This window comes from uncultured Jatrophihabitans sp., from assembly GCF_964244045.1.
GTDB lineage: Bacteria > Actinomycetota > Actinomycetes > Mycobacteriales > Jatrophihabitantaceae > Jatrophihabitans.
Map to the genome: position 1 here is coordinate 55,513 of NZ_CAXTHK010000010.1, position 56,778 is coordinate 112,290.

A 56,778-nucleotide genomic window follows, 5' to 3' on the forward strand; every position below is an offset into this window, starting at 1 on the left:
CGTTGCCGCCGCGCAGGCTCACCGGGCCCAGCTTCAACCGCTCGCCCCGGAACGTCGTCCACGCGCCCGGCGCCGGCGTGCAGGCCCGGATCAGCCGGTCGACGTGCCGGCCCGGCGACGTCCAGTGGACCTCGGCGTCACCCGGGTTCAGCTTGGGTGCGATCGAGACACCGTCCGGCGACTGCGGCACGGCCACCAGGCTGCCATCGGCCAGGCCGTCCATCGTGGCCACCATCAGCCCGGCGCCACTGACCGCGAGCCGTTCGAGCAGGTCGCCGCTCGTGTCGGTCGGCCGGATGGTCTCGGTCACGACGCCGTAGACGGGCCCGGTGTCCAGGCCCTGCTCGATGAGGAACGTCGAGGCGCCGGTGACCTCGTCCCCGTGCAGGACGGCATGCTGCACCGGGGCCGCACCGCGCCAGGCCGGCAACAGCGAGAAATGCAGGTTCACCCAGCCGAGACGGGGCACCGCGAGTGCGCTTGCGGGCAGCAGGGCGCCGTAAGCGACGACCGGGCAGCAGTCGACGCCAAGGGCACGAAGCTGCTCGAGAAAGCCCGGTTCAGCCGGCTTCGCCGGCGTCAGGATCGGGACGCCCGCCTCTCGGGCCAGGCTGGCGACCGGCGACTCGGCCACCGTCCGACCGCGCCCGGAGCGCGCCGGCGGGCGGGTGATCACGGTTACCACGTCGTGCTGCGGCGCGTCGAGCAGGGCCTGCAGGGTGCGCACCGCGGCCGCCGGCGTACCGGCAAGGGCAAGTCTCATCGACCGTGCAGGCTGACACCGTGGGGGCTGACTTTGACGGTGGGCACCGGGACGCCGTTCCATTCCGCCTCGCGGATCGCCTTCATCGCCGCCTTGCGCGTCCCGGTGTCGAGCCGGTCGACGAACAGCACGCCGTCGAGGTGGTCGGTCTCGTGCTGGATCGCGCGGGCGAGCCGGGCGGTGCCCTCGACGGTGATCGGGTCGCCGTACATGTTCTGCCCGTGCGCGACGACGTGCTCCTTGCGACGGCAGTCGAACTGCAGCCCGGGGATGGACAGGCAGCCCTCGGGACCGTCCTGCTCCTCGTCGTCGGGGAAGTGCAGCACCGGATTGACGAGGTGCCCCTCCCCCTCTCCGGTGACGTGATAGGTGAACACCCGCAGCCCGACGCCGATCTGCGGTGCGGCCAAGCCGGCGCCGGGCGCGTCGAGCATCGTGGCCTCGAGGTCGGCCACCAGCGTTCGCAGTTCCCTGTCGAAGTCGGTGACGACGTCGGCGGGCGTGCGGAGCACGGGATCGCCGAAGAGCCGGATGGGCTGGACGGTCACTTCTCTCTCTCCCTGGCGAAACTGCATCAGTGCGGTAGATAACAGCGGCCGAGTCTAGCGAGAAGGCGTACGTGCATAGATCCTGGGAATTAGTTAGGATGCCTAACGAACGAAAGGACGACCGTGCAGCAGACCGCAACGCATGACCGGCGCATCGCGCTCTCGGTGACCACCGTGGGCATGCTGGCCGCCACCCTGAACTCGTCCATTCTGCTGATCTCGCTGCCGGCGATCTTCCGCGGCCTCGGGCTCGACCCGCTGGCGCCGTCGAACATCAGCTACCTGCTGTGGATGTTGATGGGCTTCATGCTCGTCACCGCGGTGCTGGTGGTGACCTTCGGCCGGCTCGGTGACCAGTACGGCCGGGCCCGGATCTTCAACCTCGGCTTTCTGATCTTCACGATCGGCTCCATAGGTTGCGCGCTGGTACCCAACTCCGGCGGGGCGGGCGCGCTCGAGATCATCCTGCTGCGCATCCTGCAGGGCGTGGGCGGCGCCATGGTGACCGCGAACTCGAGCGCCATCATCACCGACGCGTTCCCGGCCGACCGGCGCGGTTTTGCACTCGGGGTGAACCAGGTGGCCGCGATCGCCGGGTCGTTCTTCGGCCTGGTCATCGGCGGCGTGTTGTCCGAGTGGGACTGGCGCGCGGTGTTCTGGGTCAGCGTCCCGATCGGCGCCTGGGGCACGTGGATGGGCTACCGCACGCTGAAGGATGAGCCCCGTGACCGCTCGACCAAGGTGGTCATCGACTGGTGGGGCAACCTCACCTTCGGTGTCGGCCTCATCTCGGCACTCGTCGCGGTCACCTACGGCCTGCAGCCCTACGGCGGGCACGCGATGGGTTGGACGTCGCCCAAGGTGGTCGCCGGCCTGGTGATCGGCGTGGCCCTCCTCGTCGCCTTCGTTCTCATCGAGAAGCGGGTCAGCGACCCGATGATCGACATGCGGCTGTTCCGCATCCGCGCCTTCAGCGCCGGGCAGGCCGTCAACCTGCTGGCGGCGATGTCGCGCGGCGGCCTGCAGTTCATGTTGATCATCTGGCTGCAGGGCATCTGGTTGCCGCTGCACGGCTACAGCTTCGAGGACACCCCGCTGTGGGCAGGCATCTACATGCTCCCGCTCACCATCGGCTTCCTGATCGCTGGCCCGGCCTCGGGTGCGGTGTCCGACCGGTTCGGCGCGCGCGCCTTCGCCAGCGGCGGCCTGCTGCTGTCGGCCTGCACGTTCGGCGGCCTGATCCTGCTGCCGGCCGACTTCAACTACCTCGTGTTCGCCACCTTGCTGGCGCTGAACGGCATCGGCATGGGCCTGATGTCGGCCCCGAACGCGGCCGCGATCATGAACGCCGTCCCGGCCACGTCGCGGGGCGCTGCCTCGGGCATCCGCGCCACCGGCATGAACGCGGGCATGGTCATCTCGCTGGGCGGCTTCTTCACGCTGATGGCCATCGGACTGGCGGCGCGGCTGCCGGGTGCGCTTTCGGGCGGTCTCACCGGGGCCGGGGTCGACCAGGCCACGGCTACGCAGGCCTCGCACGCCTCGCCGGTGGGCATCCTGTTCGCTGCGTTCCTCGGCGGTAACCCGATCAAGGAGCTCGTGCCGAACGCCTCCCCCGCCGTGGGCGACAAGATCTACAACGGGCACTTCTTCCCGAGCCTGCTCTCGGGCCCGTTCATGCACGGCCTGACGATCGCCTTCACCGCGGCGATCATCATGTTGCTGCTTGCCGTCGGCGCCTCGCTCATGCGCGGCGAGAAGTACGTGCACAGTGACGCCGACGGGAATGTCCACCACGACTCGCCGCTCGAGGCGCTCGCTCGCGAGGGCGACGCCCTGGCCAACCCGGCGGTCCCCGGCGAAGAGATCGCCTACGACGACGCGATCTCCGGACGTGCCGCGCGTAACGCCTCGCTGACCTAATTCCGTTCGTGATCAACAGCGCCGAAACGTCGTCTCGCACCGTTTCGGCGCTGTTGATCACCGGCAGTAGCGCGAGCTAGAGCAGCTCGAGCGGGTCCAGCTGGATGCGGACCGGCTCGGCGGAACGACGGGCGGATCGCCCGGCCGCCGCGATCCTCAGCGCGTGCGCCAGCTCGGCGCCGCGCGCGCGAGGGACCCGCAGCAGCACGCGATGGGCGTCACGCTCGACCGGCACCGGCCCGATGACCTGCAGACCCTCAGGCGCGTCGAGGGCCGCCACGAGCTCGGTGAGGGTCGCGGACGAACCGGTCAGTGACGCCATCCGCGACACTGGCGGGAAGTCGAGCTCCGCACGCTCGGACAGCTCGCGCGCCGCGAAGCCGGCAGGGTCCCAGCGCACCAGCGCCTGCACCGCCGGCACGCCCGCGTCGGCGCCGACGATCACTGCCCCGCCAGGACGCACGAGCGCAGCAGCATTGGCCCAGCGGCGCAACGCCTCTTCAGCCGCCCGCAGGTCGGGGCGCGACAGCAGCGCCCAGCCGTCGAGCAGCAACGCCGCGCCGTAACCACCCGCGCACACCGGCTCGGCGCCCGGCGTGCACACCACGACCGCGGCGTCGGGCGGGACGTCGGCCAGGACGTGCTCACCGCCCGACATCCGGATCGGCACTCCCGGGAAGGCGCGGCCGAGCTCCTCGGCGGTGCGCGCCGAGCCCACGACGCTGGCCCGCAGCCGCGTCCCGCCGCAGGTGGGGCAGGCCCACCCCGTCGCGGCCCGCGCGCACCAACGGCAGACCGGCACGGCCCGTTCGGACGGCGCGGCAAGAGGGCCCGCGCAGAAGGCGCATCGCGCCGGCGTTCGGTCGCGGGCACACGCCAGCGACGGGACGTACCCGCCGCGCGGCACCTGAACCAGCACGGTTTGGCCGGCCTGCAGCGCGTCGCGGGTCGTGCGCCACGCCAGGCTCGGCAACCGGGCAGCCGCCGCGGCAGGATCGCGGGCGAGCTCGACGTCGTCGGCGACCGCCCGGACCCACGGCCCTGACGAGCGCAGGACGCCACGCGCGGGCACGATCTCGTGCGCCCAGCCCGTCTCGACGAGCTGCTGCGCCTCGGCCGTGCGGGCGTGCCCGGCCAGCACCAGGGCGGCGCCGGACAGGGCCGAGCGCAGCACCAGGACGTCGCGGGCGTGCGGGTAGGGCGCCCGTTGCTCGGCGTGCAGGTCGTCGCCGTCGTCCCAGATCGCGAGCAGGCCCACGTCGGCGACCGGGGCGTAGGCCGCGGCGCGGGTGCCCACCGCGACCCGCACGACTCCCCGGCGCAGTGCGAGCCAGCGACGATAGCGCTCGGCAGGTCCGAGGTCGGCCGACAGCGCGACGTGCCGCCCGGCGCCGAGCACTGCGGTCAGTGCAGCGTCGACATGGGCGAGGTCGCGTCCATCAGGGACGACGAGCACGACGCCGCGCCCGGCGTCGTAAGCGATCCGCGCCGTCTCGGCCAACCGGGCGGCCCAGTCGTCACCGGGCAGCATTGACCACACCGCGCGGGCTGCCTTGCCGTCGGCCAGCGCGGCCAGGAACGCCGGCCCGGCACGGTAGTGCGACACATCGGCCGCCACCTCAGGGAGTTCAGCCAGCGCAACCGGCTGGGCGGCCTCGGCCCGCGCGTGTCGCGACGGCACGCCCAACCGGACGACGTCGACGAAGTTCCCGGCCCACCGATCGGCAACGGCCCGGAACAGCGCAGCGGTCTCGGACGTCAGGACGGGTTCGGCGCCCACCGCCCGCTCGACGAAGGCCAACGTGCCCGCGTGCCCGCTGGCCGATGTCCGCTCGAGCACGTAGGCGTCGACGAGCCGACCGGCGAAGCGCACCCGAACCCGCGAACCGGGGGTCACCTCGGCGTCCAGGGTGGCGGGCACCAGGTAGTCGAAGAGCCGATCGAGGTGCGGCAGCGGGACGTCGACGTAGAGCCGCGCGATCGGGTCGGAGTCGGCCGGCATCCGAACTGCCTTCGGTGCTGCAGGTCGGCCGGCCGTCATGCGACATGCCTATCAGCGCCCGCCGACGGTTTCGGCGCGGGTCAGCCCCAATACCGGTCAGCCCCGGGCGAGCTTGCCCAGCTGGTCGGCGCGGTCGGTCTTCTCCCAGGTGAAGTCGGCGTCCTCGCGGCCGAAGTGGCCGTAGGCGGCGGTCTTGGCGTAGATCGGCCGCTTGAGGTCGAGGTCACGGATGATCGCGGCCGGGCGCAGGTCGAACACCTGGGTGATCGCATCGGCGATCTTGTCGACGTCAACCGTCTCCGTGCCGAACGTCTCGACGAACAGACCCACCGGCTCGGCCTTGCCGATTGCATAGGCGACCTGGACCTCGCACCGCTTGGCCAATCCGGCGGCCACGACGTTCTTGGCCACCCAACGCATGGCGTAGGCGGCCGAGCGGTCGACCTTCGACGGGTCCTTGCCGGAGAACGCGCCGCCACCGTGGCGGGCCATGCCGCCGTAGGTGTCGACGATGATCTTTCGCCCGGTGAGCCCGGCGTCACCCATAGGGCCGCCGATGACGAAGCGCCCGGTCGGGTTCACCAGCAGGCGGTAGTCCGAGGTGTCGATGGACAACCCCTCGAGCACCGGCCGGACCACGTGCTCCTCGATGTCGGGCTTGAGCAGCGTGTCGAGGTCGATGTCCTCGGCGTGCTGGCTGGACACGACGACGGTGTCGAGGCGCACGGCCTTGTCGTCGACGTACTCGATGGTCACCTGGGTCTTGCCGTCGGGACGCAGGTAGGGCACGGTGCCGTTCTTGCGGACCTCAGTGAGCTTCTCGGCCAGCCGGTGCGCCAGCCAGATCGGCAGCGGCATCAACTCGGGCGTCTCGTCGCTGGCGTAGCCGAACATCAGGCCCTGGTCGCCCGCGCCCTGCGAGGCGATCTCGTCCTCAGAGGACTCGACGCGCTTCTCGTAGGCGGTGTCGACGCCCTGGGCGATGTCGGCGGACTGCGCGCCGATCGAGATGCTGACGCCGCACGACTCGCCGTCGAAGCCCTTGCGCGAGCTGTCGTAGCCGATCTCGATGATGCGGTCGCGGACGAGCTTGGGGATGTCGGCCCACGCGGACGTCGTGACCTCACCCGCGACGTGCACCTGACCGGTCATGATCAGCGTCTCGACGGCGACCCGGCTCTGCGGGTCGTCGGCCAGCAGCGCGTCCAGGATGGAGTCGCTGATCTGGTCAGCGATCTTGTCCGGGTGGCCCTCGGTGACGGACTCGGACGTGAAGAGGCGGCGGCTCACACAGATCTCCGGAAAGTTGCGGGTTGACGGTCGGCCAAAGTCTAGCGAGCGAGCAGGGAAGACGGCCTGGCGGCACTGGTCGGGCGGCGTTTCTGCGGGCCGTCACCCGTGCAGCCGGGTGGCCACCGCGTCCCACAGGGCGGCGGCGAGCGCGGCTTTGGGTCCGTGGTCGACCACCGTCTCGGCACCGTCACTGCCCAGGATGACGGCGGCGTTGTCGAGCTGCCCGAACGCCCGGCCCGGACCGACTTGGTTGACGACGAGCAGGTCGCAGCCCTTGCGGGCCAGCTTGGCCCGGCCGAGCTCGAGCACGGTGTGCTGCTCGTCGCCGGTCTCGGCCGCGAAGCCGACGAGCACAGTACCCAACCGCCGTGCGGCGACGAGCCCGGCCAGGACGTCCGGGTTCTCCTCCAGCGGTAACGGCTCGGGGGGTTCACCAGATTTCTTGATCTTGTGCGCGGCCTGCGCGACGGGCCGGAAGTCGGCGACCGCCGCAGCCATCACTACGACGTCGGCGTCCTGCGCGGCCTTGTCGATCGCGTCGCGCAGTTCGAGCGCGGTCCCGACCCGCACGACCTCCACGCCTGCCGGGTCGGGCAGCTCGACGTTCGCCGAGACGACGGTGACCTGCGCGCCGCGCGCCGCAGCGACGGCCGCAACGGCGTACCCCTGCCGGCCGGAAGAGTTGTTGCCGAGGAAACGCACCGGGTCCAGCGGTTCGCGGGTGCCGCCGGCGCTGACCAGCACGTGGAGTCCGGCCAGGTCGTACGGCAGGGCGTCGCCGCGGTGCAGCAGCAGCTCGGCGAGCTGGGCGATCTGGACGGGCTCCGGCAGCCGGCCCTTGCCGGTGTCGGTCCCGGTGAGGCGGCCGCTTGCCGGCTCCATCACCACCGAGCCGCGACGGCGCAGCGTGGCGACGTTGTCGACGGTGGCCGGGTGCTCCCACATCTCGGTGTGCATGGCCGGGACGAACAGCACCGGACATCGCGCCGTCAGCAGCGTGTTGGTAAGCAGGTCGTCAGCGAGTCCGTGCGCGGCGCGGGCCAGCAGGTCGGCGGTGGCCGGCGCCACCACGACGAGGTCGGCCTGCCGGCCGAGCTGGACGTGCGGCACGCGGTCGGCCTCGGACCAGACCTCGGACGAGACGGGGTGATGCGAGAGCGCGGCCCAGGTGGCAGCGCCGACGAACTGCAGCGCCGATGCCGTGGGGACGACGTTGACATCGTGCCCCGCCTCGGCGAGCTTGCGCAGCAGGTCAGCGGCTTTGTAGGCGGCGATCCCGCCGCCTACGCCCAGCACGACACTGCTCATAAGGCAGACCCTAGGCGGTGGGTGTGGCCTCGGAGGGCTTGAACTCGATCAGGTCGGAGTTGATCTCGCGCAGCGAGATCGACAGCGGCTTCTCCTGCGGAGCGGTCTCGACCAGCGGGCCGACGTACTCGAGCAGGCCCTCGCCGAGCTGGCTGTAGTAGGCGTTGATCTGGCGCGCCCGCTTGGCCGCGATGATCACCAGCGCGTACTTCGACTGCGTGCGCTCGAGCAGCTCGTCGATGGGCGGGTTGGTGATGCCTTCTGCGGTGGAGACGGATTCGGACACGACTCAACTCTCTTTTCGAAAACGTGGCTGCGGCGGACGTGCCACCACGAGGTCCAGCTTACCCATCGCGGGTCTGAAAAGCCGATTCCGCCGGGCCCGCCGGCCATAATGAGCGGGTGACGGATCTGATCGCGGGCCGCTTCGCGCTGTGCGATCCCATCGGACGAGGCGGCAGCGGAACCGTTTGGCGGGCCTACGACCGCAAGCTGAACCGCCTGTGCGCGGCCAAGGTGCTGCGCCAACGCGACGCCGGGGACCTGCTGCGCTTCGTGCGCGAGCAGTCCGTCCGCGTGGCCGGGCCGCACGTGCTGTCGCCGTACTCCTGGGCCGCCGAGGACGAGCACGTCATCATCGCCAGCGAGCTGGCCGAGGGCGGCTCGCTGGCCGCACTCGTGCACCGAACCGGCCCGCTGGCCCCGATGACAGTGGCCGTCCTCCTCGACCAGCTGCTCGAAGGCCTGGGGCACGTGCACGCCGCCGGCATGGTGCATCGCGACGTGAAGCCGGCCAACCTGCTGCTGAGGGCGACCCGGACAGGACCCGCGTACGCGATGCTGGCCGACTTCGGCCTGACCATCCACCACAGCGACGCCCGGTTGACCGAGGTCGGGCTCATGGTGGGCACGCCGGGATACCTCGCCCCCGAGCTGCTGCGCGGCGGCGTCGTGCCCACGCCACAGCACGACCTGTACGCGGCCGGTCAGGTGGCGGGTGTCCTGCTGACCGGTCACGAACCGGACGGTTTCGCGCCGGCGCCCGAGGGCATCGGCCCGCTGTTCGACGTACTGCGCGCGTTGACGGCTTTCGGCCCGGAGCGGCGGCCGGCGTCGGCCGAGCAGGCCCGCGCCGCGCTGCGTCCCGCCCTGGGCGACGTGCGCCCGCAAACCCCGTCCGGGCTGCTGATCGACGTCTGGTCCACGTTGCCGCCGCTGCCCGCCGACGCAGCCCATGAGCTCGCTGACACCTCACCAGACCTCGCCGGACAGCCGACCGGCGCCGTGCGCGGCGATGTGCGATCGACCCCATTGTTGAGCGCGGTCGCCTCGGTGCCCACCTCGACGTCGGTGTCGCCACCCCCCGGCTGGCTCAGCACCCCGCCGCTGTCGCCCGGCGTCCCCACCCGCCGGGCAACCGCGCCGCGGCCGCACCGACGCAAGCTCGTCCCAGCACTGGCCGCCGTCATCGTCGCCACCGCGGTGGCGGTTCCCGTAACGCTCGCGCTGACGGAGGGTTCAGGCGGCCGCACCGAACCCACCGCGCCGCCCACCGGCACGCTCGGTGGAACCCCGGCCGTCGTCGTGCACGAGATCGGGACCACCTGCGACTGGCAGCAGCAGGGCGACCGGGCCAGGACGGGCGGCGGGCGCACCGTCGTCTGTGCCGCGGGCAAGGACCGCTACGTCTGGGTCGGCCGCTGACGGCGCCGCAGCACCAACAGCCAGACCACGACCCCGACGATGACGACCGCGCCGACCACTGACGCGATCACCACCGGCGTGTGGTCGACGCCGGTCTGCGGATCAGCAGTCCCGTCGACGACAAAGCTCGGGCCGGTCGTCGGCGTCCCCACGGCCTGCACGTCCAGCTCGTACGGGACTTCGCTCGTCCGCCCGGTGCTGTCGGGGTAGGCGGTCGAGACGATCAGGTAGTAGTCCCCGTCCATCGCGTACGGCAGCACGTCGGCGTCGTCCGAGCGGCGGTTCGCCCAGGACGTCGGCACCAGTGTCGAGCCGTACAGCGCCCCCGTGCTGGCACCGAGATCGCTGCCGGCGTTCTCGGCGTCATCAGGCTGGTCGACCGCTTGACGCACCGGGTTGGCGAGCAACACCGTTCCCCGCGTGCCCTGGTAGTCCGGGATCTGTGGCAGCTGGTCGACAGTGAGCGTCCACGCCAGGCGCTGCCCCCACTGCAGGTGCACGCGGTAGTAGCGCCGCTCCCCTGTCGTGAAGCTGTCGCGGTACCGACCGTCGGGCAGGGTCGGCGCGTCACCGAAGCCCGTTCCGCCGATGACGGTGCGCAAAGGGCCACTGCCCGACGCCCGGACGTTCTTTGCTGATGTCCCCGACTCCGGCGCTGCGGTAGGCGCCGAGAAGGCCGGCTCGGAGCGGTAGGCGATCTCCATCTCGAGCGCGGTGCCGCTCGCCGCCGAACCGGACCGGGTGACGTGCAGGGCGTAGAAGGCGTCGGTAGGACACTTGTTCCAGCCCGGCCCACCGACCACCCCAGGTGCCAGGACGGCGGTCGCGCTGTCGAGACCGTCGCCGGTGGTGTCGCCGGTGCCGGACGTCGTCGTCTCACAGCCGGACACGCTGCGATCGACGGGCGCGAGCGAGAGCGCAACGCGCAGCGCAGAGTCGCTCGCCGCTGGGCGGCCGCGCGGCGCCTCGGTGACCGACAGGTACGGCGTTTCGCCCTTGCGCAGCCGGACGCGGTAGTACTTCGCCGTCCCGTCCTCGTACGACGCGCCGGCCGACGCGAACGTGTCGTGGTAGAGCCCCGGTGCGAGTTCCGGCCCGACGACCGGGTTGGCGCCGCCCGTCGTGCGGACGCCGGACGCGGTGTAGTAGCGCAGGGCGGGCGCCGCACCGGCGCCGGCAGGCACCGACCAGACGCCCAATACCGCGACGCCGATCACGATCACGCCGCGCCGGAGCAGGCCGGGAGGCGGCGGGCGACGCATGTTGGCTAGATTGCCTCAACATTGCCCGGTACCGGTAATCACAGACCGGTGGTCACCGGGCGGGCGCGCATCCCTGCTGTGCCGACCAGTGACGACGCGAACGTGACCGAGGAGGTCGTGCATGACGGCTCAGCGCATCGGCGTGGTGACGGAGGCTGGCGACGAGACGCGGGTGGCCGCCACACCGCGCACCGTCGAGGCCCTGCTCAAGCTGGGCTACGAGGTGCTCGTCGAGGCCGGAGCCGGTATCCGCTCGGACTTCGCCGACGACGCCTACGCCGAGGCCGGCGCAAGCATCGGCGACACTGTCAACACTTGGCACAGCGACGTCGTGCTGAAGGTCAACGCGCCGACCAGCGAGGAGATCGCCCGGCTGCAGGACGGGTCGACGCTGATTGCCCTGCTGAGCCCGGCGTTCAAGCCCGACCTCGTGGAGGAGCTGGCCGGTCGCAACATCACGGCGATGGCCATGGACGCCGTACCGCGCATCTCCCGCGCGCAGTCGTTGGACGTGCTGTCCTCGATGGCCAACATCGCGGGTTACCGCGCGGTCATCGAGGCCGCGCACGTCTTCGGGCGGTTCTTCACCGGTCAGGTCACGGCGGCCGGCAAGGTGCCGCCGGCGAAGGTGCTCGTGGCCGGTGCGGGCGTGGCTGGGCTGGCCGCGATCGGGGCGGCGTCGAGCCTGGGCGCGATCGTGCGGGCCACCGACCCGCGGCCCGAGGTCGCCGAGCAGGTGCGCTCGCTGGGCGGGGAGTTCCTGTCCGTCGACGTCGTGCAAGAGGCCTCGACCGACGGGTACGCGAAGGCGACGTCCGAGGACTACGACCGCCGGGCCGCCGAGATCTACAGCGAGCAGGCCGCGGACGTCGACATCATCGTCACCACCGCGCTGATCCCCGGCCGTCCCGCCCCGAAGCTGTTGACAGCCCAGGACGTCGCGGCCATGAAGCCGGGTTCGGTGATCGTCGACATGGCCGCCGCGCAGGGCGGCAACGTGGCCGGTTCGAAACCGGGCGAGGTCGTGGTCACCGACAACAAGGTGACGATCATCGGCTACACCGACCTCGCCGGCCGCCTGGCTGCACAGGCCTCCCAGCTCTACGGCACGAACCTGGTGAACCTGATGAAGCTGCTGACGCCCGAGAAGGATGGCCGCGTCGTCTTCGATTGGGATGACGTCGTCCAGCGCAACATGACCGTCGTCCGCAACGGCGAGAAGCTCTGGCCCCCACCACCGGTGCAGGTGTCGGCCGCGCCCGCTAGTTCAACATCAGCAGCGAAGCCCACGGCTGAACCCCCGCCACCGAAGAAGCAGCTCACCGACGCGCAGAAGACGACCCGGCGGTTCACCCTCGTCGGCATCGGCGTGCTCGTGCTGTTCCTGGTCAACGAGTTCGCCCCGCAGCCTGTGCCCGAGCACTTCACGGTGCTGATGCTCGCCGTGGTCATCGGTTACTACGTCATCGGCAAGGTGCACCACGCACTGCACACGCCGCTGATGTCGATCACCAACGCGATCTCCGGGATCATCGTCGTCGGCGCCATGCTGCAGATCGGCGAGAGCGACGACACGGTCGTGCGGGTGATGGCCTTCCTGGCCATCCTGCTTGCCTCCATCAACGTCTTCGGTGGCTTCGCCGTGACCCGCCGCATGCTCGGGATGTTCTCCAAGTGAGCGAGCGTGCGAGCGAGCCAAGGAGCACAGTGACGTCTCCGGCGGCGACGAGGAACGAGGAGTCGCAGTGAACGCACACTCGATCGCCGAGGCCGCGTACATCGTCGCGGCCCTGCTGTTCATCCTCGCCCTGGCCGGGCTGTCCAAGCACGAGACGGCCAAGCAGGGCATCGTCTACGGCATTGCGGGCATGGTCATCGCGCTCGCCGCCACCATCGGCGTGGCCACCGAGCACGCTGCGACGATTGCGATCGTCCTGCTCGTCGTCGCGGTGGTCATCGGTGCCGCCATCGGGCTGTGGCGCGCCCGCATCGTCGCAATGACGGGCATGCCCGAGCTGATCGCGTTGCTGCACAGCTTCGTCGGTCTCGCCGCGGTGCTCGTGGGCTGGAGCGGTTACTACTCCGTCGAGCACGACTCCGGCCAAACAGAGTTTGCCGGTTCGCTGCTGCGCATCCACCACGCCGAGGTGTTCATCGGCATCTTCATCGGCGCGGTCACCTTCACCGGTTCGATCGTGGCCAACCTGAAGCTGTCCGCGCGGATCAAGTCCTCGCCGCTGATGCTGCCCGGCAAGAACTACCTCAACATCGGCGCGCTCGTCGCGTTCGTGGTGCTCACGGTCTTGTTCGTGCGCTCACCGAACCTGCCGCTGCTCATCGCGGTGACCGTCGTGGCGCTGGCACTGGGCTGGCACCTGGTGGCCTCGATCGGCGGCGGCGACATGCCGGTCGTCGTGTCGATGCTCAACAGCTACTCCGGCTGGGCCGCGGCCGCGTCGGGCTTCCTGCTGAACAACAATCTGCTCATCGTCACCGGTGCGCTCGTCGGCTCGTCGGGTGCCTACCTGTCCTACATCATGTGCACCGCGATGAACCGCTCGTTCATCTCGGTGATCGCCGGCGGGTTCGGCATCGAGGCCGGCCCGGCGGACGACACGGATTACGGCGAGCACCGCGAGATCACCGCCGAGGACACCGCTGAGCTGTTGAAGGACGCCTCGACGGTGATCATCACGCCCGGCTACGGCATGGCCGTGGCCCAGGCGCAGTACCCGGTCGCCGACCTCACCCGCAAGCTGCGCGAGCGTGGCGTCGACGTCCGCTTCGGTATCCACCCCGTCGCCGGTCGGCTACCCGGGCACATGAACGTGTTGCTGGCCGAGGCCAAGGTGCCCTACGACATCGTGCTCGAGATGGACGAGATCAACGACGACTTCGGCGACACCTCGGTGGTGCTGGTCATCGGCGCCAACGACACGGTTAACCCGGCCGCCGCCGACGACCCCAGCTCCCCCATCGCCGGCATGCCGGTGCTGCACGTGTGGGAGGCGTCGAATGTCGTCGTGTTCAAGCGTTCGATGGCCGCGGGCTATGCCGGCGTGCAGAACCCGTTGTTCTTCCGCGACAACAGCCAGATGCTCTTCGGCGACGCCAAGGCCCGCGTCGAGGACATCATCCGGGCGCTGTAGAACGCCGTGACAAAGGTCAGTCGCGCACGCTGATCCCGACGGGCTCGGTGATGCCGATGTTGACCGGTGACGTGTCGCCGATCGGCATCGGCCGACCCAGCAAGAAGCCCTGTGCGGCGTCGCAACCGAGCGAGCGCAGCACGTCGAACTGGCGCTCGGTCTCGATGCCCTCGCCGACCACGACCGCGCCGAGGTCGTGCGCCAGCGTGATGATGCCGCGCACCAGGGTGGTGGACATCGTCGGATCGTCGAGCGGTTCGACGAAGCTGCGATCGAGCTTGACGATGTCCGGCCGGATCGCGCCGAGCCGGCTCAGGGTCGACTGGCCGACGCCGAAGTCGTCGATGGCGATGCGCACGCCGAGGTCACGCAGCGAGGCGAGCGCGCTGTGCATGACGGTGAGGTCGAGGACGTCACGCTCGGTGATCTCGACGATGAGCCTGGACGGGGCAACCTCGAGCTCGGCCAGCAACGTCCCGAGCCGTTCGGCGATGCTCGCCTCGACGAAGCGACCGAGGCCGAGGTTGATCGAGGTCAACACCGGGGTGGCCATCAGGTGCTCGTAGCGCAACATCTGACTCAAGGCTTTGCGGGCGACGAGCAGGTCCAGGTCGGCAAGCAGTCCCTCCCGTTCGGCCATCTTCACGAACTGGTCGGGCGGAACGGCCACACCGTCGAAGGACCACCGCGCGAGCGCCTCGACCGCGTACGGCTCGCACTCCATGGACAAGATGGGCTGCAGCGCTGTACCGACGCGGCCGGCGCTGAGATCGCCGGCGAAGGCGATGCGCTTGTCGAGCACGTTCGACTCGACGCCGCCCAGCGTGGCGTTGTAGTCGACCGCGGCGCCCTTACCGGTCCGCTTGGCCGTGTACATCGCGATGTCCGCCTGCTTGAGCAGCTGCGGCACGTCGATGTTGCCGTCGGTGGCCGAGACGGTGCTGCGCCCGATGCTGGCCCGCAGGGGCACCATCCGGTTCTGGATCATGACCGGGCGGGCGAGGGCCTGCAACATCCGATCGGCCATCAGGGCGACGTCGCCGTCGTCCTCGAACAGCACCGCGAACTCGTCACCGCCCAGCCGGGCCAGCGTGTCACCCTCGCGGACGATGGCGTTCAACCGCTCGGCGACAGTGGTCAGGACGGTGTCGCCGGCGTCGTGGCCCAACGAGTCGTTGACCGATTTGAAATCGTCCAGGTCGCAGAAGACGAGCGACACCGGCCGCATGTCGCGCCGGTGCAGTTCCAGGGCGTGCGCGACCCGGTCGTAGAACAGCGCCCGGTTGGCCAGGCCGGTCAGCGGGTCGTGGAAGGCCCGGAAGTGCAGTTCGTGCTGCCTGGCCAGCAGGTCCGCGGAGAGCCGGCGGTTGTCGAGCACCGCGAGCAGTTGGCGGGCGAGCAGCGCCGAGATGGCAACGACGGACACGACCAGCGTGACGTAGTCGATCCCGGACCGCACCAGCCCCACGGCGGTCGCGGTGATGCCGACCACGACGAAGGCGTAGGGCAGGCAGACCAGGACGATCGACTCGGTCCGTTCCCGCTGGTCGGCCGGCACGTGTTCGTAGAACACCGCACCCAGACCCATGAGCAGGAAGGAGACGAACCAGCCGATGTCGGCGAACGAACCGGTGCTGTTCCCGCTGCCCATCGCCGAGGTGTAGGAGAAGTAGCTGTCGGCCAGGGCGATCGCGACCAGGCCGCTGATGAAGAACACGTCGCCCCGGCGTAGCTGCGAGTGGACGACGATCAGGGCAGCAGCGGTGATCAACACCAGGTCGCCGACGGGATAGGCGAGGCCGACGAGCAGAACGAACAGGTTGTCGGCTCCACCGTGGTAGACGCTGCCCAGCGTCGTCTCCCAGCTGATGATGAACAACGCAGAGGCCACCATCGCGCCGTCGAGCACGACCCGGAAACGGCCGGTACCGGCATAGGCCGACGAGGGACGCACGAGCAATCCGCCCAGTGCCAGGGCGGGGAACAACAGGTAACCGCAGTCGGCCAAGGACGGGAACGGGGTCGCGCGACCGGCGACCACTTCGTAGTAGGTCCAGACGACCTCGCCGATCCCCCAAGCAGCGATCCCACCGGCTATCAGCGCCCAGGACAGGCGTTCGGCACCGGAGAGCCGTCGGGCCTGCCACGCGCAGAAACAAGCGCCCAGCGCCGGCGACACGATCTGGCCGCCGTCGTCTATCGCCCTGGCGACGAACGGGCCGCCGACCCTGAGGCGCAGCAGCGCGGTGAAGACGGCCGCCACGCCGAAGAGGACGGCCAGCGCGACCGCCGGGCGGCCGCGCCTGGCCGCGTCGATGAGCGCGGTGGGTTCGGACAGCCGTTCCATGCCCGGTCCATCGGCACGTGCACCCGAATATTGAGCGGCGGGGCCGACAGGCTGCCCCTCAGCCGAGTAGTTCGGCTACCTGCCGGGCGGCGTCGTCGACACGTTCGTTGACGACGACGTGGTCGAACTCGCTCGCGGCGGCCAGCTCGATCTCGGCGCGGGCCAGGCGGGCGCGTTGCGCCTCTGCCGACTCGGTGCCGCGGCCGGAGAGCCGGTGGACGAGCTCCTCGGGCGAGGGTGGGGCCAGGAAGACAAAGCGGGCGTCGGGCATCGAGCGGCGTACCTGACGGGCGCCCTCGAGCTCGATCTCGAGCAACGTCGGCACGTCGGCGGCGAGGTGCTTGAGCACCGGCGACCGCGGCGTCCCGTAGTGATTGCCGGCGAACTCGGCATGTTCGAGCAGGGCGTCCTCGACGATCATCTGCTCGAACTCCGCGCGGCTGACGAAGCGGTACTCGCGGCCGTCGCGCTCCCCCGGGCGCGGATGGCGCGTCGTGGCCGACACCGACACCCAGACGTGCGGCGCCAGCTCCCGCAACGCGCGCACCAGCGTGCCCTTACCGACCCCAGACGGCCCGGACAGGACGGTCAGGCGGGCGGGCATCCCGCGAAACTACCGGCCGGGCCCGGTCGTACTGTCGACGGTATGGAGTTCAGACGCCTCGGTAGCAGTGGCCTGGTCGTGTCCGCAGTGGGGCTCGGCACGAACAACCTCGGCATGAAGCTCGACATGGACCAGAGCCGCGAGGTGATCGACGCAGCGTTCGACGAGGGCATCACCCTGTTCGACACCGCCGATTCCTACGGCGCCTCGGAGGAGCGGCTCGGCGAGCTGCTCCAGGGCCGCCGCGACGACGTCGTGCTGGCCACGAAGTTCGGCAGCGACGCCGCGCCGCGGGGCAACGGCAACGGCGCCGATTGGGGCGTTCGCGGGTCGCGGCGCTACGTGATCAAGGCGGTCGAGGCCTCGTTGCGCCGGTTGCGCACGGACTGGATCGATCTGTATCAGATGCACCGGCCCGACCCGGCCACCCCGATCGAGGAGACCCTGTCAGCGCTCGATGACCTCGTGCACGCGGGCAAGGTCCGCTACCTGGGCAGCTCCAACTTCACCGGCTTCCAGATCGCCGAGGCCGAGTGGCAGGCGCGCACCCGGGGTATCGAGCGCTTCGTCAGCGCACAGAACGAGTACAGCTGGCTCGAGCGCGGTATCGAGGCAGATGTCGTGCCCGCACTCGAGCACTACGGCGTCGGGCTCCTACCCTTCTTCCCGCTCGCCAGCGGGCTGCTCACCGGCAAGTACCGGCGCGGTGAGCCTGCGCCCGAGGGCAGCCGGATCAAGGCCTGGGGACGCGAGGAGTCCCTGACCGACGCGACCTTCGACGTCCTCGAGGCGCTCGAGAGCTTCGCGAAGGCACGCGGCGTCGAGATCCTGGACGTCGCGATGGGCGGCCTGGCCGCGCAACCCATGGTCGCCAGCGTCATCGCCGGCGCGACCTCGCGCGAGCAGGTGGCTCGCAACGCCGCCGCCGGCGCCTGGCAACCCACGCTCGAGGACCTCGCCGAGCTGGACCAGCTCACGTCCTGACCCGCCACCTCCGCAGTGATCAACAGCGTCGGAACGTCGGTTCCCGACGTTTCGACGCTGTTGATGAGCTAGAGACGGGTAGTGCTCAGAGGGCCTCGACGGGCGGGAGGCCGAACATCGACGGCGCGTTGCGCACGTGCTCGCGGATGTCGGTGCGCTCGCCCTCGGCGTTGTCGATCCAGCTGTAGAGCGGCTCGTCGATCTCGGGGTTCACGAAGTACATGATCGACTGCCGGTCGTCGAGGCCGTGGTTGCGTACCTGGTGGTACAGCGGCGGGATCTGCCCGCCGGACAGCGCGGTGAGCACCGATCCGGGCATGATCAGCACCTCGTCCTTGCCGGGCAGCATGGGCTGCACGGTGTCGTCGTCGGTGTAGATCTCCAGGCCAGGGGCGGTGGCGTGCAGGACGGTGACCATGTGGCCGTCCTCGTGCCGGTCCTGCAGCAGGTCGCGCTCGGCCGGGGCCGGCAGGCAGTAGTTGATCTGCAGGTAGGCGGCCTTCTCGAAGGCCGGCGCCTTGTCGGCACCGAAGTGCTGGGCCACCTCGTTCAGGACGCTCTGCACGAGCGGCGCCAGCGAGTCGCGCCAGTCCAGGAAGGAGCCGGTGAGCTCGTCGATGTCGCCGGAGTTCGGGATGAGGTCGAGGCGGCTGGACCACAGCGTGAAGCACTCGTTCATGTCCGGGCGCTCCGGCACCCGCGAGTACTCGATGCCGAAGGGCCGATAGCCGTAGTTGTGGTCGGCGCTGCCGTGAGCCAGCTTGTCCTCGAGCGGCCGCTGGAAGAACTGCACCGCCGTCGAGATGGCGGTCTGCAGGTTGCCGGCGTCGAGATCGCTCAGCTTCACGACGGCATAGCCCTGATGGAGGATGTCGCGTGCGGCCTTGGTCACCGCGTCGAGCGCAAGGGTGTTCGTCACTGTGTGGCTCCCTGTGGGGATCGTTGGAAATGATGCTTGGCGAGAGTGCCGTCGGGCCACAGCCCGGTCGGACTGTACGCGAGACCGCGCGCCCCAGCTGCGCGCTGTGGGTCTTTCGTCAGGGTTTCGTGCCCGCCGTCTCACTGCGCCGCACCGTGCGTTCGATGCCGTCGAGCACCACCGGCCAGAGTCGACGGGCCAGATCGTGGCCCATGCCCTCGAGGATCAGCAGCTCGCCCTGCGGCAACGCGGCTGCGGTGGCCCGCCCACCCGACGGCAGGATGATCCGGTCGCGATCGCCATGGATCACCATCGACGGGCGGTCGTAACCGCGCAGGCCGGCAGTGCGGTCGCGTTCGGCCAGGATGGCGGCCAGCTGCCGAACGTTGCCGCTGCCGTCGCCTTCCTCGCGGATCGCCGCGCGGCCCATGATCGAGACGAGGGAACGGACGAGGCCTCGGTGCCGGATCGCGGTGGCCTGGGCGATCATCGAACCGAGCGAAACGCCCACCACATGCGCGCCGGCCGGGGCGACGTGCCGGATCAGCCCGGCCGTGTCGTCGGCCATGTCCTCCAGCCGGTAGGTCACTGGTGCGCGGCGGGTCAGCAGCTGCACCGGCGACGGGCCCGGCCCGCTGAACGACGTCGACCGGCCGACGTCACGGTTGTCGAAGCGCACCACCCGCAAGCCACGACGGACGAGGTCGTCACAGAACTCGTCGCGCCACCAAAAACAGGTCCAGGCCCAGACCCATGACCAGCACGACGGTCGGCGCGTCGCCCGGGCCGCGGACGTCGAAGCAGAGCGTCACGTCTCCGGTCGTCACGAATTGTTCCTGCATCCATGCATGATGGCCGGGTGGCCGAGATCGTGCAGCTGCTGGCCTCCCCCGTGCACCGGTACGCGGGCCGGCCGGGGCCGCTCGGGGACGTCGCCGACGAGACCACCGACCGACTCGAGATCCGGGCCGGTCTTGGCGTGGTCGGCGATCGCTACTTCAACCGCCCGGCCCACCGCGACGCGTCGGTGACGGTCCTCGCCGCCGAGTCGCTGGCGGCGTGGCCGGGCGCCGGGCTGCCCGAGACCCGGCGCAACGTCCTGCTACGCGGAGTGGACGTCGACGCGGCGGCCGGTCGGGTGCTCTCACTCGACAGCGGCGACGGGCCGGTGCTGCTGCTCGTGCGAAGACCGGCCCGCCCGTGCGCGTGGCTGGATCTGACGGTCGAACCCGGTGCCTGGAAAGGCCTGCGCGGGCGCGCAGGCATGCGTTGTGAGCCACTGACCGACGGCCTGCTGCGGGTCGGCCCGGTGGCCGTCGAGTGGCTGGACGCCCTGACGGTCAGGCCCGCAGGAAGCTGAACTGCTCGAGCTGCTGCTCGACGGCGTTGCGCAGCGCCTCGATGTCCGGCCCTTGCCGTAACACCTCGCGCGAGACGCTGGGCACGACGTGCCGCAGCGCGTCGCCGAACAGCCGGTGCACGTCCTCGACCGTGCCACCCTGCGCGCCGATCCCCGGGGACAGGATCGGTCCGTTGAGCGCATCGAACGTGGCGTCGGTCGAGCCGATCGTTGCGCCGACGACCGCGCCGAGCGAGCCGAGTGGCGCGGCGCCATTGTTGCGGGCGGCCAGGTCGTCGAGCACCACCTGGGCCACCGTGCGGCCGTCCTCTACGCGAGCGGTCTGGAACGGGCGCGCCTCGGGGTTGGACGTCAGCGCAAGGACGAACGCGCCCGCATCGTGCCGGGCGCACAGCTCGAACGCCGGCTCGAGCGCCCCGACTCCGAGGTAGGGGTTCAGGGTGATCGCGTCGGCGGACAGCGCTGACGCCGGGTCGAGGTAGGCGTCGGCGTACGCGGCCATCGTCGAACCGATGTCACCCCGCTTGACGTCCAGCACGACCAGCGCACCCGCCTCCCGCGATGCTGCGATCGTCCCCTCGAGCACGGCGATGCCTTCGGCGCCGTGCCGCTCGAAGAAGGCCGACTGCGGTTTGATCACCGGGGCAAGATCGGCGAAGGCCGCGACACAGATGGCAGCGAACGTCGCAAGCCCCTGGCCGTCGACGGGTAACTCCCACTGCTCCAGCAGTCCCGGATGCGGGTCGATCCCGAGGCACAGCGAACCGCGGGCATCGAGCGCGGCGTCTAGTCGGGCTCCGAAACTCACGCGAGCTCCTCCGCTGGACGGCGCCGGGCGGCGCGCTGACGGTCGTCGAGATGGGCCGCCTGGGAATGGGCATAGCCGACGGCGTCGCTGAGCCGCGCGAATCCGCGGGCAGCGAGGGCCTCGGTCAATTCGGCGAGCACCCGCAGCGGCGCGCGCGGATCACCGAACGTCGCGGTGCCGACGGCCACCGCGTCGGCCCCGGCCAACACGAACTGCAGGGCGTCCAAGCCGCTGGCAATACCTCCGGAGCCGATGATCGGCAGGTGCGGCACGGCGCGACGCACCTGCCAGACGCAGCGCACCGCGATGGGTCGCACCGCCGGGCCGGAGAGCCCGCCGATGCCGTCGGCGAGCACCGGTGCCAGCGTGTCGGTGTCGATCACCATGCCGCTGACGGTGTTGATGAGCGAGAAGCCATCGGCACCCGAGTCGGCGCACACCCGGGCTAGGTGGCCCAGGTCGGTCACGTCGGCCGTGAGCTTGGCGAACACCGGCTGGGCCGGGTCGGCTGCCCGGCGCACGGCCCCGATCACCCGCGCCGAAGCGATAGCGTCCGCGGCGAACATCTGGCCGCGACTGCCGTGGTTCGGGCACGAGATGTTGGCTTCTATCGCGGCCACGGCGGGGTGCCCGGCGAGCTTGCGCGCGACCTCGGCGAACTCATCGCTGTGCGTGCCGGCGATCGAGACGATGACGCGCAGGCCGCGTTCGGCCAGCAAGGCGAGGTCGGCGGCAACGAACGCGTCGATGCCCGGCCCGATGAGGCCGTGGGCGCTGAGCAGGCCGCTGGGTGTACCGGCGGAGCGCGGCGCCGGCCGACCAGCCCAGGGCGCAGCCATGACCGACGGTGTGACGAGCGCGCCGAGCGCGGCCAGGTCGACGAACTGCGCCAGCTCCCGGCCCGCGCCTGCCGTGCCCGCCGCCGCGAGCACCGGGTTGGGCAGCCGCAGCCGACCCAACCGAGCGGTGAGGTCGACGCTCATGCGAATTCGCCCCACCGGACGCGGCCGGCCTCGAGCACCGGGCCCTCGACGCAGGCGCGGACGAGACGAAATCCGCCGTCACCGACGCGCGCAGGCAACAGACAGGACAGGCACACACCGATGCCGCAGGCCATCGGCGCCTCGACCGCCACCTGTGCACGGATCGCGTGCTCCTGCGCGAGCTCACCGACGCGACGCAGCACAGCCGCCGGCCCGGACGCGTAGACGACCTCGGCGCCGAGCCGCACGATCGCGTCGGACACCGCGTCGGTCGTCGGGCCGGTGCGCCCGGCCGAGCCGTCGGTCGTCAGCACCGTCACCCGCTCGGCGATCCGCTTCGCCGGCTGCTCGCCGTACAACTCTGAGGCCGTATCGGCCCCCAGCACCACCTCGACCGGCGAGCCTTGGGCGACAAGCGTCTGCGCCAGCCAGCTCAGCGGGCCGCCGCCGTAGCCGTGGGCGACCAGAACGGCCGGTGACGGTCCGGACGGCAACGGGAACGGCGTCCCGAGGGGGCCGACGAGGTCCAGCCGGTCTCCAGCAGTGCGCCCGGCAAGCCAGCGGGACCCGGCCCGGCGCGGAGCGATGACGACCGTGACGGTGCCGGCATGTGCACCGCCGGTCGTGGCGGCGGCGATGAACAGTGCCCGGCGCAGCACCTCGGCCGAGCTCTCGTCGCCCACCCGCGCCGCCACGAACTGGCCCGGCCTGGCGTGTTCGGCGATCTCAGGGGCGATGAGGGTGAGGCTGACGAGGTCGCCGGCGCGGTGCGCGCCGAACACCTCAGCCGTCTCGATAACGGGACCGTGCCCGCCGTCGGTCACTCGGCCTCGGCATCGACGCGCGCGCGCCAGGCCGCGAGGTCGGCGTGGTACTCCTGCAGCGAGCGGACGCCGAGCTCGCCGCGGGTGAGTTCCTCGATGCCCTGTACGGCGGCGGCGAAGGCCTGCGTGGTGGTCAGACACGGGATGCTGGCGGTCACCGCGGCGGTGCGGATCTCGTAACCGTCCAGGCGCGGTGCGCCCGAACCCCAGGGCGTGTTCAGCACGAGATCGACCTCGCCGGCCTGGATGCGTTCGACGATGTTGCCGGGCCCGTCGCTGAACTTGCCGACGACCTCGACGGGCACCCCGTTGCGGCGCAGCACCTGGCCGGTGCCCGCGGTGGCGAGCACGCGGAACCCGAGGTCGGCCAGCCGCTTCACCGGGAAGATCGCGGCCCGCTTGTCGCGGTTGGCGATGCTGACGAACACGGTCCCCTTGATCGGCAACGACCCGTACGCCGCGGCCTGCGACTTCGCGAACGCGGTGCCGAAGGTGGCATCGAGGCCCATGACCTCACCCGTCGACTTCATCTCCGGACCGAGGATCGAGTCGACCTGGTCGCCGGCCGGCGTGCGGAAGCGGTGGAACGGCAGCACCGCTTCCTTGACCGCGATCGGCGCGTCGGCCGGCAGGTTGCCGCCGTCGCCGTGGCGCGGCAGCAGGCCCTCCTCGCGAAGCGAGGCGATCGACGCGCCGAGCGCGATGCGGGCCGCGGCCTTGGCCAACGGCACCGCCGTCGCTTTCGACACGAACGGCACCGTCCGCGAAGCCCGCGGGTTCGCCTCCAGGACGTACAGCACGTCGCCGGCCATCGCGTACTGGACGTTGAGCAAGCCCCGCACGCCGACGCCCTGCGCGATGGCCAGGGTGGACGCGCGCACGTTGGCGATGTCGGTGTCGCCCAGCGTGATCGGCGGCAGTGCACACGCCGAGTCGCCGGAGTGGATTCCGGCCTCCTCGATGTGCTCCATGACGCCGCCGAGGTAGAGGTCGGTGCCGTCGTAGAGGGCGTCCACATCGATCTCGACAGCGTCATCGAGGAACCGGTCGACAAGGACCGGGTGGTCGTCGGTTATTTCCGTCGCCCGACTGATGTAGTCCGACAGGTGGGCCTCGTCGTAGACGATCTCCATGCCGCGACCGCCGAGGACGTAGGACGGGCGCACGAGCACCGGGTAGCCGATCTCGTCGGCCACCGCCTTGGCCTCGTTGAACGACGTCGCCACCCCGTTGCGCGGCGCGGGCAGGCCGGCCTCGGTGAGCACCCGGCCGAACGCACCGCGGTGCTCGGCGAGGTCGATGGCCTCCGGCTGCGTACCCAGCACCGGCACGCCGACGTCCTTGAGCTTCTGGGCAAGCCCCAGCGGGGTCTGCCCGCCGAGCGTGCAGATGACGCCGGCAACGGTGCCGGAGGCCTGCTCCGCAGCCACCACCTCGAGCACGTCCTCGAACGTCAGCGGCTCGAAGTAGAGACGGTCGGCCGTGTCGTAGTCGGTGGACACCGTCTCGGGGTTGCAGTTGACCATGACGGTCTCGTAGCCCGCGTCGCGCAGCGCCATGACCGCGTGCACGCACGAGTAGTCGAACTCGATGCCCTGACCGATGCGGTTCGGACCGGAGCCGAGGATCAACACCTTCTCGCGGTCGCGTTGCGGCGCGACCTCGGTCTCGTCGTCGTAGGACGAGTAGTGGTACGGGGTGCTGGCCGCGAACTCCGCCGCGCAGGAGTCGACGGTCTTGAACACCGGCCGGATGCCCAGGCGGTGCCGCAACGTGCGCACGCCGTCCTCGCCGGCAAGCTCGGGACGCAGCGCGGCGATCTGCCGGTCCGACAGTCCGTGCCGCTTTCCCTTGCGCAGCAGTGCCTCAGTGAGCGTCGGCGCGTCGCGCACCTCGGCGCCGACCTCGACGATCAGCGCAAACTGGTCGACGAACCACGGGTCGATGCCGGTGGCCTCGGCGACCTGTTCGACGGTGGCGCCGGCCTGCAGCGCCGCACCGACGGTGTAGAGCCGGCCGTCGGTGGGCACGGCCGCAATGCGCAGTAGGTCCTCGACCGTCGTGGCCGGCGCCGGCGCGGTGAAGAAACCGGCCGTCTTGGTCTCCATCGAGCGCAGCGCCTTGCCGAGCGCCTCGGTGAAGTTGCGCCCGATGGCCATCGCCTCGCCGACGGATTTCATGTGCGTCGTCAGCACGGGGTCGGCGCCCGGGAACTTCTCGAACGCGAAGCGCGGGATCTTGACCACGACGTAGTCCAGCGTCGGCTCGAAGGCCGCGCAGGTGTGCCTCGGGGGGGACTCGGGGGCTGTCTCCCCGAGGGTCGTGAAGGCCGCGCAGGTGTGCCTCGGGGGGGACTCGGGGGGTGTCCCCCCGAGGGTTGTGATGTCGTTGGGGATCTCGTCGAGCGTGTAGCCGACGGCCAGCTTGGCCGCGATCTTCGCGATCGGGAAGCCGGTGGCCTTACTTGCCAGGGCGGACGAGCGAGACACCCGAGGGTTCATCTCGATGACGATCATGCGCCCGTCGGCCGGGTCTATTGCGAACTGGATGTTGCAGCCGCCGGTGTCGACGCCGACCTCGCGCAGCACCGCGATGCCCATGTCGCGCATCTGCTGGTACTCGCGGTCGGTGAGCGTCATCGTCGGCGCGACGGTGATCGAGTCGCCGGTGTGCACGCCCATCGGGTCGAGGTTCTCGATCGAGCAGACGACTACGACGTTGTCGTGCTTGTCGCGCATCAGCTCGAGCTCGTACTCCTTCCAGCCCAGCACGGACTGCTCGACGAGCACCTCGTGCACAGGGCTGGCCGCCAGACCGCGCGCGACCATCTGGCGCACCTCGTCGGCGTTGGTGGCCAGGCCCGAGCCGAGCCCGCCCATGGTGAAAGACGGTCGGACGACGATCTTGTTGCCGACCGTCTCGGCGAACGCGACCGCCTCGTCCAGGGTGTGGCAGACGCGCGAGTCGGGGACGTCGCCGCCGACCGCGCGCACGATCTCCTTGAACCGTTGACGGTCCTCGCCTCGCTGGATGGCCTCGACATCGGCACCGATGAGTTCGACACCGTACTTCTCGAGCAGCCCGGCAGCGTGCAGGTCCATGGCCAGGTTGAGCGCGGTCTGCCCGCCGAGCGTCGGCAGCAGCGCATCGGGACGCTCGCGGGCGATGACCCGCTCGACGTACTCCGGCGTCAACGGCTCGACGTAGGTGGCGTCGGCGAACTCGGGGTCGGTCATGATCGTCGCCGGGTTCGAGTTGATCAGGCTGACGCGGTAGCCCTCGCTGCGCAGCACCCGGCAGGCCTGCGTCCCGGAGTAGTCGAACTCGCAGGCCTGGCCGATGATGATCGGCCCCGAGCCGATGACCAGGATGTGCTCGATGTCCGTGCGCTTCGGCACTACTTCTCTCCCTCGAGCAGCTCGATGAATCGGTCGAAGAGATAAGCCGCGTCGTGCGGGCCGGCCGCAGCTTCCGGGTGGTACTGGACGCTGAACGCGCGCACGTCGCGGGCGGTGAGGCCCTCGACGACGTCGTCGTTCAGGCAGACGTGCGACACCTCGACGTCCCCGAAGTCTGTAGCCGTGACCCGGTCGAGCGGGGCATCGACCGCAAAGCCGTGGTTGTGCGCGGTGATCTCGACCTTGCCCGTGCGGCGGTCCTGCACCGGCTGGTTGATGCCGCGGTGGCCGTAACCGAGCTTGTAGGTCCCGAACCCGAAGGCTCGGCCGAGGATCTGGTTGCCGAAGCAGATGCCGAAGACTGGCACCTCGCGGCGCAGCAGCTCGCGCACGGTGGCCACCGCCTCGTCGGCAGCGGCCGGGTCGCCGGGGCCGTTGGCCAGGAAGACCGCGTCGGCGCCGGTGGCCACGACGTCCTCGGCGGAGGACGTCGAGGGCAGGACGTGCGTAGTGATCCCGCGCTGCGCCATTCGGTGCGGCGTCATCGACTTGATGCCGAAATCCAGCGCGGCCACGGTGAAGCGCTCCTCGGCGAGCGCGTCGATCCGGTACGCCTCCGGCGTGCTGACCTGCGCGGACAGATCCGCGCCGGTCATCGCCGGGGAGTCCAACACCTTGTGCAGCAGGGCTTGTGGGTCGATGGTGGCCGTCGAGACCCCGCATCGCATGGCGCCGCGCTCGCGCAGGTGGCGGGTCAGCGCGCGGGTGTCGATGCCGCTGATGCCGACCACGCCCTGCGCGGCGAGATCGTCGTCGAGCGTGCGACGCGAGCGCCAGTTCGACGGCCGGCGGGCAGGGTCGCGCACCACGTAGCCGGCGACCCAGATGCGCCGCGACTCGACGTCCTCGTCGTTCACGCCGGTGTTGCCGATGTGCGGCGCGGTCTGCACCACCACCTGACGGTGGTACGACGGGTCGGTCAGAGTCTCCTGGTAGCCGGTCATACCGGTGTTGAAGACGGCCTCGCCGAACGTCTCACCCTCGGCGCCGTACGACTCGCCCCGGAAGGCGCGCCCGTCCTCGAGTACCAGTAGCGCGTCAGTCACGCAGAAGCTCCTTCGACGATGCGCCCGCCGGACACCGTGACCCGGCCGCGGAAGACGGTAGCCACGACGGACGCGGGCAGCGTCCGTCCGGCGAATGGGGTGTTGCGACCGCGCGAGGCGAAGGCGGCCGGGTCTACCGTCCACTCCCCCGACGGGTCGACGAGGGTCAGGTTGGCCGGCGCGCCGACCGCGAGCGTCGCGCCGCTGGTCGAGGTATGGCCGTCGACGCGCCCGATCGCCGCGGGGCGCACCGACATCCGGTCGGCGACGCCGGCCCAATCGAGCAATCCGGTGCCGACCATCGCCTCGGCCACGACCCCGAGCGCGGTCTGCAGCCCGAGCATGCCGAACGCCGCGTCGCCGAACGCGTGGTCCTTGTCGTGCGCAGCGTGCGGGGCGTGGTCGGTGGCTACGGCGTCGATGGTGCCGTCGGCCAACCCGGCCCGTAGCGCGGTGACGTCAGCGGCCGGACGCAGCGGCGGATTCACCTTGTAGATCGGGTCGTAGCCCTCGAGCAGGTCACACTCGAGCAGCAGGTGGTGCGGCGTCACCTCGGCCGTCACTGCGATCCCCCGCGCCTTGGCCCAGCGGATGACCTCGACGGTGCCGCCCGTGGAGACGTGGCAGACGTGCAGCCGCGAGCCGGTGTGCTCGGCGAGCATGACGTCGCGGGCCACGATCGAGTCCTCTGCCACGGCCGGCCAGCCGGCGAGCCCGAGCCGGCCGGAGACCTCGCCCTCGTGCGCGCACGCGGCGGAATCGGCGAGCCTCGGGTCCTGGGCGTGCTGCGCGATCACCCCGCCGAACGGCTTGACGTACTCGAGCGCGCGACGCATCAATCGTGAGTCGTGCACGCACCGGCCGTCGTCGCTGAACACCCGCACGGCCGCCGACGAGCGGGCCATGCTGCCCAGCTCGGCGAGCGTCTCGCCGGCCAGGCCCTTCGACACGGCGCCGACCGGGCGGACGTCGACGAGGCCGACCTCGCGACCGCGCTGCCACACCCGTTCGACGATCTCGGCGCGGTCGGCCACCGGGTCGGTGTTGGCCATGGCGTGCACGGCCGTGAACCCGCCCAGGGCGGCGGCGGCGGAGCCGGTGGCGATGGTCTCGGCGTCCTCGCGGCCCGGTTCGCGCAGGTGGGTGTGCAGGTCGACGAAGCCGGGCAGCAGCACCAGCCCGGACCCGTCGACCACCTCGTCGCCGTTCAGGTTCGAGCCCACGGCTGCTATCACGCCGTGCTCGACCAGCACGTCGGTGACACGGTCGCCCAGCAGCGCCGCCCTGCGGATCAGCACGCTCACATCGCCACCTCCTCAGCAGAACCGGCGAGCAACCGGAACAGCACGGCCATCCGCACCGACACCCCGGCCTGCACCTGTTCGAGCACCAGCGAGCGTGAGCTGTCGGCGGCGGCAGAGGAGATCTCCAGACCGCGGTTCATCGGCCCCGGATGCAGGATCGGGACGTCGTCGCCGAGCAGGTCCAGCCGCGCGGGCGAGAGCCCGTAGGTGGCCGCGTACTCGTGCTCGCTGGGGAAATAGCCGCCGCTCATCCGCTCGCGCTGGACGCGCAACATCATGACCGCGTCGACGTCGCCACCGGCTTTACCGGACAACACCGCGTCGAGGTCCCAGCTGGTGTCGCACGGCCAGCTGCTCACGCCCGACGGCATCAGCGTCGGCGGCGCGACGAGCGTCACCCGTGCACCCAGGGTGCGCAGCAGCAGCACATTCGAGCGGGCCACCCGGCTGTGCGTGATGTCGCCGACCACCGCGACGTGCCGACCGGCCAACTCGCCGAGGCGGCTACGCAGTGTGTAGGCGTCCAGCAGCGCCTGGGTGGGGTGCTCGTGGGTGCCGTCGCCGGCATTGACGACCGGACAATCCACCCACTGCGCGACGCGAGCCACCGCGCCGGAGGCGTTGTGCCGTACAACCAGCGCATCCACGCCCATGGCTGCGACGGTCAACACCGTGTCCCGCAGGCTCTCGCCCTTGCTGACACTCGAGCCCTTGGCGCTGACGTTGATCACGTCGGCGGACAGCCACTTACCGGCGATCTCGAACGACGAGCGCGTCCGGGTGGAGTCCTCGAAGAACAGATTGACGATCGTGCGCCCGCGCAGTGGCGGTAGCTTCTTGACCACGCGGGTCTGCACGGCATGCATGCGCTGTGCGGTGTCGAGGATGGCCAGCACCTCGTCGCGGTCCAGGTCGCCGGCCGAGAGCAGGTTCCTCACTGGTCCCCTACCAGGACTGCGTCCTCCACGAGCACCGCGTCGACGTCGTCGACCTCGGTCATCAGCACCCGCACCTTCTGCTCCGGTGCGGTCGGCAGATTCTTGCCGACGTAGTCGGCGCGGATCGGCAGCTCGCGGTGGCCGCGGTCGATGAGGGTGGCCAGCTGGACGGTGCGCGGCCGGCCGAGCTCGGTCAGGGCATCGAGGGCGGCACGGCACGAGCGCCCGGAGCACAGCACGTCGTCAACGAGGATCACGGTGCGCCCGTCGATGCCGCCGTCGGGCTCGACGGTTTCGGCGAGCGGGCGCACACCGCGCAGGCGCAGGTCATCGCGGTAGAGAGTGATGTCCAGCGAGCCCACCGGCAGCTGCACACCGGCAAAGGTGGCGATGCGGTCGGCCAGACGGTGGGCCAGCGGCACGCCGCGCGTCGGGATACCGAGCAGTACGACCTCGAAACCGCCACGGGCGGTGTTCTCGATGATCTGGTGCGCCATCCGGTCGGTGATGCGTGCGACGTCGGCGGCGGTCAGGACGGTGCCGGGGAGCTGCGAAGACGACGGCTCGGCCATCGAGCGGGCATGAGCGTCCGAAGACACTGGCGCCTCCTTGTCCGCCTCACTGGACGGTCCGTTAAAGGAGTGAAACGCTGCCACCCTAACAGTGCCCGCCAGCCGTTCGCGCCCGGCGCCACGGTTGCTGCTGTGCTGGTCTTGTTCGCTTTTTGACACGTCTGAACCGCAAAGTTACGGTCAGTTGTGCTCTCAATGGTGATCAGTCTCGGTGTTTGGGCATAGTGCAGCATGACGCGACCACTGCCGGCTCGTGCTATTGCCGGCCTACGCGGGGACGGGATGACCACCAGAGTGTCCGAAGACGAGGTTGTGGCCGCCGACGGCTACGCCAAAGCCTTGGGCGCTCGACTGCGTGCGGTGCGTGCCCAGCAGCACCTGTCCCTGCAGGGCGTCGAACGTAAGTCCGACGGCCGATGGAAGGCCGTCGTCGTGGGCTCCTACGAGCGCGGCGACCGCGCCGTGTCCGTGCAGCGCCTGGCAGAGTTGGCCGACTTCTACGGCGTGCCCGTGAGCGAGCTGCTCCCGCCCGACGACAGCCCGTTCTCCTCGGGGTCTACGGCCCCACCGCTGTCCCGCATCGTGCTCAACCTGGACAACGTCGCCACGCTCACCGACGGGCACGCCGACATCCTGCGGCGTTTCGTGTCCTCGATCCAACGTCAGCGCGGCAACCTCGGCGCCCGCAGCCTGCCCGTCCGGCACGAGGACCTCAGCACGCTCGCCCTCATGTACGACACCTCGATCGAGGCGCTCACCGAACGGCTCGTGCGCTGGCAGGTCCTGGCACCCGAGTCCGTCATCATCGACAGCGAGTAGACCGACCACGAGCAGACTCGGACGTCAGGCCTGCGGATCCAGCGCGGGCCGGTCGCGCTGCACCCGACCGAGGATGCCGTTGACGAATCGGGGCGACTCGTCCGTGGACAGCGACTTCGCCAGCTCGACGGCCTCGTCGATGGCCACCGCATCAGGCACCTCGTCGCGCACCAGCAGTTCATAGACGCCGAGGCGCAGCACCGCACGGTCGACGTCAGGCATCCGCTCGAGCGTCCAGCCCTCGGCGTAGTCGGACAGGATCCGGTCGATGTGCACCCGGTTGGCCTGCACGCCCTCGACCAGCTCGATCGTGTAGTCGTTCACGGGCGGGTCGGCGAGGGCCACCCGGTCGGACAACGTACGTAGCGCGTCGACCCCGCGGACGTCGGACTCGTAGAGAACGTCCAGGGCACGCTTGCGCGCCTTGCTGCGGGCAGCCATGCGTCGTCAGCTGTTGACGCGGCCGAGGTAGCGCCCGTCGCGGGTGTCGACCTTGACCTTCTCGCCGGTCGACACGAACAGCGGCACCTGGATCTCGGCGCCGGTCTCGACGGTGGCCGGCTTGGTGCCACCCGTGCTTCGGTCGCCCTGCAGACCAGGGTCGGTGTGGCTGATAACGAGCTCGACGCTGGTAGGCAGCTCGAGGTACAGCGGCGTGCCCTCGTGGACCGCGATCGCCACCTCGGCGTTGTCGAGCAGGTAGTTGGCGGCGTCGCCCACCGTCGTCGCGGGCACGGGCACCTGGTCGTAGGTGTCGGCGTCCATGAAGATGAAGTCCGTCCCCTCCTTGTAGAGGAAGGTCATGGACCGCTTGTCGACGGTGGCCGTCTCGACCTTGGTGCCGGCGTTGAAGGTGCGGTCGACAACCTTGCCCGAGAGCACGTTCTTCAGCGTCGTGCGCACGAACGCGCCGCCCTTGCCGGGCTTGACGTGCTGGAACTCGGTGACGGTCCAGAGCTGGCCGTCGATGTTGAGCACCAGCCCGTTCTTCAGGTCATTCGTAGTAGCCACGAGGGTCGAGTCTAATGCGGCGCTGGTGGGGCACCGGCCTACCCTGTCCTGCATGACCGACGACCGTGTCCTGCTCGACATCCGTCCCACCGACGACGGCGCCAACGTCGCCTACGTGACGCTCAACCGCGCGGCGAAGTACAACGGGCTGGACCCGGCCATGCTGCGCGCGCTTATCGAGGTGCCGAAGCGGATCGCCGCCGACCGCAGCATCCGCGCAGTCATCCTGCGCGGCGACGGGCCGGCGTTCTGCTCCGGACTGGATTTCGCAGCGGTCGGCAAGGCCGGCCCGGCATTCCAGCTGCGCGGATTCGTCAAGCTGCCCGGCCAGTCCACCAACTTCTTCCAGCAGGTCTGCTGGGCCTGGCGCGAGCTGCCGGTGCCGGTGATTGCGGTGGTGCACGGCCCGTGCTTCGGTGGCGGACTGCAGCTCGCCCTGGCGGCCGACTTCCGCTTCGCCACCCCCGATGCGCAGATCTCGATCATGGAGGCCAAGTGGGGTCTCATCCCGGACATGACCGGCTCGGTGACGCTGCGCGAACTGCTGCCCATCGACGTTGCGAAGCGGCTGACCATGACCGCCGAGGTCCTGGACGGCCACCAGGCCCACGAGTACGGCCTGGTCACCGGTGTCTCGGACGAGCCGCTGAAGGACGCTGAGGCCCTGGTCGGCGAGCTGCTCACCCGCTCCCCCGACGCCCTGGCCTACACGAAGCGGCTCTTCCACACCACGTGGACGCGCTCGCCGCGCTGGGCGTTCTGGACCGAGAGTGTGCTCCAAGCTCGGCTAATGACCAGCGCCAACCACAAGATCGCGCGCAGGGCTGGGCTCGCCAAGGAGCTGCCGCGCTGGGTCGCTCGCAAGGTGCGTTAGCAACGCTCGCCGCTGCGCCTCAAGCGCCTCAAGCGGCTCGCTTGCGCTCGCCGACGTGCAGACGGATCACGCCACGGACGGCGACCGTCCCGTCCCTGCGCGTGGCCTGCACCTGCACGGCCACCTCGCCCGGTGCTTCCCAATCGGCTGGGTCGGTGTCGGCGGTGGCGAGCATCGTCGAGTCCGACATCGCGACGTACTCGAGCTCCATACCCTTTGGTATCCAACGCAGGTGCGGCGGAATGGTGGCCTCGGCCAGCGCCCCCATCGCCATCTCCATCCCGTTGGCCAGCGCGATCACATGCACGGTGCCGATGTGGTTCTGCACGCCCCACCATTTGCGGACCCGAACCTCGGCGTGGTTCGGCCGCAGCTCGACGAGCGTCGGCGCGATCGTCAGGAAGTACGGCGCCTTGAGGGCGAACGCGAGCGAGAACGCGCCCCGCCCGACGACCGGCACCCGGTTCGCGCGCTGATAGAGATCGAGCACCTTCATGGCTCGCAGGTTACCCGTGAGTAACCACCGCCGGCAGGTGCGGTAGGTGGAGCCGCTCGCGTGCTGCCATTGCAGATGATGGCAGTGACTCAGCGTCAGAAGTGATGACGCTCAGTGGTTGGTGCCTGCAGTGCCATCGTGGGCGATGGCAGAACGCGAGCAGCCCGGCTGCGGAGGTCTAGCGAGCGACGTCCTCGCCCGCGAGAGACGACGAAAGCCAGGACAGGGCAAGCACGTAACCCTCGACGCCCAGGCCGACGATGACACCGGTGGCGTGTGACGACACGTAGCTCGTGTGGCGAAACGTCTCGCGGCGGTGGACGTTGCTGATGTGCACCTCGATCAACGGTGCGGTGAGCATGGCGCACGCATCGCCGAGAGCGACCGACGTGTGGGTCAGCGCGCCGGCGTTCATGACCACCGGCGTGGCATCGTCGGCCGCCCCGTGCAGCCAGCCGAGCAGGTCGCCCTCGAACTCGCTCTGGCGGACCTCGACGTCCAGGCCCAGCTCGGCGCCGGCCCGCACGCACAACGCCGCGAGCTCAGCATGCGTGGTGCTGCCGTAGATCTCCGGCTCGCGGGTGCCGAGGCGACCCAGATTCGGACCGTTGATCACCAGGACGCGATTCACGAAGCCACCTCCGAGTAGGCATCCGCCAGGATGTCCGGGTCGGGGTTGTCGGCGGTGCCCGGGCGGGCCAGTCCGTCGAGCACCACGAAGCGCAGCCGGTTGCCGCGCGACTTCTTGTCGATGCGCATGGTCTCGAGCAGGTGCGGGAACGCGTCGGCCCGGTAGGACGTCGGCAGGCCGACCGCGTCGAGCACGGCACGGTGCCGTTCGGCGGTCGCGGCGTCGAGGCGGTCGAGCCGACGGCCCAGCGCCGCGGCGAAGATCAGTCCGACCGACACCGCATCACCGTGCCGCCAGCGGTAGTTCTCGGCCCGCTCGATGGCGTGCCCGAGGGTGTGGCCGTAGTTGAGGATCTCGCGCAGACCCTGCTCGGTGAGGTCCTCGCCGACGACGTGCGCCTTCACCCGCACCGAGCGCTCGACGAGCTCGCGCTCGACCGGGTTTCCTGCCTGCGACGCGGCCGTCGGATCCGCCTCGATGAGGTCGAGGATGGCCGGGTCGGCGATGAACCCGCACTTGACGACCTCGGCCAACCCGGCGATGTAGTCCTCGCGGGGCAAGGTCTCGAGGGCGACGAGGTCGCACAGCACGCCGGCCGGTGGGTGAAAGGCGCCGACCAGGTTCTTGCCCGCCGCCGTATTGACGCCGGTCTTGCCGCCGACCGCCGCATCGACCATGCCGGCCAGCGTGGTGGCCACGTGCACGACCCGCACGCCGCGCAGCCAGGCTGCACCAACCCAGCCGGCGAGGTCGGTGGTGGCTCCCCCGCCGAGGCCGACGATTGCGTCGGAGCGGGTGAAGCCGAGCCGGCCCAGGGTGTCCCAGCACGTCCCCGCGACGGCGAGCGTCTTGGCGTCCTCGCCGTCGGGCACCTCCAGGACGTGGACGACAAAGCCCGCCTTGTCCAGGCGGGCGCGCCACGTGTCGGCCCGCTCGGGCATTGTCGGGGGGTGGACGATTGCCACCTGCGACGCGCCGGCCAGCAGCGGCGCAAGCTCGTCCTGCAGGTGGCGGCCGACCAGCACCGGGTAGGGCTGCGCACCGTCGACGTCGATGCGGGTGACGTTCATGTGCGCACCCGCCGTTCGTGCAGCCGAGCCGCCACCGTGGCGGCCACCTGACCGGGCGTTCGGCGGTCGGTGTCGACGACGAATGTCGCGACCTCCTCGTACAGCGGCGCGCGCTCGGCCGCGAGCTCGGCCAGCCGAGCGTTCGGGTCCGCCGCGAGCAGCGGGCGGGTGCGGGCGTCGCCGACGCGCGAGCCGAGCGTCGCCAGTTGCGCGCGCAGCACGACGACGGGCACGTCGCAGCTCACGAGCGCCGCACGGGTGCTGGTGCAGATCAGCGCGCCGCCGCCGAGGGCCAGCACGCCGTCGAAATCGACGAGTGCGGCGGCGATCGCGGCGGCCTCGGCCGCACGGAACGAATTCTCGCCGTCCTCAGCAAAGATCTCGGTGACCGCGCGCCCGGCTGCGGCCTCGACAAGGTCGTCGGAGTCGGCGAACGGCAGCGCGAGGATCTTGGCCAACCGGCGGCCGCTGGTGCTCTTGCCCGCGCCCGGCAGCCCGACCAGCACCACCCGCGGACTCATGGGGAACTGGCCAGGCCGCGTTCGACGAGGCGCTTGAGGTAGGCGTCGGCGTTGCGCCGGGTCTCGGCCACCGAGTCACCGCCGAACTTCTCGAGCGCGACCTCGGCCAGCACCAGGGCCACCATCGCCTCGGCCACCACGCCCGCGGCCGGGACGGCGCAGACGTCGGAGCGCTGGTTGATCGCGACCGCAGCTTCGCCGGTCTCGGTGTCGACCGTGCGCAGCGCCCGCGGCACGGTCGAGATCGGCTTCATGGCGGCGCGGACGCGCAGGACCTCACCGGTGGTCATGCCGCCCTCGGTGCCTCCGGAGCGCCCGGAGACGCGGCGGATCGCGCCGTCGCTGTTGACGATCTCGTCGTGCGCCAGCGAGCCCCGGGTGCGCGCCAGCTCGAAACCGTCGCCGACCTCGACGCCCTTGATGGCCTGGATGCCCATGAGCGCTGCGGCCAGGCGGGCATCGAGCCGGCGGTCACCGTGCGTGAAGCTGCCCAGGCCGGGCGGCAGGCCGTAGGCGAGCACCTCGACCACTCCGCCGAGGGTGTCGCCGTCCTTGCGGGTGCGGTCGATCTCCTCGACCATCGCCGCGCTGGTGGCTTCGTCGAAGCAGCGGACGTCGGAACCGTCGACGGCGTCGGCGTCGGCGGGCGTCGGCACCACGCCGTCCGGCGCGGTGACCGAGCCGATGCCGACGACGTGTGACACGACATCGACCCCGAGCGCTTGGTGCAGGAAGGCCCGCGCGATCGTGCCGAGCGCGACCCGTGCGGCGGTCTCCCGGGCACTGGCCCGTTCGAGGATCGGCCGGGCGTCGTCGAGGTCGTACTTCTGCATGCCGGCGAGGTCGGCGTGTCCGGGACGTGGCCGGGTGAGCGGCGCGTTGCGGGCCAGCGCGGCCAGCACGTCGGCATCGACCGAGTCGGCCGACATCACCTGCTCCCATTTGGGCCACTCGGTGTTTCCGACGCGCACGGCCACCGGGCCGCCCATCGTGACGCCGTGTCGGACGCCGCCGGTGAGCTCGACCTCGTCCAGCTCGAACTTCATCCGCGCGCCGCGGCCGTAACCGAGCCGCCGGCGCGCGAGTTCGCGGGTCAGGTCGGCCGTGGCCACCTCGACGCCTGCGGGCAGACCGTCGAGGACGGCCACCAGCGCAGGGCCGTGCGACTCACCAGCCGTGATCCATCGAAGCACGGGTGCAGTGTCTCAGAACAGTGCTACTCGCCGAGCAGCCAACCGTCCGGAGCGGCCAGTTCGCGCGCGGCCTGCGGCCCCCACGAGTTGACGGGGTAGGGCTGCGGCTTGGGCGGGTTGTCGAGCAGCGGGCCCGCGGCCTCCCACACGGCGGCCAGACCGTCCGGTCGGGTGAACAGGCCGCGATCGCCGACGAGGACGTCGTGGATGAGCCGCACGTAGGGCGGCAGCGGGTCGGCGCCCTGAAGGGTCTCGAGCTTCAACCCGATCTCGGCCGGCTCGAGCTCGAGTGCTGGTCCCGGCTTCTTGGCCACCAGGCGAAGCGAGATGCCGCCGTTGCCGGACAGGTCGAAGGACAGCACATTGCCGTCCTTCGGGAAGTCCTCGAGCGGGCCGTCGTCGGGGTCGCGGAGGATCAGGCTGACCCGCTGGTGGCTCTGATTCAGCCGCTTGCCGGTGCGCAGCAGGAACGGCACGTCGCGCCAGCGGTCGTTGTCGACCCAGAGCCGGGCGGCCACGTACGTGTCAGTGGTCGACGTCGAATCGATGCCCTTCGTGTCGGTGTAACCGTCGAACTGCCCGAGGACCACCTCTTTAGGGTCGATCGGACGAAAGCAGCTGATCACCTTCTCGCGGGCGGCCTGCAGGTGGTCGGAGCCGAGGCTCTTCGGCGGCTCCATGGCGATCTCGGCCGCGACCTGGAACAGGTGGGTCACGAGCATGTCGAGCACCGCACCGGTCGCGTCATAGAACTCGGCACGGTCGGCGATGCCGAGCTGCTCAGGGACGTCGATCTGCACGGCGCGGACCGTCTTGTTGCTCCAGACGGCGTCGAATAGGCCGTTGGCGAACCGCAGCACGTGCAGGTTCTGCGTGGCCTCCTTGCCCAGGAAGTGGTCGATACGGAAGACCTGGTCCTCGGCAAGAATCTTGTGCACCTGCTCGTCCAGCTCGCGGAAGTTCTCGGGTGACGTGCCGAACGGCTTCTCATAGACAACCCGGCTGTTCTTGGCGAGATCGTGCTCGCCCAGGCCCTCGGTCGCTCCGGCGAAGGCGACCGGCGGAACGGCGAGGTAGTGCACCAGCTGCGCGTCGGCACCGACCTCCTTGCGGGCCTCGGCGAGGACGTCGAGCAGGCTACCCGGGTCGGCCTTCTCGAACCCGCCGCCGGCGAAGCGCAGCCGCTGCTCGAACGTCTTCCAGGTGCTGTCGTTGAGCTTCTCGCCGGCGTCCGTGAGGACGTCGTGGACGTGGTTCTGGAAGTCGTAGTGCGAGACGTCGCCGCGACCGTTGCCGACCAGCATCCACTTGTCGGGCAGCAGGCCCTCCTTGGCCAGCGTGTAGAACGCCGGCAGCACCATGCGTTTGGCAAGGTCGCCGGTGGCACCGAAGAGGACGAAGACAGTGGGTCCGGGACGGACGGCACTGCTCACGCGCGAACACCGTGAGCGCTGAGCGAATGGACGTGGCCTCTGGCGGCCGGAGCGAAGCGGAGGACGGTCATGTGGGATGACGATACGGAGGTCATCCTGCGAATGCGGGAACGAGGTCGAACGCGAGGACGAGCAACGCGCCGAAGATCAGCATGGGCCCGAAGGCGATCGCAGTTTTGAGTCCCGCCCGCCGCGTCGCGATCAGGGCGAGCGACACGACGGCGCCGAGCAGGAACCCGGCGAAGATCCCGTAGTAGACGTACCCCCAGCCGAACCAGCCGAGGTAGCCGCCGAGCACCCCGCCGAGCCGGACGTCACCGAGCCCGAACGACCGCGGCGAGGCAAGAGCCAGCAGGAACAACACCGCAAGGACGGCCGCAGCAGCCTCGAGGCCGCGCAGCCAGCGGTGCCAATCGTTCTGCGCCACAGCCGCGACGGTGAGGAGTACGGACTCGCCGGCGACGGCGACGTAGACGAGCCGGTTGGGCAGCCGGTGCACCTCGTAGTCGATGACGACCAGCGGCGCGCACACCAGGGCCAGCGCGACGAAGGCGGGCAGCAGCGCGCCTAACCCTGCGGCAGCGCCGGCCAGCGCTCCGAGCATGGTCCCGACGACGGCCGTGACGACGACGCGGGAGCGCGTCACGGGCAGCCCGGTCCACCACTGCGCGAGCGTGCGGTCGGGGACGCTCGTCGTCAACCTGGCCAGATAGGGCGACGCCGCGGCGCACCCGATGGCCCCGAGCAGAGCCGCCACCGGGACGTGCGCTCCGGTGGCGGCGGCGGACATGGAGCGTGAGCCTACGGTCGCGCCGCGGCCGTTACCGTCGAGGCTGTGTACGACGCCCTCATCCTCGCCGGCGGTTCGGCGCGTCGCCTCGGCGGCGTCGACAAGCCCGCCGTGGACGTCGGCGGACGCACGCTGCTCGAGCACGTCGTCGCTGCGGTCGCCGACGCCGACCGGATAGTGGTCGTCGGCCCGCATCGGCCGTTGCCCTTTGAGGTCGTCTGGTGCGTCGAGGACCCGCTGGGAGGGGGTCCGGTCGCCGCGATCGCTGTCGGGCTGGCGCACACATCCGCGGACGTCGTGCTCGTACTCGCCGCCGACCTGCCGTCGGTGGCACCGGCCGTGCCCGTGCTGCTCCTTGGACTGAGCGCGGAATACGACGCCGCACTGCTCGTCGACGCTGCCGGCCGGTCGAATCATCTGGCCGTCGCGTGGCGGCGAGATGCCCTGACCGCCGCGCTGGCTGCGCTGGGCGAGCCGGCGGACGCCGCGGTGCGGGCCCTGACGTCGTCGGTCGCGGTGGCCCAGGTGCCAGACCCGCAGGGCTGGGGCCGCGACTGCGACACCTGGGCAGACGTTGACGCCGCCCGCCAAGCCCTTGGTGATCAACAGCGCTGAAACGTCGTGCTACGACGTTTCAGCGCTGTTGATCACCAGGGGGCGCGTCGGTCAGCGGGCGAGCAGGTCTTCGCCTGCGTAGACGTTGAGCCGGCCGCGACGCACCATGCCGGCGAGCAGCAGGTCGTGCTCGCGGGCGAGGTCGACGGCGAGGCTCGACGGCGCCGAGACCGCAACGATCCCCGCCGCGCCGGCAGCGACCGCCTTCTGCACGATCTCGAACGACACCCGTCCGCTGACGACCAAGACCCGGTCCCGCGCGGGCAGGGCGCCGGCGAGCAGCGCCTGCCCGATCACTTTGTCGACCGCGTTGTGCCGGCCGACGTCCTCACGCACCGGACCGAGGGTGCCGTCGGCCGCAGCGAGCGACGCCGCGTGCACCGCACCGGTGCGATCGAAAGTCTTCTGCCGTTGTCGCATGGCATCGGGCAGCCCGGCCAGCACACTGTGCGACACCGCGAACCCTGGTGTGTGCGCCGGCCCGTCGACGAGCAGCGACAGGTCCAGGACGTCTGCGCTGCACACGCCGCACGCGGCCGAGGTGACGAACGCGCGCGGTCGGGGCGCGCGGACACCCGGTGCGAGCGTGATGTGGACGCGGTCGGTGTCGTCCTCGCGGCACTGGCGCAGTTGCCCGACGTCATCGGGCCGCCGCACACCTGACTCGACGACCAGCCACCCGGCGGTCAGCTCGAGGTCGTGTCCCGGCGTGCGCATGAGCGTGGCGATTGCCTCCCCGTCCAGGCCCAGAACCAGCGGAGCCTCGACCGCGAGGTCGTCCGGCGTTCGGGCCGGCTCGGCGCCGTCCACCAACCGGACGATTGCGCGGCGGGTGCTGGTGACGGGCATGGATTCAGCGTAATCACGCCAGGAGTGCCCGCCGGCGGACCCGGATGTTGGCGCAGATCGGCAACGTCGGGCATACTTCACACGGATCATATGCGGGCTACGGTCTGTGGAGGGACGTGGCCCGCAGTGGTCTACTCACCGGCGGGCTGCCGGGGTTCCGCTGCGTCGTTTCCCGCAATGACGAGGCACGGCCCCGGCACCCGCCTTCTCGCCCTAGAATGGCCGATATGGGTTTCCTGGACAGGATGAAGGACAAGACCGACGAGCTGCAGAAGAAGGCAGCCCCGAAGCTCGATGAGCTGCGCGTCAAAGCCGGCCCGAAGGTCGAGGAGCTGCAGAAGAAAGCAGCGCCGCTGGCCGAGAAGGCCAAGGACCGCGCTGGCAAGGTCGCCGCCACCGCCAAGGAATCGGCGCAGGGTCTGCGCGAGGGACTACGCGGCGATGACGAGAAGCCGGGCACCGTCACCAAAGCAACGCCTCCGCCGCCCGGGCCCAAGCAGGACTGAACCTGCAGACCCGTCGTCGCGGCGCCGGGTCGCAGCGTCAGAACCGTCGTCGGCTTAGGCTGCGCACTCGACGCCGGCCAACCCCGCTGCAGCGTCTGGTGACGACAGCGAGGCGCCATGGACGAGCCGGGGCATCCACACCCACTACCCAGTTCGACGCCCGTGGGCTGCGGCCCTGATCGACGCTTCGACGCGATCGCTGCGCTGACCAGCCGTCTGATCGACGCGCCCACCGCGCTGGTGTCATTCGTCGACCGGACCCAGCAGGTGTTCCCCGGCGCGATGGGCCTGCCCAGCCCCTGGCAAGAAATCCGGTTCACCCCGCTCACCCACTCGTTCTGCCAGCACGTCGTCACCAGCGGGGCGCCACTGGTGCTCAGCGATGCGCGCACGATTGAACGCTTCGCCAACAATCCCGCCATCGCCGACCTAGGTGTCGTTGCGTACGCGGGCTTCCCGCTCGTTGACATCCGCGGCCGTGCAGTCGGCTCGCTGTGTGTCATTGACCCCCAGCCCCGGGAATGGAGCGAGCGGGAGTGCGCCATGCTCGCCGAGCTCGCCGCCTACTGCTCCAGCGAGCTGGAACCGCGCACCACCGGCCTACGCGACGCCCTGGTTGCCGATCGCGACCGGATGGCCGAGGAGCTGCAGCACGGGGTAGTCAGTGACCTGCTCGCGCTGTCCATCCTGCTGGGTGGGGTGCGCTCGCACGCCACCGTCGACAGCGCCGACATGATCGACGACGCCATCGATGCCGTCGACCAGATCATCGCTAGGCTGAGGGCGGCTGTCGTCCATGCGGCCGAACGCTGACCGCTCACCGACAGGATCTGCCGACTTCCGATGACGACCGTTCCCGCCCGCGCCGGCGCCCTCGCCGCAGCCGTTCTGCTCTGCATCGCCGCCCCAGCCGCCGCTCCGGCCGATGCTGCGGCTGATGCCGCGGCCGGTGCGCGCCACTTCGCAAACTGCACCGCGCTGAACAAGGTGTACAAACACGGGGTCGGCCAGAACGGGGCGCACGATCACGTCAGTGGCCACTCCCGCCCGGTGACGACGTTCACCCGCAGCAATGCGCTGTACGCGGCGAACAAGAAGAGCGACCGCGACCACGACAAGATCGCCTGCGAGAAGCGCTGAGCGCACCCCAGCTTGGCGCGTCAGGCTGCGCTCGTCGCGCCGTGCCTGACGGATGCCTCAAGGGCGGTGTTGATCTCGGCCAGGCGCGCCTGCGCCGCAGCGAGTTCGTCCGTGCGGGTGAAGCGGTGCTCGGCGATCACGCGTTTCGCCTCCGCGCCGACGTCGTGGGCGTCGACCGCGGCCTGCTCCACCTCGAGGATCCGCTCGTCCAGGCGACCCAGCCAGCGCCGCAGCTGAGTGACCACCGACCGGGTGCACGCCGCAGCACTGCTGCGTAGCAACGTGAGCGGCAACGCGATCTCGTCGGCCCGGCGGTGTGACACCGTGACGCGCAGCGACACGACATCGGCGGCCCGCGCCGTCCACCCGCCCTCGGGCAGCAGCTCGACGCCGAGCCCGCGCCACGGCGCACGCACCGGCGCCGGGTCGTCGGACTCGGAGTCGGCAAGCAGCAGCCGCTCGCGCAGCGCCTTGGCCGCAAGGCGAACGTCGGCTTCCGGGTCGCTGAGGTCAGGAACCTCCGCCAGCCGTTCACGCGCGGCACCGAGCAGCAACAGCTGCTGGTGCAGGCGGTACTCCTCCTGTTCGGCATTGGCCAACTGAGCGCGGGCCGCGGTGAGCGACTGCAGGTTGATGGATCGCAGCAATTGCAGGCGGGCGACGTCGGCCGCGGCCTGGGCCTGCTCGAGCAGCAGCGCATTGCCGGTGGCCAGGGCCTTGACCTCGGCGAAGGTCAGCACCGCGTCGCCGAGGTCGTCGATCGAGCGGACGCCGGGATCGGCGCGGTAGAGCTGCTCGACGAAAGTCGCCTTGCGTTGCAGCGCCTGCCACATGAACGCGTCGAACGTGCTCTTGGTGACGTAGCGCCGGACGTCGACGACGGGATTGAGATTGCCGGGCCGGAAGGCGCGGCCCTCGCGCTGCTCGATGTCCGAGGGACGCCACGGTGCGTCGGCGTGGTGGATCGCGCGCAGCCGCGGCTGGATGTTGGTGCCGACACCCAGCTTGTCGGTGGAGCCGATCAGCACCGACACCTCGCCCGATCGGCACAGCGCGAACAGCTCGGTCCGCGCCTCGGGGGTGGTGGCCTCGTGCACCCAGCGAACCCGCTCGGGCGGCACGCCCCGCTCGACGAGTGCGATCCGCAGCCGCCCGTAGCTCTGCGGCCCGTCGGCGCCCGGGGTGCCCTGGTCGCAGAAGATCACCTGCAGAACGCCGGGAACGTCGCTGCCCGGGAACGTGAGCTCGGCGTGCTCGTGGTGCAGCTCGGCGACCGAGTCGGCCACCGCGGCCAGCTTGGTCGAGTCCTCGGCCACCCCGACCAGTCGCGGGTCGAGCGCGGCGCGTCGACCGTCGCCGCAGACGGCCAGCATGTTGTCGCCACCCGGTTCGGAGCGGACCTGCTCGCGTCGGATCTTGTCGACCCGCGCGCCGAGCGTCCGGACGAACTGCAGCTGCCCCTCGCTCGGCGGGCAGACGACGGTCTGCTCACGCCGCTCGGGGCGTTCCAGGCCGAGTTCCTCGGGACGCAGGATGTCGGCGCAGCGGGCCAGCATCCGACGCAGCTCGGGCAGGTTGCGGATGCGCGACGGGCGCTGGACGAGACGTACCGCGGCGGCGTCGGGCGTGACCTCGACGACCGTCTCGTAGTCGACGAACACCGCGGCCCAGGCGTCGAAGTGCGCGATGCCGGCCTCGGCCAGGACGTCGGGCTGCAGGTAGGTCTGCCAGACGAACGTCTCGGCGATCGTGTTCGACCACGGCGTGCCGGTGAACAGCGCGAGCGTGGGGCGGTCGCCGCGACGGGCCCGCAGGATCTGCGCCTTGAGCTGCAGGTCGGCGGCCCGTCGCGACGAGCCCAGGGAGATGCCCGCCATCCGCGACACGACCGGCAACCGCTTGAAGTAGTGCGCCTCGTCGATGAGCAGCAGGTCCACGCCGAGATCGTCGAAGGCGATCGACGGACGCGGTGCCGTGCGCACCTGCTGCATCCGGGTCTCGAGTGCGACGACGCGTCGCTGCAGCACCGACCGGCCGTGCCGCCCACCCCTACCCGCAGCGATGTGGCGCTGCAGGCCGGCGATCTCGTCGGTCAGGTGAGCGAGCTCGGCTTCGGCCCGCACCGGCAGCGCGCTGAACGTGCCGTGCGAGACGATCACCGCGTCCCAGTCACCGGTGGCGCATCGGGCCGCCAGCTGTTCGCGGGAGCGTAGCTCGTCCTCGCCGTGCACGAGAAAGCTCGCGAACGGGTAGGCCTGCCGCGCCTCGCGCGCGGTCTGCTCGACGAGGTGTGCGGGCACTGCGATCAGCGGCTTGGCTGCGAGCCCGAGCCGTCGGGCAGTGAGCGCGGCGCACACCATCGAGCGGGTCTTGCCGGCACCGACGGCGTGCGCGCACAGCGTGGCCGGGGATGACACGATCTGGGCGACGATGTCGCGCTGCCACGACCACAGCTCGATGCCGTCAGCCAGCCCGGGGAACGTCAGCTGCGACCCGTCGTGGCGGCGGACGAGGTGGGTGTTGAAACGTCGGTTGTACTCGCGGGTCAGCCGTTCGGTGCGGGCCGCGTCCTCCCACACCCAGGTGCGGAAGCGTTCCTGCAGCGCGGTGAGTCGCTCGATCGCGGCCAGGCTGGCCTCGGGATTGCGCAGCTTGAGCCGCTTTCCCGGCACCGCGACCGTGTCGAAGACGACCGGGGTGCGGCCGTTGAGCCCGGCTGCGAGCAGCTCGTAGGCGCTCATCCGCGTGGTGCTGTAGAGCCCGAAGCCACCGACCGGCGTCTTGCCGAGCGGCACGGTCTTCCACGACGCGGCCGAGGGCAGGTGCCACACCTTCACCCGCCCGCCGAGCACCTCGTGCACGAAGGCCTCGATGTCCGCCGCACCGATCCAGGGCGCCCCGAGCGACACCGAGATCTCGAGCGGGCCGAGGTCGTCCGGCGTGGCCTCGGCCAGGGCGGCGATGTTGCGGCGGTAGTCGCGGTCGTGCCGGGCGGCGGCCTCGGCCACCACTCGTTTGGCCCGGACGTCGCCGGTCAGGTACTCGCGGCGACTGATCCACCGGCCGTCGTTCTCCGGGTCGCGAAAGACGAGGTCGCCGAGAGCTTCGATGGCGTCGGCGCTCGAGCGCAGTCCCAGCAGCTCGGCCACCCGGGTGAGGTCGACGCCGTTGCCCTCGCCCAGGCAGACGAGCAGCGCCTCGTGCGCGTCGGCCGCCCGGCGCACCGGCGGGCGGCGACCGTGCACCCGTCGCAGCAGAATCGGTGCGGGTGTGGCCTCGCGCGTCGCGGGGTCGTAGACCTCGAGTGCCATCAGCGAGTAGTAGTCGGGATCGCGCCGGAAGCCACCGAGGTCGGGACGGCGCCACACCAGTTCGGGCTCACCGGTCTGCGGGTCTGGTCGGCCGCCGTGCAGCTCATGCAGCTCACCGCGGTTGAGCGCGCCGAAGCGTTGCACGTAGGCGCGGTACAGCTCCAGAGCACGGGTGCGGGCCGGCTCGATCACTGCGTCGTTGAGCGCAGCGTCCGCCTCGAGGGCCAGCAGGGCGAGCCCGGCATCCCGGAGTTCTGTCAGCGCACGCAGTTCGTGGTTCATCAGATTCCTGCGTCGGGCACGACCGCCCGCAGCGCGTCGCGCATCTCGTCGACGGGCGGCTCGTGGCCGGTCATCAGCTCGACCTGAACCGCTGCCTGGTGCAGCAGCATCAGCGCTCCGCTGACCACCTTCGCCCCGCCCCGTCCGGCTGCGGTGGCCAGTGCCGACGGCCACGGGTCGTAGGCGACGTCGAGCACGGTCTGCGTGGGTGTCCACGCCCGGTCGGCGAACGGGTCCGCCGCTCGCCCCGGCAGCGTGGACACGACCAGGTCGGCACCCAGCGCAGCCGCCCCTGGGCGCAGCGTCTCGACCGCGAGCGCTATGTCCAGCCGGCCCGCGGTGTCAGCTGCCCGGTCGACGCGGGACGGGTCACGTACCAGCACCGTGCAGGACGGGACGCCCAGCACGAGCAGGGCCGCGAGCACGGCCTGCGAGGTGCCGCCGGCGCCCAGCACCGTGACCGTCCGCGGCGCCACCGCGTACTCGGCCAGCGCGGCGACGATGCCGGCGACGTCGGTGTTGTCGGCGATCCAGCCGTCCGGCCCGGGCACGAGGGTGTTCGCCGAGCCGACGGCACGAGCCAGCGGGCGCGTCTCGGCGGCGACGTCGAGGACGGCGTGTTTGAGCGGCATGGTGCACGAAAAGCCGGCCCAGTCGGCACGCGTGGCCAGCGCATCGGGCAGTTCGTCGACGCCGCACTCGATCGCCTCGTAGGTCCAGTCCAGGCCGAGCGCGGCGTACGCGGCGCGGTGCAGGACGGGTGAGAGCGAGTGCGCGACCGGCCGGCCCAGCACCCCGGCGTGGGTTGGCACGACTACCCGCAGCCCCAGTTGTTGGCCCGGCAGGTGGCCGCTGCTTTGGTGAACGCGGCCTCGCTGTTGGTGAAGAACAGGTGGCCCGCGGCATCGGAGTTGACGTAGAACAACCAGTTGCCGGCGGTCGGGTTCGCAGCGGCATTCATCGCGTCGGTGCCGGGGTTGCTGATCGGCGTCGGCGGCAGGCTCTTGTTGTTGTAGGAGTTGTACGGGCCCTGAACGCTGGCGTAGACGCACTTGGTCGGGTCGGTACCGGCCAGCTTGCACTCGTAGGCACTGGTGGCGTCGATCTGCAGCGGCATGCCGGCCTTGAGGCGGTTCAGGATGACGCGGGCCACCTTGGCCATGTCGGCCGGGAACTTCGCCTCGGCCTGCGCGATCGAGGCGACGATCAGCTCCTGGTACGGGGTGAGCTTGAGCGCGGCGGCCTGCGCACTGAACCGCGTGGTGCGCGCCTGGTCGGTGAACTTGCCGACCATCTGCTGCAGCGCGCTCTCGGCAGTGGTCGTCTCGTCGAAGGGATACGTTGCCGGGAACAGGAAGCCCTCGGCCGACGTCGGCGCCCTGCCCGACGCGGTGAAGTCGGTGGGCAGGCCGAGCGCCGCCACGTTCTTCAAGGCGCGATCGACGGAGGTCGCGGACAGGCCCAGCCCGCAGACGGTGGTGGCCGGCGAGTCGGCGGTGCACGGGGGCGCGATCAACCGGCTGCGGACGTCGAGTGTGGTGGCCCCCTCGGTCACCACGACGTCGGAGTTCACCCGCGTCGACGGGTCGAGCAGCAGCGTCACCGCGCGGCTGGCCGCCATGTGCCGATGCAACCGGTAGGACCCGGGCTGAATGTTCGCCGAGCGCGCATTGTCGTTGGCGGCATCGGTGAAGGCGCGCTGGCTGGCCACCACACCGGCTTTCTCCAGGGTCGAGCCGATCTGCGCAGCGCCGTCGTTGGCCCGGACGGTGACGACGACGGTGCCCGTGCCGTCGCCGTCGTAATTGGCAGGGTGGAAGTAGCGGTAGACCGGGACGCCGATGAGCCAGGCAGAGACGCCGACGACGAGCACCAGCAGGAAGGCGAGCACGGCCATGCCCCGCCGGCGGCGCCGGCGTCGGGATGCGTGGCGGGTCGCGACCCGGGACGCGTTGTGGGCGCCGGAACGGGATCGGGATCCAGCGATGTCGTCACGGTCATCGACGTCGTCCGCACCGTCACCGTGCTCGCCGGCCGATCCGAAGAGCAGACCGTGCGGGTCGGAGTCGGGGGTCGACTCGAGATCGCGTTGCCTCACCCGCCTGGTCGTCCTTCCTGCCTTGGTTCGGCTGTGTCGAGCCAATGCTGAAGCAGTTCCACCGCGGCGGCCTGATCGATCACGCTGCGCCCGGCGCGCCCCCGGACGCCGTTCGCGTGGAGCTTACGCTGCGCGGAAACCGTCGTCAGACGCTCGTCGACGTAGCGAACCGGGCATGGGGCGATCCGCCGCGTGAGCTGGGCTCCGTACGCGCGCGCCATGTCGGCCGACGTTCCCTCCCGCCCGGCGAGCGTTCGGGGCAGTCCGACGACGACGCCGGCGGCCTCGTACTCAGCGACGAGTGCGGCAAGTTCGGACAGATCGCGCCCGCTCTTCGCGTCGCGGGCCAGGGTGGTCACCGGGACGGCCAGCACGCCACGCGGATCGCTGCGGGCCACCCCGACCCGCACCGTGCCGACGTCCACGCCCAGCCAGACGCCGGGCGTGTCGTGCGTGCTGCTCATGCCCGGTCGGTTGTCAGTTCGGCGCGGACGGCCGCGAAGGCGTCGAGGAGCTTGCTGGCATCCCCGCCGGCACCCTGGGCCAGGTCGGCCTTGCCACCGCCGCGGGCTCCCAGCACCGGCGCGAACGCACGCACGAGGTCACCGGCCTTGAGGCCGGCGTCCTGCCCGCTCTGGTTCACCGACGCGACGAACGCGGCACCGCCCTTGTCGTCGGGCGAGGCGAGCAGCACGACCGCCGGTTCCGACGGGCGCAGCCGCCCCCGGACGTCGAGGGCCAGTGAGCGCAGGTCGTTCCCGCCAACGCCCGCCGGCGCCTGCGCGACCACGAGCTGGACCCCGGCCAGCTGCTCGACCTGCCCGGCCAGCGAACCCGCGCTCGCCAGCACCTGCCCGACCCGCAGCTGGTTCAACTCGCGCTCGGCGGACTTGAGCCGGTCGAGCACGCCGGCGATGCGTTCCGGCAGCTCCTCGGGCGGCGCTTTGAACTCCGTCGCCAGCGACTGCACGAGCGTGTGCTCCCGGGCCAAGAACTTGAACGCATCGAGCCCGACCAGGGCCTCCACGCGGCGTACGCCCGAGCCGATCGACGCCTCGCCCAGCAGCTTGACCATGCCGATGACCGAGCTGCGCGCGACGTGTGTCCCACCGCAGAGCTCGCGCGAGTAGTCACCGATCTCGACGATGCGCACCTGGTCGCCGTACTTCTCACCGAACATGGCGATGGCGCCGAGCCGGCGCGCCTCGTCCTGATCGGTCACGAACCAGCGCACCTCGAGGTCGCGCAGCAACACCTCGTTGATCTCGTCCTCGACGTCGCCGAGGACGCTGGGCGGCACGGCCGAGGGCGTCGTGAAGTCGAAGCGCAACCGGCCCGGCGCGTTCAGCGAACCGGCCTGCGCCGCGGTGTCGCCCAACGCGCGGCGCAACCCCGAGTGCAGCAGGTGGGTGGCCGAGTGGCTGCGCGACACCGACGCGCGGCGCTCGACATCGACGCGCGCGACCACCGGGTCGCCGACGACGAGCTCGCCATTGAGCACGGTGGTGCGATGCACGACCAGGCCGGGGATCGGCTGCTGGACGTCGATGACCGACAGCTCGGTGGGCGTCGTCGCCCCGAGCCCGAGGATCGTGCCCCAGTCGGCAAGCTGGCCGCCGCCCTCGGCGTAGAACGGCGTGACGTCCAGGACGACTTCGACGTCCTGGCCCTGCTGGGCCGCGCTGACCGGACCGTCATCGCCGATGATCGCGACGACCGACGCCTCGCGGGTGGTCTCTTCGTAGCCGGTGAACGTGACGCGGCCGGCGTCGAGCACCGATCGGTACAGAGAAAGGTCGGCGTGCGACGTCTTCTTCGCGAAGGCGTCGGCCTTGGCCCGCGCGCGCTGCTCGGCCATCAGCCGACGGAAGCCGTCCTCGTCGACCCGAACACCCTGTTCGGCAGCCATCTCGAGGGTGAGATCGATCGGGAAGCCGTAGGTGTCGTGCAGCTGGAACGCGGTCGTGCCCGCGAGGGTGGTCGACCCGGTTCGCTTCAGGTTATCGACGGCCACGTCGAGGATCGTCGTGCCGGAGCGCAGGGTCTGCAGGAACGCCTCCTCCTCGGCGTAGGCGTACGTCGAGATGCGTTCGAAGTCGGTCGCAAGCTCGGGGTAGGACGGCGACATCGCGTCGCGCGACACCGGCAGCAGGTGCGGCAACACCGGCTCCTGGACGCCGAGCAGACGCATCGAGCGGATCGCCCGTCGCATGATGCGCCGCAGCACGTAGCCACGCCCCTCGTTGCCCGGCGTCACGCCGTCACCGATGAGCATCAGCGAGGTACGCACGTGGTCGGCGACGACCCGCAACCGCACGTCATCCGGGTGCGACTGCGTGGCCGCATGGCCTGAGTGCGCGCCGTAGACCTTCCCGGCCAGCTCTGCCGCGCGCTGCAGCACGGGACTGGTCTGGTCGATCTCGTAGAGGTTGTCGACGCCCTGCAGCAGCACCGCAACGCGTTCCATGCCCATGCCGGTGTCGATGTTCTTGGCCGGCAGCTCGCCCAGCACGGGGTAATCCGACTTCCCCGGGCCGACGGACGGTCCACGCTCGTTCTGCATGAACACGAGGTTCCAGAACTCCATGTAGCGGTCCTCGTCGACCGCCGGCCCGCCCTCGACGCCGTAGTCCGGCCCGCGGTCGTAGTACAGCTCGCTGCACGGCCCGCACGGTCCGGCGATGCCCATGGACCAGAAGTTGTCGTCCATACCCTTGCGTACGATGCGCTCGAGGGGCAGGCCGATCCGCTTGTGCCAGATGTCGATGGCCTCGTCGTCGTCGAGGTAGACGGTGGCCCAGATGCGCTCGCCGTCGAGACCGAATCCGCCGTCGGAGATCGACTTGGTCGACAGGTCCCAGGCGAGCTGGACGGCACCTTCCTTGAAGTAGTCGCCGAAGCTGAAGTTGCCGTTCATCTGGAAGAACGTGCCGTGCCGCGTGGTCTTGCCGACCTCGTCGATGTCGGGCGTGCGGATGCACTTCTGGATGCTGGTGGCCCGCGGCCAGGGCGCGGTCTGCTGACCCACGAAGTAGGGCACGAACTGCACCATGCCTGCGTTCACGAACAGCAGGTTCGGGTCCTCGAACGGCAGCGGCGCACTAGGTACGACGGTGTGCCCGTTGCGCTCGAAGTGCCCCAAGAACCGCGATCGAATGTCAGCAGAATCCACGCGCCCATGCTGCCAGACCGCCGGTGGCCGCTTTTCCGGTTCGGTCGATGCCCGGCCCGTGCCACCATCACCGGCATGACCGGAGCGACGCAGACCGCGGTAATCGTGGCGATCACCGCCGCCGAGCCCGTTGTGTCCGAATACCGACGGCGCTTCGACCGCGCGGCGTCCTGGGGCATCCCCGCGCACGTCTCGATCGTCTTCCCGTTCGTGGACCCGGCCGACCTCAACGAAGGGGTGCTCACCCGGCTGGCCGCGGCCGTGGCGACCGTGAACGCCTTCGACTGCATCTTTGCGCGTTGCCAATGGTTCGGCGAGGACGTGCTCTGGCTGGCGCCCGAGCCCGCGGACGGGTTCCGCACCCTGACCGCGGCCGTCGTCGCCGCGTTCCCGCAGCACCAGCCCTACGGCGGCCAGTTCGACGAGGTCGTTCCGCACCTAACCGTCGGTGAACGCCGACGCGGGTCCACCGATGAGTTGCGTGCTGCGGCGCGTGGTGTCAGCGTCGAACTGCCCATCCTGGCGACCGTCGATCACGCCGTACTCGTCGCCGGCACCGACGCACCGGCCAGCTGGCGCACGATCCGCCGCCTGCCCCTTGGATTTCGACCTGCGTTCGAGCCCGTCCGCTGATGCCCGCGCCGGCGCAGCTTGCGGTTTCCTGCGGTATGACGGTTGTCCGACGCGACGGCAGCTCGTAAACAAGCGTCGTACCGGTCGAAATCCAAGGCCAGGTGCGGGACCGTTGCGTCAGGCGGGCGGGGGCGTCTCGCGGGTGGCCGAACCGTCCAGGCCGGTGCTCTCGCGCAGCTGGATCTCTCGCTCGGACATGGCCTCGCGGACGTCGGCGGCGAAGTCGCTGATCGAGTCGGCGAGGTCGGACAGTCCCTGGCCGATGCTGGTGGCCATGCCACTGGGCGTCAGCTTCTCAGCCGCGCGGGAGAGCTTGCGCACGACGAGCGCGCCGATCGTGACGCCCATGGCCAGCCAGAACAGCCGCCGCATCAGATCTTCCCGTGCCGGGCGCTGCGCCCGGTGCGGTCCTTGCGGCGGGCGGCGCGGGCGGACTTGATCGCGTCGGCGTCGCGTCTGCTGGAGACGGTCTTGCGGACGCCGTAGGTGAAGGCCGCGGCCTTGATCATCGGGCTGCCCAGCGTGCTGGACACCACCGAGGTCATGGCCGCGACGTTGGTCGTCATCGAGTTGACGTTCGCAGCGATGCTCTCGAGCTGGCCGAGCTGGGCGTTGAGCTGCAGCACCGTGCTCTGTGCCTCGGTGAGGATCGGCGCGGCGCCTTCATGGGTCTTGCGGACGGCCAGGGTGGCCTCGTCGAGCGTGCGCCCCAACTTGAGCAGCGGGAAAGCGAGCAGCAGGACGAGCAGGACGAACGCGCCCGCTGCGATCAGCGCAGCGACGGCGGCTCCGGACATCGACTCTCCCAATGAGTGGCGGCGGCGTTTCGGCCGTTCTTACCGGACGACCCTAGCGGGTCACCGTCCGGCGTCCGGCCGGCCTCGGATCATGGCCCGCAGCCGCTCGAGCCGCTCGGCCAGCGCTCGCTCGGCGCCGCGGCCGGCCGGGTGGACGTAGTCGCGCCCGACGAGCTCGTCGGGCGGGTATTGCTGGGCAACGACGCCGTCCGGGGTGTCCGGCGGGTAGATGTAGCGCTGCCCCGCGCCGAGCGTGCCGGCGCCGGCGTAGTGCGCATCGCGCAGGGGCGGGGGCACGGCACCGGCCAGCCCGGCCTTGACGTCGGCCTGCGCCTCGCTGATCGCGCGGACCACAGCGTTGGACTTCGGCGCGAGTGCCAGATGGATGGTGGCCTGGGCCAGGTTGATCCGGGCCTCTGGCAACCCGATGAGCTGGACGGCCTGCGCGGCCGCGGTGGCCGCCAGCAACGCGGTCGGGTCGGCCAGGCCGATGTCCTCGCTGGCGTGCACGACCAGGCGGCGCGCGATGAAGCGCGGGTCCTCACCGGCCTCAAGCATTCGCGCCAGGTAGTGAACGGCGGCGTCGGCGTCGGAGCCGCGGATGGACTTGATGAAGGCGCTGATCACGTCGTAGTGCTGATCGCCGTCGCGGTCGTAACGGACGGCCGCGCTATCCACGGCCTGCTCCAGGGTCGCGAGGTCGACGCTGCCACGCCCCTCGGCAAGCACCGTGCCCGCGGCCGCCTCCAGCGCGGTGAGTGCTCGCCGCGCGTCGCCGCCGGCGATGCGCAGCAGGTGGGCGCGGGCGTCCTCGTCGAGGCTCACCTCGGCGCGCAAGCCGCGCTCCGAGCGCAGGGCGCGGTCGACGAGTCGCTCGACCGCGGCGTCGTCGAGCGGCTGCAGGGTCAGCAGCAGGCTGCGCGACAGCAGCGGCGCGACGATGGAGAAGAACGGATTCTCGGTGGTGGCCGCGACCAGGGTGACGTGCCGTGCTTCGACCGCGGCCAGCAGCGAGTCCTGCTGGGTCTTGCTGAAGCGGTGGATCTCGTCGATGAACAGCACCGTCTGCCGGCCGTTGTGGGTCAGCTCGGCCTTGGCCCGGGCGATGATCTCGCGGACGTCCTTGACGCCCGCGTTCAGCGCGGACAGCTGTTCGAAGCGGCGGTTGGTGGCGCTCGAGACGATCAGCGCCAGCGTTGTCTTGCCGGTGCCGGGCGGCCCGTAGAGCACCAGCGACATGGGACTGTCGCCCTCGACGAGCCGGCGAAGCGGCGAGCCGGCCGCGAGCAGGTGCTCCTGGCCGACGACCTCGTCCAGCGTGCGCGGACGCATCCGCGCAGCTAGCGGAGCGGTGAGGTCGATCGGCCGAGCGGCCAGCGGGCCGGTGGCATCGACGTCGGGCACGATCTGCGCGGTCGCCGTCTCGTCGGCCCCGAACAACGTCACCCGTGCAGCGTAGGCGGGACGGCCGCGTCGTCGTCCACAACCACCCCGTGCCCGCCCGCCAGCTGGTATCACACGCGCGCGATTTGCTCTGCTCAGTAATGGTGAGCATCTGCTCACTCCTAGCGAGCAGAGCAAAGGAGCGCCAACGGCGTTCCTGGCCTTTGGGGCCGAGCGGGCTGTATGCGGTCGCAGCACGTACGAACCGGTGGCCACCAAATGCTGTGCAAACGCTGCGCGGGCGTGAAGCATTCGCTGAGTCCGGCTGCCAATTCATAACCGCCCGCCAGAGGCTTCGTGCATTTGTTCCGCACCAATGGGAGCCCCTGTGACCATCCTGTCGCCGTCACGCTTGACCCGGACCCGCAGCCGGGTCACCGGCCTCGTCGAGCACGCGCCGCGAATCAGTGCATACGTCGCGGTCCTGGCCGGTCTGCTGTCGTTGACCGACGTGCTGTGGGCGCATCCGTGGGGCGTGCTGTCGGCCTTTAGCCCGATCGAGCTCGACCCGGGCAACCGGACGGTCGAGGTCGCAGTGGCGGTCTCCGGCCTGCTGCTCCTGCGGGTCGCCGTCGGCCTGCGTCGAGGCAAGCGCTCGGCATTGCTGTTGGGCATCGCCGCCTGCGCCACGATCTGCTTCGTCAATGTGATCCGGGACGACTGGCGCCCGATCGAGTCCACGGTCGTCAGCGTGCTGCTGGTCGGCTTGATCCTTGCCCACTCGCGGTTCACTGCGGTGGACGACCCGGTTGGACGCGACTTCGCCGTCCGTGTCGCCGCGCAGTTCCTGGCCTGCGGCGTGGCGCTCGGCCTCGTCCTGCTCTACCTGCCGGGCCACGTGCCGAACGGGACGTCCTTGCTGGGTCGGCTGCGGGAGATCGCGTGCTCACTGGTCGGTCTCGGCGGTCGGCTGCCCATCCGCGGTGAGGACTACAGCGACGCCGTGCACGCCACGCTGGTCGGCTTCGGCGTCCTTGCTCTGGCCTCCGGCGTCATCCTGCTGCTGCTGCCCTTCCAGCCGACCGCGAGGCTGGCAGAGCAGGACGAGGCGCGGTTGCGGACCCTGCTGGAGCGGCACGGTGAGTCCGACTCGCTCGGGTACTTCGCGCTGCGCCGCGACAAGTCGGTGGTCTGGTCCCCGAGCGGCAAAGCCGCAATCACGTACCGGGTCGTGCTCGGGGTGGCCCTGGTCAGCGGCGACCCGCTCGGTGACGTCGAGGCGTGGCCGGGCGCGATCGCCGAGTACCGCGAGCTAGTCCGCCGGTACGGCTGGACGCCCGCGGTGATGGGCTGCAGCGAACGCGGCGCCACGGTGTGGGCCCGCGACTTCGGGCTGAACGCGCTGGCGCTCGGCGACGAGGCGGTGCTCGACGCCCGCACCTTCACCCTGGAGGGACGAGCGATGCGCGGTGTCCGGCAGGCGTGCGCGCGGGTCGAACGGGCCGGGTACCGGGTCCAGGTGCGCCGGACGGCCGCCCTGGACGAGGCCGAGTTCGACCGCCTGCGCACTGCTGCGCACGACTGGCGGGGCGACTCCGTCGAGCGCGGGTTCTCCATGGCGCTGTCCCGGATCGGCGATCCGTCCGACGCCGACTGCGTGGTCGTCACCGCGGAGCAGGACGGCGAGCTGCGCGGGCTGCTGCACTTCGTGCCCTGGGGCACCGGGGGCATCTCGCTCGACTTGATGCGCAGGGCCCGTGACTGCGACAACGGCATCAACGAGTACATGATCGTCGCCGCGCTGAACGCGTGCGCCGAGCTCGGGGTGCACCGGGTGTCGCTCAATTTTGCCGTCTTCCGCGAGGCGCTCGAGCGCGGCGCCCGGATCGGCGCCGGGCCTGTCCTGCGCGCGTGGCGACGCGTTCTGCTGGCGGCCTCGCGCTGGTGGCAGATCGAGTCGCTGTACCGGTTCAACGACAAGTTCCAGCCGGAGTGGCTGCCACGATTCCTCTGCTTCCCGGCCGCCCGGGACCTGCCCCGGATCGGACTGGCGGCCATGGAGGCGGAAGCCTTCCTGGTCCGCCCCCGCCTGCTGCACCTGTCACACCATGGCTGACCGCACCCGCGTCGGCAGCCTGCTAATCCTGCCGGCCCTGGCGCTTGCCCTGACGTCGTGCACCAGCTCGACCCAGTCCCGCCAAGCCTCCGACGCCCCGTCGACGTCCACAACGACCCACGACCCGCGCAGTGCAACCTCGCACAACTTCGCGGCAACCCCCACGGGCAGGTTGATTACCCGCACGATCCCCGGCGGGAGCACCGGGTTCGCGCCTCGTCCGGCCGTGATCTACCTGCCGCCCGCGGCACAGACGCACCCGTCGGAACGCTTTCCGGTGCTGCTGCTGCTGCATGGCACCAAGGGCGGGCCAACCAACTGGGACACGTCCGGCAGGGCCGCTGAGGCCCTCAACCGCTTCGCCGCGACGCACGGCGGCAAGGCCCCGGTTGTCCTCATGCCCGACATCAACGGGTCGCTGCACGACGACACCGAGTGCATTCGGACAACCCGGGGCGGCAACGTCGAACGTTACCTGCTCGATGTCGTGCCGGCCTGGATTCGGACACACCTGCCGGTGTCTGCCAGCGCCCGCAGCTGGGGCGTCGAGGGAGCCTCGGAGGGCGGGACCTGCGCGATGGTGCTGGCCCTGCGTGCGTCCCGGACGTTCTCCTTCGTCGGCGACTTCTCGGGGTTGCGCCGACCGACGGTCGGCGACACCGACGACCCCGCGGCCACCATCGCGCGGCTCTTCGGCGGATCGCGTACGGCATACGACGCGCACGACCCGACCGTGCTGCTGCGCCGCCACCGCTACCCGAGGCTGTCCGCCTGGCTGGAGTGCGGGGCGTCCGACACGGCCGTGGTCGCCGATCAGCGGGCCGTGGGTGCCCTGGCGCGTCGCTCGCTGCATGCGGTGCACACGAGTACGACGCCCGGACGGCATTCCTGGTCGGTCTGGCGCACGGCGTTTGCGTCGGCCCTGCCCCGGTTCTGGGC

At 70.6% G+C, this 56,778-nt stretch carries 52 protein-coding genes (2 of these 52 cut by a window edge); 15 read left to right on the forward strand and 37 right to left on the reverse strand.

Annotated features, from left to right (window positions below; genetic code table 11):
* Together ACFFC4_RS09945 and def are read right to left on the reverse strand one after the other, a co-directional pair.
* A protein-coding gene (locus ACFFC4_RS09945; protein WP_375500315.1) for a methionyl-tRNA formyltransferase crosses the window boundary here: on the reverse strand, positions 1-763 show its 5' portion. 167 nt of this gene lie to the left of the window's left edge; only the first 763 of its 930 coding nucleotides appear in the window; the start codon lies at positions 761-763; the stop codon falls past the left edge of the window.
* Positions 760-1,311: a peptide deformylase gene (gene def / locus ACFFC4_RS09950; RefSeq protein ID WP_375500317.1), complete on the reverse strand. Its 552-nt coding sequence runs from the start codon at positions 1,309-1,311 to the stop codon at positions 760-762. The genes ACFFC4_RS09945 and def overlap by 4 nt, the downstream gene beginning before the upstream one ends.
* Before the next feature lie 180 nt (positions 1,312-1,491).
* Here def and ACFFC4_RS09955 point away from each other — a divergent pair, with 180 nt between their 5' ends.
* Entirely contained in the window at positions 1,492-3,234 is a 1,743-nt protein-coding gene (locus ACFFC4_RS09955; protein WP_375500434.1) for an MFS transporter, read from the forward strand.
* Between the two features lie 76 nt (positions 3,235-3,310).
* On the opposite strand, the gene ACFFC4_RS09960 is transcribed toward ACFFC4_RS09955, so the two are convergent.
* From ACFFC4_RS09960 to rpoZ, 4 genes are all read right to left on the reverse strand, one after another.
* A complete protein-coding gene (locus tag ACFFC4_RS09960) occupies positions 3,311-5,236 on the reverse strand; it encodes a primosomal protein N' (protein ID WP_375500319.1) in 1,926 nt (641 codons plus the stop codon).
* Positions 5,237-5,332: 96 nt separating this feature from the next.
* Positions 5,333-6,526, reverse strand: a complete 1,194-nt coding sequence (metK, locus tag ACFFC4_RS09965) for a methionine adenosyltransferase (RefSeq protein WP_375500321.1) — start codon at positions 6,524-6,526, stop codon at positions 5,333-5,335.
* Between the two features lie 102 nt (positions 6,527-6,628).
* Positions 6,629-7,837: a bifunctional phosphopantothenoylcysteine decarboxylase/phosphopantothenate--cysteine ligase CoaBC gene (gene coaBC, locus ACFFC4_RS09970; RefSeq protein ID WP_375500323.1), complete on the reverse strand. Its 1,209-nt coding sequence runs from the start codon at positions 7,835-7,837 to the stop codon at positions 6,629-6,631.
* A gap of 10 nt (positions 7,838-7,847) precedes the next feature.
* Positions 7,848-8,123, reverse strand: a complete 276-nt coding sequence (gene rpoZ / locus ACFFC4_RS09975) for a DNA-directed RNA polymerase subunit omega (RefSeq protein WP_375500325.1) — start codon at positions 8,121-8,123, stop codon at positions 7,848-7,850.
* A 116-nt stretch (positions 8,124-8,239) separates the two neighbouring features.
* Here rpoZ and ACFFC4_RS09980 point away from each other — a divergent pair, with 116 nt between their 5' ends.
* The gene (locus tag ACFFC4_RS09980; RefSeq protein WP_375500327.1) at positions 8,240-9,541 is read left to right on the forward strand and encodes a protein kinase; all 1,302 of its coding nucleotides are present in this window, start codon (positions 8,240-8,242) and stop codon (positions 9,539-9,541) included.
* Here ACFFC4_RS09980 and ACFFC4_RS09985 read toward each other — a convergent pair.
* Positions 9,520-10,803, reverse strand: coding sequence for a hypothetical protein (locus tag ACFFC4_RS09985; RefSeq protein WP_375500329.1), 1,284 nt, complete (start codon positions 10,801-10,803; stop codon positions 9,520-9,522). The two genes, ACFFC4_RS09980 and ACFFC4_RS09985, sit on opposite strands and share 22 nt — an antisense overlap.
* Positions 10,804-10,924: 121 nt before the next feature.
* Between ACFFC4_RS09985 and ACFFC4_RS09990 the strand changes: the two genes are divergently transcribed.
* Both ACFFC4_RS09990 and pntB read left to right on the forward strand, forming a co-directional pair.
* Positions 10,925-12,481, forward strand: coding sequence for a Re/Si-specific NAD(P)(+) transhydrogenase subunit alpha (locus ACFFC4_RS09990; RefSeq protein ID WP_375500331.1), 1,557 nt, complete (start codon positions 10,925-10,927; stop codon positions 12,479-12,481).
* A 67-nt stretch (positions 12,482-12,548) separates the two neighbouring features.
* On the forward strand, positions 12,549-13,952 hold the full coding sequence (gene pntB / locus ACFFC4_RS09995) for a Re/Si-specific NAD(P)(+) transhydrogenase subunit beta (RefSeq protein WP_375500333.1): 1,404 nt from the start codon (positions 12,549-12,551) through the stop codon (positions 13,950-13,952).
* 16 nt (positions 13,953-13,968) lie between these two features.
* On the opposite strand, the gene ACFFC4_RS10000 is transcribed toward pntB, so the two are convergent.
* Both ACFFC4_RS10000 and gmk read right to left on the reverse strand, forming a co-directional pair.
* Positions 13,969-16,299, reverse strand: a complete 2,331-nt coding sequence (locus ACFFC4_RS10000) for a putative bifunctional diguanylate cyclase/phosphodiesterase (protein WP_375500335.1) — start codon at positions 16,297-16,299, stop codon at positions 13,969-13,971.
* A gap of 58 nt (positions 16,300-16,357) precedes the next feature.
* Positions 16,358-16,903 carry a guanylate kinase gene (gene gmk / locus ACFFC4_RS10005; RefSeq protein ID WP_375500337.1) on the reverse strand — a complete coding sequence of 182 codons (546 nt, stop codon included), beginning with the start codon at positions 16,901-16,903 and terminating at the stop codon, positions 16,358-16,360.
* Positions 16,904-16,945: 42 nt separating this feature from the next.
* On the opposite strand from gmk, the gene ACFFC4_RS10010 reads away from it, so the two are divergent.
* Positions 16,946-17,887: an aldo/keto reductase gene (locus ACFFC4_RS10010; protein WP_375500339.1), complete on the forward strand. Its 942-nt coding sequence runs from the start codon at positions 16,946-16,948 to the stop codon at positions 17,885-17,887.
* A gap of 85 nt (positions 17,888-17,972) precedes the next feature.
* On the opposite strand, the gene ACFFC4_RS10015 is transcribed toward ACFFC4_RS10010, so the two are convergent.
* A complete protein-coding gene (locus ACFFC4_RS10015; protein ID WP_375500341.1) occupies positions 17,973-18,806 on the reverse strand; it encodes a 2OG-Fe(II) oxygenase family protein in 834 nt (277 codons plus the stop codon).
* 118 nt (positions 18,807-18,924) lie between these two features.
* Positions 18,925-19,485 (reverse strand): alpha/beta fold hydrolase, encoded by a 561-nt coding sequence (locus tag ACFFC4_RS10020; protein ID WP_375500343.1) that lies wholly within the window; start codon positions 19,483-19,485, stop codon positions 18,925-18,927.
* Between the two features lie 180 nt (positions 19,486-19,665).
* Between ACFFC4_RS10020 and ACFFC4_RS10025 the strand changes: the two genes are divergently transcribed.
* Positions 19,666-20,166 carry a molybdenum cofactor biosysynthesis protein gene (locus ACFFC4_RS10025; protein ID WP_375500345.1) on the forward strand — a complete coding sequence of 167 codons (501 nt, stop codon included), beginning with the start codon at positions 19,666-19,668 and terminating at the stop codon, positions 20,164-20,166.
* On the opposite strand, the gene pyrF is transcribed toward ACFFC4_RS10025, so the two are convergent.
* The 8 genes from pyrF to pyrR are packed head-to-tail and all read right to left on the reverse strand — an operon-like array spanning position 20,147 to position 30,099.
* Positions 20,147-20,974, reverse strand: coding sequence for an orotidine-5'-phosphate decarboxylase (gene pyrF / locus ACFFC4_RS10030; RefSeq protein WP_375500347.1), 828 nt, complete (start codon positions 20,972-20,974; stop codon positions 20,147-20,149). The genes ACFFC4_RS10025 and pyrF overlap by 20 nt on opposite strands.
* The gene (locus ACFFC4_RS10035; RefSeq protein WP_375500349.1) at positions 20,971-21,957 is read right to left on the reverse strand and encodes a dihydroorotate dehydrogenase; all 987 of its coding nucleotides are present in this window, start codon (positions 21,955-21,957) and stop codon (positions 20,971-20,973) included. The genes pyrF and ACFFC4_RS10035 overlap by 4 nt, the downstream gene beginning before the upstream one ends.
* Positions 21,954-22,781, reverse strand: coding sequence for a dihydroorotate dehydrogenase electron transfer subunit (locus tag ACFFC4_RS10040; protein ID WP_375500351.1), 828 nt, complete (start codon positions 22,779-22,781; stop codon positions 21,954-21,956). Before ACFFC4_RS10040 ends, ACFFC4_RS10035 begins: the two co-directional genes overlap by 4 nt.
* Complete coding sequence (gene carB / locus ACFFC4_RS10045) at positions 22,778-26,179, reverse strand: carbamoyl-phosphate synthase large subunit (protein ID WP_375500353.1); 3,402 nt, start codon at positions 26,177-26,179, stop codon at positions 22,778-22,780. Before carB ends, ACFFC4_RS10040 begins: the two co-directional genes overlap by 4 nt.
* Positions 26,179-27,285 (reverse strand): glutamine-hydrolyzing carbamoyl-phosphate synthase small subunit, encoded by a 1,107-nt coding sequence (gene carA / locus ACFFC4_RS10050; RefSeq protein ID WP_375500355.1) that lies wholly within the window; start codon positions 27,283-27,285, stop codon positions 26,179-26,181. The genes carB and carA overlap by 1 nt, the downstream gene beginning before the upstream one ends.
* Positions 27,282-28,589: a dihydroorotase gene (locus tag ACFFC4_RS10055; protein ID WP_375500357.1), complete on the reverse strand. Its 1,308-nt coding sequence runs from the start codon at positions 28,587-28,589 to the stop codon at positions 27,282-27,284. The genes carA and ACFFC4_RS10055 overlap by 4 nt, the downstream gene beginning before the upstream one ends.
* Positions 28,586-29,527: an aspartate carbamoyltransferase catalytic subunit gene (locus ACFFC4_RS10060; RefSeq protein ID WP_375500359.1), complete on the reverse strand. Its 942-nt coding sequence runs from the start codon at positions 29,525-29,527 to the stop codon at positions 28,586-28,588. Before ACFFC4_RS10060 ends, ACFFC4_RS10055 begins: the two co-directional genes overlap by 4 nt.
* On the reverse strand, positions 29,524-30,099 hold the full coding sequence (gene pyrR, locus ACFFC4_RS10065) for a bifunctional pyr operon transcriptional regulator/uracil phosphoribosyltransferase PyrR (RefSeq protein WP_375500436.1): 576 nt from the start codon (positions 30,097-30,099) through the stop codon (positions 29,524-29,526). Before pyrR ends, ACFFC4_RS10060 begins: the two co-directional genes overlap by 4 nt.
* Before the next feature lie 282 nt (positions 30,100-30,381).
* On the opposite strand from pyrR, the gene ACFFC4_RS10070 reads away from it, so the two are divergent.
* Positions 30,382-30,918 (forward strand): transcriptional regulator, encoded by a 537-nt coding sequence (locus tag ACFFC4_RS10070; RefSeq protein WP_375500361.1) that lies wholly within the window; start codon positions 30,382-30,384, stop codon positions 30,916-30,918.
* Positions 30,919-30,942: 24 nt separating this feature from the next.
* On the opposite strand, the gene nusB is transcribed toward ACFFC4_RS10070, so the two are convergent.
* Both nusB and efp read right to left on the reverse strand, forming a co-directional pair.
* Positions 30,943-31,359, reverse strand: coding sequence for a transcription antitermination factor NusB (gene nusB, locus ACFFC4_RS10075; RefSeq protein WP_375500363.1), 417 nt, complete (start codon positions 31,357-31,359; stop codon positions 30,943-30,945).
* A 6-nt stretch (positions 31,360-31,365) separates the two neighbouring features.
* On the reverse strand, positions 31,366-31,929 hold the full coding sequence (efp, locus tag ACFFC4_RS10080) for an elongation factor P (protein WP_375500365.1): 564 nt from the start codon (positions 31,927-31,929) through the stop codon (positions 31,366-31,368).
* 52 nt (positions 31,930-31,981) lie between these two features.
* Here efp and ACFFC4_RS10085 point away from each other — a divergent pair, with 52 nt between their 5' ends.
* Positions 31,982-32,803 (forward strand): crotonase/enoyl-CoA hydratase family protein, encoded by an 822-nt coding sequence (locus tag ACFFC4_RS10085; RefSeq protein ID WP_375500367.1) that lies wholly within the window; start codon positions 31,982-31,984, stop codon positions 32,801-32,803.
* A gap of 28 nt (positions 32,804-32,831) precedes the next feature.
* On the opposite strand, the gene ACFFC4_RS10090 is transcribed toward ACFFC4_RS10085, so the two are convergent.
* The 7 genes from ACFFC4_RS10090 to ACFFC4_RS10120 form a co-directional block, all read right to left on the reverse strand.
* Positions 32,832-33,299: a hotdog fold domain-containing protein gene (locus tag ACFFC4_RS10090; protein WP_375500369.1), complete on the reverse strand. Its 468-nt coding sequence runs from the start codon at positions 33,297-33,299 to the stop codon at positions 32,832-32,834.
* Between the two features lie 178 nt (positions 33,300-33,477).
* Positions 33,478-33,930 carry a type II 3-dehydroquinate dehydratase gene (gene aroQ, locus ACFFC4_RS10095; protein WP_375500370.1) on the reverse strand — a complete coding sequence of 151 codons (453 nt, stop codon included), beginning with the start codon at positions 33,928-33,930 and terminating at the stop codon, positions 33,478-33,480.
* Positions 33,927-35,000, reverse strand: a complete 1,074-nt coding sequence (gene aroB, locus ACFFC4_RS10100; protein WP_375500372.1) for a 3-dehydroquinate synthase — start codon at positions 34,998-35,000, stop codon at positions 33,927-33,929. Before aroB ends, aroQ begins: the two co-directional genes overlap by 4 nt.
* Positions 34,997-35,521 (reverse strand): shikimate kinase, encoded by a 525-nt coding sequence (locus tag ACFFC4_RS10105; RefSeq protein WP_375500374.1) that lies wholly within the window; start codon positions 35,519-35,521, stop codon positions 34,997-34,999. The genes aroB and ACFFC4_RS10105 overlap by 4 nt, the downstream gene beginning before the upstream one ends.
* Entirely contained in the window at positions 35,518-36,714 is a 1,197-nt protein-coding gene (gene aroC, locus ACFFC4_RS10110) for a chorismate synthase (RefSeq protein WP_375500376.1), read from the reverse strand. The genes ACFFC4_RS10105 and aroC overlap by 4 nt, the downstream gene beginning before the upstream one ends.
* Positions 36,715-36,737: 23 nt before the next feature.
* Positions 36,738-38,147 carry a glucose-6-phosphate dehydrogenase (NADP(+)) gene (locus tag ACFFC4_RS10115; RefSeq protein WP_375500378.1) on the reverse strand — a complete coding sequence of 470 codons (1,410 nt, stop codon included), beginning with the start codon at positions 38,145-38,147 and terminating at the stop codon, positions 36,738-36,740.
* A 91-nt stretch (positions 38,148-38,238) separates the two neighbouring features.
* A complete protein-coding gene (locus ACFFC4_RS10120; RefSeq protein ID WP_375500380.1) occupies positions 38,239-38,937 on the reverse strand; it encodes a prepilin peptidase in 699 nt (232 codons plus the stop codon).
* A 45-nt stretch (positions 38,938-38,982) separates the two neighbouring features.
* On the opposite strand from ACFFC4_RS10120, the gene ACFFC4_RS10125 reads away from it, so the two are divergent.
* The gene (locus ACFFC4_RS10125) at positions 38,983-39,552 is read left to right on the forward strand and encodes a molybdenum cofactor guanylyltransferase (RefSeq protein WP_375500382.1); all 570 of its coding nucleotides are present in this window, start codon (positions 38,983-38,985) and stop codon (positions 39,550-39,552) included.
* Between the two features lie 51 nt (positions 39,553-39,603).
* Here ACFFC4_RS10125 and ACFFC4_RS10130 read toward each other — a convergent pair whose 3' ends face one another.
* Positions 39,604-40,401, reverse strand: coding sequence for a formate dehydrogenase accessory sulfurtransferase FdhD (locus tag ACFFC4_RS10130; protein ID WP_375500384.1), 798 nt, complete (start codon positions 40,399-40,401; stop codon positions 39,604-39,606).
* A 227-nt stretch (positions 40,402-40,628) separates the two neighbouring features.
* Here ACFFC4_RS10130 and ACFFC4_RS10135 point away from each other — a divergent pair, with 227 nt between their 5' ends.
* From ACFFC4_RS10135 to ACFFC4_RS10145, 3 genes are all read left to right on the forward strand, one after another.
* The gene (locus tag ACFFC4_RS10135; protein WP_375500386.1) at positions 40,629-40,907 is read left to right on the forward strand and encodes a hypothetical protein; all 279 of its coding nucleotides are present in this window, start codon (positions 40,629-40,631) and stop codon (positions 40,905-40,907) included.
* Between the two features lie 117 nt (positions 40,908-41,024).
* Positions 41,025-41,720, forward strand: coding sequence for a GAF domain-containing protein (locus tag ACFFC4_RS10140; RefSeq protein ID WP_375500388.1), 696 nt, complete (start codon positions 41,025-41,027; stop codon positions 41,718-41,720).
* A gap of 30 nt (positions 41,721-41,750) precedes the next feature.
* Positions 41,751-42,047 (forward strand): excalibur calcium-binding domain-containing protein, encoded by a 297-nt coding sequence (locus ACFFC4_RS10145; RefSeq protein ID WP_375500390.1) that lies wholly within the window; start codon positions 41,751-41,753, stop codon positions 42,045-42,047.
* Between the two features lie 20 nt (positions 42,048-42,067).
* On the opposite strand, the gene ACFFC4_RS10150 is transcribed toward ACFFC4_RS10145, so the two are convergent.
* The 5 genes from ACFFC4_RS10150 to alaS are packed head-to-tail and all read right to left on the reverse strand — an operon-like array spanning position 42,068 to position 50,910.
* Positions 42,068-45,640: a helicase-related protein gene (locus ACFFC4_RS10150; RefSeq protein WP_375500392.1), complete on the reverse strand. Its 3,573-nt coding sequence runs from the start codon at positions 45,638-45,640 to the stop codon at positions 42,068-42,070.
* On the reverse strand, positions 45,640-46,452 hold the full coding sequence (locus ACFFC4_RS10155; RefSeq protein WP_375500394.1) for a shikimate dehydrogenase: 813 nt from the start codon (positions 46,450-46,452) through the stop codon (positions 45,640-45,642). Before ACFFC4_RS10155 ends, ACFFC4_RS10150 begins: the two co-directional genes overlap by 1 nt.
* A gap of 2 nt (positions 46,453-46,454) precedes the next feature.
* Positions 46,455-47,738 (reverse strand): endolytic transglycosylase MltG, encoded by a 1,284-nt coding sequence (gene mltG / locus ACFFC4_RS10160; protein ID WP_375500396.1) that lies wholly within the window; start codon positions 47,736-47,738, stop codon positions 46,455-46,457.
* Entirely contained in the window at positions 47,735-48,202 is a 468-nt protein-coding gene (ruvX, locus tag ACFFC4_RS10165; RefSeq protein ID WP_375500398.1) for a Holliday junction resolvase RuvX, read from the reverse strand. Before ruvX ends, mltG begins: the two co-directional genes overlap by 4 nt.
* Positions 48,199-50,910, reverse strand: a complete 2,712-nt coding sequence (alaS, locus tag ACFFC4_RS10170) for an alanine--tRNA ligase (protein WP_375500400.1) — start codon at positions 50,908-50,910, stop codon at positions 48,199-48,201. Before alaS ends, ruvX begins: the two co-directional genes overlap by 4 nt.
* A 75-nt stretch (positions 50,911-50,985) precedes the next feature.
* Between alaS and ACFFC4_RS10175 the strand changes: the two genes are divergently transcribed.
* The gene (locus tag ACFFC4_RS10175) at positions 50,986-51,543 is read left to right on the forward strand and encodes a 2'-5' RNA ligase family protein (protein WP_375500402.1); all 558 of its coding nucleotides are present in this window, start codon (positions 50,986-50,988) and stop codon (positions 51,541-51,543) included.
* Positions 51,544-51,660: 117 nt separating this feature from the next.
* Here the strand turns inward: ACFFC4_RS10175 and ACFFC4_RS10180 are convergent, their stop codons facing one another.
* Genes ACFFC4_RS10180 through ACFFC4_RS10190 form a run of 3 tightly spaced genes read right to left on the reverse strand, consistent with a single transcriptional unit; the run spans position 51,661 to position 53,672 of the window.
* Positions 51,661-51,915 carry a hypothetical protein gene (locus ACFFC4_RS10180; protein WP_375500404.1) on the reverse strand — a complete coding sequence of 85 codons (255 nt, stop codon included), beginning with the start codon at positions 51,913-51,915 and terminating at the stop codon, positions 51,661-51,663.
* A complete protein-coding gene (locus tag ACFFC4_RS10185; protein ID WP_375500406.1) occupies positions 51,915-52,340 on the reverse strand; it encodes a DUF948 domain-containing protein in 426 nt (141 codons plus the stop codon). Before ACFFC4_RS10185 ends, ACFFC4_RS10180 begins: the two co-directional genes overlap by 1 nt.
* A gap of 60 nt (positions 52,341-52,400) precedes the next feature.
* Complete coding sequence (locus ACFFC4_RS10190) at positions 52,401-53,672, reverse strand: replication-associated recombination protein A (RefSeq protein ID WP_375500438.1); 1,272 nt, start codon at positions 53,670-53,672, stop codon at positions 52,401-52,403.
* Positions 53,673-54,111: 439 nt separating this feature from the next.
* On the opposite strand from ACFFC4_RS10190, the gene ACFFC4_RS10195 reads away from it, so the two are divergent.
* The gene (locus tag ACFFC4_RS10195; RefSeq protein WP_375500408.1) at positions 54,112-55,839 is read left to right on the forward strand and encodes a phosphatidylglycerol lysyltransferase domain-containing protein; all 1,728 of its coding nucleotides are present in this window, start codon (positions 54,112-54,114) and stop codon (positions 55,837-55,839) included.
* Positions 55,832-56,778, forward strand: partial view of an alpha/beta hydrolase gene (locus ACFFC4_RS10200; RefSeq protein WP_375500410.1) — the 5' portion only. Its footprint extends 16 nt past the window's final position; the window shows 947 of its 963 coding nt (coding positions 1-947); its start codon is at positions 55,832-55,834; its stop codon lies off the right edge, out of view. Before ACFFC4_RS10195 ends, ACFFC4_RS10200 begins: the two co-directional genes overlap by 8 nt.

What these genes read in the sequence shown, in the direction of transcription:
- ACFFC4_RS09955 (WP_375500434.1), top strand. Translation starts at nt 1,492, where the DNA reads ATGCTGGCCGCCACCCTGAACTCGTCCATTCTGCTGATCTCGCTGCCG.
- ACFFC4_RS09960 (WP_375500319.1), bottom strand. Translation starts at nt 5,236, where the DNA reads ATGCCGGCCGACTCCGACCCGATCGCGCGGCTCTACGTCGACGTCCCG.
- coaBC (WP_375500323.1), bottom strand. Translation starts at nt 7,837, where the DNA reads ATGAGCAGTGTCGTGCTGGGCGTAGGCGGCGGGATCGCCGCCTACAAA.
- ACFFC4_RS09985 (WP_375500329.1), bottom strand. Translation starts at nt 10,803, where the DNA reads ATGCGTCGCCCGCCGCCTCCCGGCCTGCTCCGGCGCGGCGTGATCGTG.
- ACFFC4_RS09990 (WP_375500331.1), top strand. Translation starts at nt 10,925, where the DNA reads ATGACGGCTCAGCGCATCGGCGTGGTGACGGAGGCTGGCGACGAGACG.
- ACFFC4_RS10000 (WP_375500335.1), bottom strand. Translation starts at nt 16,299, where the DNA reads ATGGAACGGCTGTCCGAACCCACCGCGCTCATCGACGCGGCCAGGCGC.
- gmk (WP_375500337.1), bottom strand. Translation starts at nt 16,903, where the DNA reads ATGCCCGCCCGCCTGACCGTCCTGTCCGGGCCGTCTGGGGTCGGTAAG.
- ACFFC4_RS10010 (WP_375500339.1), top strand. Translation starts at nt 16,946, where the DNA reads ATGGAGTTCAGACGCCTCGGTAGCAGTGGCCTGGTCGTGTCCGCAGTG.
- ACFFC4_RS10035 (WP_375500349.1), bottom strand. Translation starts at nt 21,957, where the DNA reads ATGAGCGTCGACCTCACCGCTCGGTTGGGTCGGCTGCGGCTGCCCAAC.
- pyrR (WP_375500436.1), bottom strand. Translation starts at nt 30,099, where the DNA reads ATGGCCGAGCCGTCGTCTTCGCAGCTCCCCGGCACCGTCCTGACCGCC.
- ACFFC4_RS10070 (WP_375500361.1), top strand. Translation starts at nt 30,382, where the DNA reads ATGACCACCAGAGTGTCCGAAGACGAGGTTGTGGCCGCCGACGGCTAC.
- nusB (WP_375500363.1), bottom strand. Translation starts at nt 31,359, where the DNA reads ATGGCTGCCCGCAGCAAGGCGCGCAAGCGTGCCCTGGACGTTCTCTAC.
- ACFFC4_RS10085 (WP_375500367.1), top strand. Translation starts at nt 31,982, where the DNA reads ATGACCGACGACCGTGTCCTGCTCGACATCCGTCCCACCGACGACGGC.
- ACFFC4_RS10090 (WP_375500369.1), bottom strand. Translation starts at nt 33,299, where the DNA reads ATGAAGGTGCTCGATCTCTATCAGCGCGCGAACCGGGTGCCGGTCGTC.
- aroB (WP_375500372.1), bottom strand. Translation starts at nt 35,000, where the DNA reads ATGAACGTCACCCGCATCGACGTCGACGGTGCGCAGCCCTACCCGGTG.
- ACFFC4_RS10105 (WP_375500374.1), bottom strand. Translation starts at nt 35,521, where the DNA reads ATGAGTCCGCGGGTGGTGCTGGTCGGGCTGCCGGGCGCGGGCAAGAGC.
- ACFFC4_RS10120 (WP_375500380.1), bottom strand. Translation starts at nt 38,937, where the DNA reads ATGTCCGCCGCCGCCACCGGAGCGCACGTCCCGGTGGCGGCTCTGCTC.
- ACFFC4_RS10130 (WP_375500384.1), bottom strand. Translation starts at nt 40,401, where the DNA reads ATGCCCGTCACCAGCACCCGCCGCGCAATCGTCCGGTTGGTGGACGGC.
- ACFFC4_RS10135 (WP_375500386.1), top strand. Translation starts at nt 40,629, where the DNA reads ATGGGTTTCCTGGACAGGATGAAGGACAAGACCGACGAGCTGCAGAAG.
- ACFFC4_RS10140 (WP_375500388.1), top strand. Translation starts at nt 41,025, where the DNA reads ATGGACGAGCCGGGGCATCCACACCCACTACCCAGTTCGACGCCCGTG.
- ACFFC4_RS10145 (WP_375500390.1), top strand. Translation starts at nt 41,751, where the DNA reads ATGACGACCGTTCCCGCCCGCGCCGGCGCCCTCGCCGCAGCCGTTCTG.
- ACFFC4_RS10150 (WP_375500392.1), bottom strand. Translation starts at nt 45,640, where the DNA reads ATGAACCACGAACTGCGTGCGCTGACAGAACTCCGGGATGCCGGGCTC.
- ruvX (WP_375500398.1), bottom strand. Translation starts at nt 48,202, where the DNA reads ATGAGCAGCACGCACGACACGCCCGGCGTCTGGCTGGGCGTGGACGTC.
- ACFFC4_RS10175 (WP_375500402.1), top strand. Translation starts at nt 50,986, where the DNA reads ATGACCGGAGCGACGCAGACCGCGGTAATCGTGGCGATCACCGCCGCC.
- ACFFC4_RS10180 (WP_375500404.1), bottom strand. Translation starts at nt 51,915, where the DNA reads ATGCGGCGGCTGTTCTGGCTGGCCATGGGCGTCACGATCGGCGCGCTC.
- ACFFC4_RS10185 (WP_375500406.1), bottom strand. Translation starts at nt 52,340, where the DNA reads ATGTCCGGAGCCGCCGTCGCTGCGCTGATCGCAGCGGGCGCGTTCGTC.
- ACFFC4_RS10190 (WP_375500438.1), bottom strand. Translation starts at nt 53,672, where the DNA reads ATGCGTCCGCGCACGCTGGACGAGGTCGTCGGCCAGGAGCACCTGCTC.